A 57,671-nucleotide genomic window follows, 5' to 3' on the forward strand; every position below is an offset into this window, starting at 1 on the left:
ATATGAACGAGCTGTTCGGGGGTCACGCCCGCATCGAAACACCATCCGGCCGACCCGACCAGTCACAACAGGCTGACCTAACAAAGCACTACTAGCAGTCGGTCCAGGTGATCTCGGGTCGGTTATCGCATCAGGAGGTGCGTCGGTTCGGCGAGTACGGAGGTCGCGGCGGGGAAGTCGGCCAGGCGGGCGGCCAGTGTCTCGACGGCGAGGTCGCGTGGCAGCGCGGTGTTGAACTTGAGGCCGTTCAGCGCTCTGTCGTCCACCTCCGGGTGCCGGAGTTCAAGGGTCCGCACATCGGCGCGCCAGGCAGAGCCGGTGAGGTCGCCGCGCAGCCTGACGCGCAGGTCGTCCACCCGCTGGACGGGGTCGGCCAGAGATCCCAGGGTGGCCTTCAGTGTGGCGTTTCCCCGGTGTCCCGCCCAGGTCCACCAGTAGAGGTCACCGTCCTCGCGCACGACCACGGTGCCCTCGGGGTGGACGGTGTCGGCGAGCTCCGCACGCACCTTGGCGAGGACGTCGACGGCGCGGCGGGTGAGCCGTACCGGGGGATCGGCACCCAGGGCGACGTCCCGCATGGCGCGGGCCAGCGCGAAGGAGGTGCCGCCGAACGCCGAGGATGCCCAGCGGGCCTCTCCACCCGTCCCCTCCACCGGGTCGACGAAGCACCGCCGCCGCTTCCAGTCGATCCAGTCCACCTTCCAGGTCCGCCCCGCGAGAAGCAGCAGGCGCGGGCCCTGAACAGGGGAGGTCAGCAGGCCGGGGTCGGTACGGCCGATCTCGACGCTGCCGTGCAGCACGGTGAACTCGGGCGGTGCGGTGAACACCGCGGTCAGGTCCATGAAGTGACGGTGCCCGAAGCGCTGCTCGGCCTCCCGCCCGATGAGCAGCGCGCCGCCGTCCCGTCCGAGGAACCCCTCGGAGATCAGGTGGTCGAGCACGGGCTGGGCGGAGCGATGCGCGAAGGGCCCGAGGTCGCCCCACCAGTCCGGCCAGAGCGAATCGCCGATCCGCCCCTCCTGCAGGGTGAGGGCGAGGAGCTGCTGCGCGACGATGTGCCGCGGTTCCGGCGGCGGTTGCACCGGCTCGACGTACCCGGTGCCCCACAGCCGCAGCAGCCCCGCCGCGGCGAGCAGGTCGTCACGGCTCAACGTCAGCAGCAGGCAGTTACGGTCCGTTCCCCCTGACCGCCGCCCCGTACGGCCGAGCCGCTGGAGAAACGAGGCGACGGACCAGGGCGCGTTGATCTGGATGACCCGGTCCAGGTCACCGACGTCGATCCCCAGTTCCAGGGTGGAGGTGGAGACGATGACGCAGTCGCGGGCCTGGGCGAAAGCCTCCTCGGCCCGGCGGCGTTCGTCGGCGGAGAGGGATGCGTGGGACAGGAAGGTGGTCACGCCGTGGCCGCGGAGCATCTCTCCCAGCTCCTCGACCATGCGCCGGGAGTCGCAGAAGACCAGCCGCTTCTCCCCCTGGTGCAGCGCGGCGACGACCCGTGCCGCGTTCGCCAGGGAACCGACGTAGTCCAGCTCGATGTCCGGGGGAGGGGAGTCGGCGACCGTCTCGGGGGCGATCACCTGCGCGGGCCGTGTCCCCGTACCGGACCCCTGAAGCCAGGAGAGCAGATCACCGGGGTTGCCTACCGTAGCCGAGAGGCCGATCCGCTGCAGAGGACGCCCGGCCAGGTGGGTGAGACGTTCCAGCACGCACAGCAGGTGCCAGCCTCGATCGTCCCTGGCGAAGGCGTGTACCTCGTCCACCACCACCGTCCGCAGGTCCCGCATCAGGCGCCGGTGGTCCACCCGGGTCCCGATGAGCATCGCCTCCAGCGACTCCGGAGTGGTCAGCAGTACGTCCGGCGGGTCACGCAGGATCGACTGCCGCCGTGAACCGGAGACGTCGCCGTGCCAGAGCTCCACCCGCCTGCCCAGCCAGGTCGCGTACATCCGCAGGCGCGGCAGCAGGTTGTTGAGGAGCGCCTTCAGCGGGCACACGTAGATGACCGACAGGCCGGTCCACCGCTGCTCCTCCATCACCGAGAGCAGTGGAAAGACCACCGCCTCGGTCTTGCCCCCGGCGGTTGGGGCGACGAGGAGGGCGTCGACCCCGTTCTTGATCGGAGAGAGGGCCGCCGACTGCAGCGTTCTCAGCTCGGGCCAGCCGAGGGTGTTGGCGACGTGGTAGGCCAGCGTGGGATGGAGTGAGGTCACGTCAGGTCGAGCTCCACCTCGTCCGCCGACAGAGGATGCCGCATGCCACGCGCCGTTCCATGTCCCGTGCCGCCTGCCGTACTGCGCGCCGTTCCGCGAGCCGTACTGCCTGCCGTTCCGCGTGCCGCGTTGCGCGTGGTGCCGCGTGCGGCGTTGCGCTCGTCGTCGTTCAGCTCGGTGTCGGAGATGGTCAGCCGGTAGTGCCTGCGGGGGTCGAAATCCTCGTGGTCGGCCACCCGGTACAGCACGTCCGCGACGAGCTTCCGCAGGAACGTCCGGGGAGCCGTACCGACTCCCAGCCGGCCCGCGACGGCCCCGGCCAGGTCCTTGATGTAGCCGTCGTCGACCAGCGACCTGATCCGCGCCTCGGCGGGGTTCCCCTCGGCGTAGAGGTCGCGTACGGCACAGCCGAGCTGGACGAGCTTGTCCTGGTCGAAACCGGTGAGACGGATCTGTACCGCGCGGGCCGTATCGAACCGGGCGTCGGTGTCGAAGTCGGTGGCCAGCCGCTGGGCGAGTGGCGTGAGCTGCTGCACGCCCTGCTGCCCGTCGTAGAACGCCGGGGTTCCCGTGATGACGAGGTGGAGACCGGGGAACCGGCCCTTGTCGATCTCGTCGATGAGCTGCCGGAGCGTGTTGAGGCTCCGCTCCCGGGAGTCTCTGCGCATACGCTGCAGTGTCTCGATCTCGTCGAGCACGACGAGCAGCCCGGGGTGGCCGCAGTCGCGCAGCACCACCAGCAGGCCCTGCAGGAAGCCGTACACGTTTCCCGAGTCCAGGTCCCCCTTGATGTTCGCGTAACGGCGGACACCGGCCGCCACGTTCGGTTCCCCGCCCACCCACGCCAGCAGCCCGTCCGCGGTGGCCTGGTCACCGGCGAGCCTGGCCCGGCGGTAGAAACGCAGCGCGGTGGCGAAGGCGGGGGCGGTCTGGGCGGCTTCGGCGAGCCGGGACTCGATGAGTTCCTCGACCGCCGGTTCCATCGCCGGCCGGTCGTCCTTGGCGATCCCCTCCGCGGCGTTCGCATCGTCTTCCAGGGTGAGAAGCCAGGTGTCGACGATCTCGCGCAGCGCGCTCGGCGGGCTGCTGGCCGTGGAGAGCCCGCCGATCAGGGCGCGGTAGACGGTCTCCAGCCGGTGCAGGGGCGTCTGGGTGTCCGAGATCTGGATCTCGCTGGTGGCCATCCGCATCCGCTTCGCCCGTTCGGCGAGCCAGCGCGCGAAGAAGGTCTTGCCGGAGCCGTACTCACCGCGGATCGCCTTGAAACCGCTCCGGCCGCTCGCCGTGGCGGTGAGCTCCTCGTCGAGCACCTTCTCGAACCGCTCCAGGCCGACGGCGAAGAGATCGAGACCGTTCTGCGGGACGGTGCCGCGGCCCAGAGCGTCGATGATCTGCCGTCGTCTCGCCCGGCTGACCTTGCGTGTCATGGCTCAACCTCCTCGTCGAGAAACTGTTCCATCAGGAGCCGTAGGTTCAGGTCGACGGTCTGGTCGCCGTCCTTGAGGGTGAGGACGTCGTAGCCGTCGACGTTGAGCAGGCGTTTCGCCGCAGCCACCAGCAGGCGCGTCCGGTCCACCGGTTCGTGGATCAGCTTCGCCACCTTGGTCACGGAGAGACGGCCGCCATGCGCCTCCAGGCCGTTGAGCAGCACGGTGACCTGGCCGTCGGAGATCAGACTGGGGGAGATCCGCCGCTGTTCGGCAAACGCGTCGGACGCGGTCACCCGCCCGCCGAGCGTCACGGGAGGGCCGGGGACGCTCGGCCCGGTCGTCGGCGGCGTGGTGACAGGGACGCTCTTGCGCGAGATGGGCGGCGGAGCCTGCGGTACGGATCTCGGCGGCACCAGGGAGACCGGTACGGACGTCCGAGAGGAGCGTGACGGGGTTCCCGGCGTGGGGCGGCTCGCCAATGCACCGATCGGCTGGCTGATCCGTCCGGAACCGGGCCGGTGCATCTCGGCACGCTCGGCCGGCTCGGAGACCTGCCGGAGCGGGGCCCGGCTCACGAGGATCCACCTGCGGCCGAGAAGCGCCTGAACCCATTCCCCCGCGATCGGGCGAGATCCGCGCGGACCGGCCGCCCGGGCGAACAGCTCGGTGACCGCTTCTGCCGTCCGCGGCTCCAGCCCGGGGAGCAGAGCCAACGCCTTCCCCGGGCGGACATGGGCGTCACGGGCCAGGATGCGGCCGATGAGCAGCGCGAGCTTGTACCGGTCGGTGTCCAGATCGGGGCCGGTGGACGGCTGGAGAGGATCGTCCCAGTCGGGAGTGTGCGCCTGCCGCAGCACGGGCTCACCGCCGTGACGGCGGAATCCGTCGCAGTCGAGGACGAACACCCTGTACGGCGGAGCCGGCTGCCAGAGCAGGTTGCGGAACGAGATGTCACCGAGCACGAACCCGTGGCCGTGCAGCAGGCCGATCAGCCGGGCGGCGACAAGAGCGATCTCGGTGCGGCCCGTGATGTCCGGCTGGTGCAGGTCCTGCCAGGCCCAGTTGGGCGGGAACAGCAGATACTGCGCCTCGACCAGCTTGGAGGTGCCGCCGATGGTCCCGAGGAACTCACCGGGGACCTCCCGCATGAGGAATCCGGTGACCCGGTCTCCGTCACGGACCCGCGCCACCGGCCACGCGCACTGGCTGAGCAGCGACTGCCGGTCAACGGGCGGGAGGTTGTCACCGAAGCTCACGAGATCGGAGAGAGCTCCGTCGTTCACCGCCCCGGCCTGCGGCATGTACTCCTTGTAGACAAGTCGGCCGTGGCCGATCACCCGGGTGACCACGCCCTGGCCGCCCTCGCCCAGGGGTTCGGGCTCCAGGGACAGCGACGCGCGCTGCCGATCGAGGGGGTGCGCGACGGAGACCATTCAGACTCTCCAGACGCAGATCGCCGTACGGTCGTCGTCGTAGCTCTTCGCGCGGAAACTGAACTGCCAGAAGAACTCCGGCAGGGAAGGCGGTTCCGGCTGGCTCCACCACGCCGACAGCTGGTCGCCGACCTGCCTGTTCTGCGTCATCGGCGTGGCGAGCCCGTCCGTGCAGAGCAGCAGCATGTCGCCCGGCTCCAGATCGTGGACCGCGACCTCGACATGCCTGGTGCCACCGGGAAGCGCGTGCGTCGCCGAGCTGCTGACCTCCTGTCCGTTCTCCTCGGGGAAGCACGGCACCCAGACGCCCCTGTGCAGGAGCATCGCCGTACTGTCACCGACCCGCAGGACACGGGCACGTGTCCTTGAGGTCTCCGCGCTGTGGTCGATGACCGCGGCCAGGAACGTGGTGCTCAGCGCGTCCACCATGAACCCGCCGTGGGCGGCCCGCACGTTGAGGTCGTCGGCGATGTTCTCGACGAAGTGCTCCGCCGCGGTCGTGACGTCGGCGTGCTCGAAGAAGTCGGTGAGGTTGTTGCGGGCGGCATTGCACGCGCCGATCGCTCCGAGGTGCGACATCTCCTTGCTGCTGAGCCCGTCGGCGACGCAGGCCAGAAGCTGGGACTCGTTGACTTGCCAGAGTCCCATCGCGTCCTGGCGGGGCGTGCCGTAGTAGCGGTGCGCGTCTCCCCGGACGGAGGCGGCACGCACCACCAGTCCGGGCAGCGCGGCGCCGTCCAGCACGCTGTCCGGTGGGCTCTCCCGTACGGTCGGCAGCGGACCGGGGATCGAACCCAGCATGGGTCTCCGGCCGATGACCAGCGGTTCGGGGATTCCGGGGACCGGCGCGACAGGCCGGCTCTTCTGGAACTGCTCCATGTCGGTGTCTCCTTTCCGATCCGTGTTCAGACCGGGTCCGCGGACAGGACGGTGTAGCCCTTGACCTGGTCGGGGACGACGACCTGGGGGCCCACGGACGAGTTGACCGACGCGATCGCCGAGTGGACCACGGAGTTCAGCAACTGCTTGGCGAACTCGCGGAGCGCCTGGACGGGAGAGATGTCGTCGTCGGCGATGAAAGCCCGGAAGGTGGCCACCTGCCGCAGGGTCGCGGGCTCGACGTCACCGAAGCCGAAGGCCAGGATGGTCGGGCGAGCGGAGAAACCGGGGCCGGTCAGCCGCTGGTGCTCCGCGTTCCAGTCGTCCGTGGGCTGGCCGTCGGTGAGGAAGAACACCGTGGGGCGGAAGGGCCTGTGCCCGGACCGCTTCAGCTCCTTGATGTCCTGCTCGATCGTGTCACGGAGCAGCGAGAACGCGGCGCCGTAGTTGGTCACCCCCCGGGGGGAGAGCTGCGGGAGCGACTGGATCTCGTTCAGGTCGGCGAGGGGGAGGAGCACCTCGGCGGACGTGCTGAATCCGATGAGGCCGAGCCTCGTCTTGTCGGCGACCACCGGGTTGCTGGCGATCTCGCGATAGATCCCGGGAAGTTCCTGGTTGATCGCGTCAAGCGGCGCGCCCTGCATCGAATAGGACTCGTCGCAGACCAGGTAGAAGGGGAGTACCTGCTCACTCATCAGGTGATCCTCAGTTCTTGGAAGTAGGGGCGCAGCCGTCCGAGACGAAGTAGATCTCCATGGAGATCGACCCGCTGGGAGCGGAGAGATCGTGGAAGTTCCGGGTCGCGGCCGTCCCGAAGATGTTCGGGTAGGCCGTGCCGAGGGCGGTGTTGACCCGCGTGGCGAGACGGACGCCCTCTCCGGCGCCGCCGTCGGCGCCGAAGGTCAGGACCATGCCGGCGTGCCGACCGGCCAGGTGCTTCTTGTACCGGAGAAGCTTCTTCTTCACCTGTACGGCCAGCACACCGTCATCGGCCCCCGGGCGGACCCGGAACGCGACCTTGGTCGGCTCCGCCTGGACGCCTCCGACGCGGGTCGCGCAGGGGGACGGGGACGGTGAGGAGGCGGGCGTGGGGGTCGCCGTGCTCTCTCCCGCCAGCGGTATGACCGGTGCGGGAGGCGGAGTCTGGGCACCGAGCATGATGATCGTGAGACCGAGCAGCAGGTCGGCGAAGAGCCAGCCGGCCAGCAGGATCGGGGTGGAGGCCTTCCGCCGGGTGGTCACCACAGGGCTCTCTGGCGGTTGTCCGAGCCGTTGCCGGGGGCGGAGGTGCCGAAGACGTCGGCCGCACGGTCCACCGAGGTCCGCAACTCGTCGATCGCGTCTTTCAGCTTGGCGAACTCGTCGTCGGAGAGTTCCTTCACCTTCGCCGGCAGGTCGGCCAGGACCCCCGCGATCGAGGACGGGAGCCGGTCGAACGTGTCGCGCGTCTGCTCCAGGAGGGCGACCGTCCTGCCTGCGGCGTCGGAGACCAGCTCGATCCGGGAGGCATGCGCGGCGGCGGTGTCCGACCAGTCGCCGAGGGCTTCGCGGATCTCCGTACTGGCGTCTCCGAAGGCCTGACGGAACTCCGCGGCCGTGACGTTGAGGGAGTCGGTGACCTGCCCGCCGATGAGGCCGACGGCCTTCTCCGTCGATGCGCCGACGGAGCTGATCGAGACGGTCGCGCGGTCGACGGCGTTTCCGATGCCTGCCGTCGTGTCGACCAGCCTGCCGATCCGGGTGTCCAGGGTGGAGACGGTGTCCTGGAGGGCCTTCTCGGTGGAGGAGCCGACCGCGTGGATCGAGTCGGTCGCGCGGTCGACCGCCCGGCCGATGCTCGCCGTCGTGCCGGTCAGTTCGCTGATCCGGGTGTCCAGGGTGGAGACGGTGCTCCGGACGGACTTCTCGGTGGCGGAGCCGACCGATTCGATCAGGGCGTTCGCGCCTGCGACGGCGTGTCCGATGTCCGTCGTCGCGCCGGCGAGTTCGCCGATCCGGGTGTCCAGGGTGGAGACGGTGTCCTGCAGAGAGGTCATGGACCGTGTGAGCTCCTCGTTGAACTCGCGTCGCATGTCGAGGGCGGTCTGCGAGATGGTCGCCGACAGCTGGTCCCCGACACGGGTGACCGCCTGACCGGTCGTGGACCCGACGGTGTCGATCATTTCTGAGGCGTGTCTCACCGCCGCGGTCATGTCGCCGTGGGCGATGTCGACTCTCTCCAGGTGCCTGCCGAGGGTCGCGATGGCTTCCCGCACGTCGATCGCACTGCTGGTCAGCGTCTCGGTGGTCTGCTGCGTGGCCTTCCACGTCCGGGCCAGCGCGTCGACCATCTCGGTCTGCGTCTTGCGCGCCGTCTCGCCGGCGAGGTTGATCTCGATGACCGTCTTGGTCAGCTCGGCGCCGAACCGGGTCGGGGAGGAGAGCCGGACCTGGCCGAGCAGCAGGCTCGCCCGGGTCAACGCCCGCCGGAGACGGGCCCGGAGGACCGCCAGGTCGTGCTCCGAGGTGTCCTCCTTCCGCTCCGCGCTGTTCCGCATGACGTTCTCGAAGATGGTCCAGAAGATGAGGACGCCGATCGCGGTGAGCGTGCAGAAAGCGATGTTGTCGAATTTGAAGAACTCGGGCAGCCGGCCGTCGAAGCCCTGCTGCCACATCTCAAGGAAGGGCCGCCGGGCGGCCTCGGGGCCGCTGGCCTTCAGGACCTCGCCGTAGGCGTCCGTGGCCTTCATCAGACCGAACCACGTGATGAGGATCGGTACGAAGACGAGAATGGAACTGAAAAGCACGCTGAGCCAGCGAGGCACCTTCTGCCATTTCGTTTCCGCCGGTTCCCCGTCCGGGATGACGGTGTCCTCGGGCGAAAAGGCGGCGAACAGGTCGAGCTCACACCAGTGTTCGGCCTTGTCGGAGTCGGTGATCGCGCTCGCGAGGTCGTGCAATTCGTCTGTACGGGCCGCCAGGCGGGGATGGGCGGCGAGTTTACGCAGCTCGGCGGCGAGCTCGTGGTCCATCACGGACAACTACCACCCTTTCATTGATGAATCTGGGCATGATCTGACAAATCGGATGTAACGCTTAATAGCGGCATCTGCGCGATTATTGCGGCATGCGACGCTTAAGTAACGGACGCACCAGAAGACAGCCGGGTTTACCGCCGGATGGTCCGTGATGGGAACGATGCGAGATCGTCGGTTCTCCGTCTGGACCGGTGTGGTCACCGGGAGCGGAGCACATTGATCCGCCGGTTGAAGCCCGGGGCCGGCGTGGCGTTTGCCGGTGGTTCAGGGCACGTTGTCAGTGGCTAAGGGCGCATTGTCAGTGGTTCAGGGCGACGGTGACGCCGCCGGAGAAGATGGAGTCGTGTAGCTCGATCGCCTTGATCCTGAAGTCCTTGGGGACGTCGAAGAGCAGGATCCCGCTGACCGTGTTGCCGGGGTTGATGTTTTTGAGGAAGGCGTTGGAGTCCTTCAGCCCGAGGGCGGCGCCGGAGTCGGCGTCGTACTGCCTGCCCCCGGTGTCGATGAGCTTCTGCGAGGAGTCACTGAACAGCTGGGCCTTGTCGCCGATGTTCTCCACGGTGACGTGCACGAGGACGTACTGACCCTGGGCGTCCGACCCGAAATACTCGCCGCCGACCCGCTTGAGGCCGGTCTCGACCTTGGTGACCTTGAAGGAGAACTTGCCGTCCTTGACCACGTCGCCGATCACGGCCCGCTTGGGTCCGGCCGACTTGGGCTCGTTCTGCTTGTGGTCGTTCTGCTTGGGCTCGGCCTGCTTGGGGTCGGCCCGTTTCCTGGCCGGAGCGGAGGCGCCGGTGGCCGCCGTGTCGTCCGAGCCGCCGGATGTCCCGCCGCCTCCGCTGAAGAGGGCGCCGAGGAGCAGCAGGCCGCCCAGTACGGCCACCCCGATGAGGAAGGCGCGCAGGCAGCCGCCGCCCCTCTGCTGCACGATCACGGTCTGCGGATAGGGCTGGGCGTGGCTGTAGTGCGGGGGCGGCTGCTGGTTTCCGTGCATGACAGAGCTCGCTTTCGAGGGGAAGTGGTGACGGCGGTCAGGCGGCTGCGGCCTGCTCTGCATGATGAAGTCAGTGAATCACATTGTGAACTCAATGCACAATCAGAATGCTGATTCTGGTCGCTCTGAGCGTGTATGGTCCCGGGTAGTGAATCTTGTCCGCATCCGCTTGAACCGCGGCCCACGCCGCGACAGGTCCCCCGGAGGGCGTGTGCTGCCGTTACTGATGGGCGATCCGCGTGAGATCGGCTCATACCGGGTGGTGGGGCGCCTCGGCGCGGGTGGCATGGGCGTCGTCTATGCGGGAGTGGACGCCGCGGGGCGGCGGGTGGCCGTCAAGCTCGTCCACGAGCCTCTCTCGGTCGACCTGGAGTTCCGGCGGCGGTTCAGCCGGGAGATCTCGGTGCTCGGCGAGGTCGGGGGCGCATGCGTCGCCAAGGTGCTCGGCTCCGACGCGGGCACGGAGCGGCCGTGGCTCGCGACCGAGTACATCGCCGGCCCGACACTGGAACAGCACCTGCGGGCCGAGGGGCCGCTGACCGGTGATGCGCTGTACGGCCTGGCCGCCGGGGTGGCCGAGGCGCTGGTGTCCATGCACGCGGCGGGGGTCGTCCACCGGGACCTGAAGCCGTCGAACGTGATCCTGTCGCCCGACGGCCCGCGGCTGATCGACTTCGGCATCGCCAAGGTGCTGGACGGCAGCACGATGACGCACACCGGCACGCTGATCGGCTCGCCCGGGTGGATCAGTCCGGAGGAGTACGGCGACGGCCCCTCGGGCACCCCGGCCGACGTGTACGGCTGGGCGCTGCTGGTGCTCTTCGCGGTCACCGGCGAGCCGCCGTACGGCACCGGCCGCCCGGAGGTGCTGGCCTACCGGGTGCGCGAGGAGATGCCGGAGACCTCGGCCATTCCCGAGGAGTTGCGCGAGTCCGTCGGGCGGGCGCTGGCCAAGGAGCCGGCGGAGCGGCCTGCCGCCGCCGAGGTGCTGGCCGCGGTGACCGATGCCTGGCAGGGGCGGGAGGGGGAGGAACGGGGGATCGACGTCACCTCGCTGATCCAGCGCACCTGGGTGCTGTCGCGGGGTGAGACGCCGGACTGGCCGGAGGCGGCCGGCCCGGTGACGGTGGCGGCGGACCGCGTGAAGACGGAGACCGCGACAGCTCTCATGGTGGAAGGAACCGCCCGGCGCCCCGGGCCGACATGGGTGCACGCCTACATCGCCACGGCGGTCGCGGTGACCCTGATCGCGGTCACTGCGATCGTCATGTTCGCCCCCGTTTCCCCCTTTTCAGGACGATCCAGTCAGATAGTTGTCGCGCAGACGACCCCCACCGGAACACCCGCGCCGGCGGCGACCCCGGTGCCATCGGTGGGCATGTCCAGTCCCGCCCCTGCTGTGTCCGTGAAGGCGCGGAAAGTGTCTCGGGTCAAGGGCAAGGCGGTATCCGTGCAGGGAATCAGGATGACCCTGCCGAAGGGCTGGCGGCTGCTCCGGGTCCATAGTGACTACGTCTGTGTCGAATCGCCGAACTCGCGAGGAGCCAGCGGACCATGGGATTTCTTCTGCCGTCCTGACGCGATGGCGATCGATCTCAGGTCCGGTGCCAATGGCTGGCCAGGCCGGTCCATCGACAGCGATTACGGTTTCATGATTGGGCAGGGCACGCCTTGCCTGGCAGGAGGCAGTGTGACCCGTGACCCGGACGGCGGCTACAACGAGGCAGGAGAGTACGGGTTGTATGCCGGCGTCCTGCCCTACAACTCCAGGTTGAACCGTTCGAGCCTGGCTCGGATGGCGGATGGCAGGAAGGCCGCCTATCGCGAGTGGCTGGTCCGGTGTGACGGTTACGGGGAGTACGTCATGAAAATCTGGCATCTTCCCGCGTCCAAGGTCTCGTTCTACGTGCTCAGCGCACGTCCCGAGGACGCCGGGGGCTACCGGCAGATCATCGCCTCCGCCGACCTCACCGGTTATCGATATGCGGCCCCGCTGTGAATAAGATTCACCTGTAAATGTCGCCGACGATCGCTACGGTGACCGAGGTGGCACGCAAGGGTTGGGGTTACTCATGCAGGACAGCGCCACGGTGGCAGCGGCCGACATCGCGCGGCTGGCGGGGGTCGGGCGCGCCGCGGTCAGCAACTGGCGCCGGCGGTTCGACGACTTCCCCTCGCCGGTCGGGGGGACGTCGAGCAGCCCGCTGTTCTCCCTCTCCGACGTCGAGGACTGGCTACGCCGCCAGGGCAAGCTGGCGGAGGTCCCGCTCGACGAGCGGATCTGGCAGGAACTGCGGGCCGGTGTCGAGGACCTGCGCCTCGCCGAGGCCATCGGCCAGGTCGGCGCCTTCCTGCTCTTCCTCGACAGGTCTCCGGCGGAGTGGGCGCGGCTCGCGAAGAAGAGCGACGACGCGGTCACGGAACGGCTCGCCGACGAGCTCGCCACGGACGACCTGCCAGGGTCGGTGTCCACGGCGGTCGCCGTCCCGCTGCTCCGCGCCGTCGCCGAGCTGGCCGGGGAACGCGGTGCCGCGGCGACCTTCGACTTCCTGTACGAGCGCTACCTCGACGCCCATTCCCGGCGCGTCGTCACGCTGCCGGCGGATGTCGCGGACCTCATGACGGAGCTGTCGGCCGCCGGCGGGGGGACGGTCTTCGACCCGCTGTGCGGGCTGGGCACGCTCCTGCTGTCGGCCGCGGCCTCGGGTGTGACCGGCCTCATCGGCCAGGAACGGGACGAGCAGGCCGCGCGCATCGCCGCCGTACGGCTCCTGCTCCACGGCCACGGAAGCACGGTCCGGGTCGGCGACGCCCTACGCGACGACCGGTTCGCCTCCCTCCAGGCCGATGCCGTGGTCTGCTGCCCGCCCTTCGCCGAACGCGCCTGGGGGTACGAGGAACTGGCCGGCGACATCCGCTGGCAGTACGGCCTGCCCCCGCGCGGCGAGCCCGAGCTTCCCTGGGTCCAGCATGCGCTGTTCCACGTCAGGCCGGGCGGTCACGCGGTGGTCCTGATGCCGTCGGCCGCCGCGGACCGCCGCTCCGGCCGCCGGATTCGGGCGCAGCTACTGCGGGCGGGCGCGCTGCGGGCCGTTGTCGCGCTCCCGGCCGGTGCGGCGCCGAACTCCCTGGGCTCGCCCCACCTGTGGATCCTGCGCAGGCCGGAGGTCGGAGACCCGATCCCGTCGCACGTCCTGATGGTGGACGCCTCGGAGATGCCCTGGCACCAGGTGCGGGAGACCGTCCTGACACGATGGCGGTCCTACCCGGCCGACACCGAGGGGGCCGTACCACTCATCGACCTGCTGGACGAGGAGGTCGACCTGACCCCTGCCCGGCACAGTGCCGGTCGCTCGGTTGACCGCGCGGGGCAGGAGTTCGTGGCCTCCCTCGACGCGATGGCTGCGTCCGTCACCGCGCTCCACCAGGCTCTTGAGGATCTCCGCACGTTCACGGCGGAACGCGACGACCTTCCCAAGACGACGATCGCGGAGCAGGTCAGGGCCGGTGCCATCGTCATCCGCCAGGCCTCCCAGCAGAAGGTGAAATCGGGCGAGGTCCCGATGCTGACCGTGGAGGACGTCATCGCGGGCGATGCCCCCAGCGGGCGGATCTCGGCCACCGCGGAGACGGTGGCGCTGGAGCCGGGCGACGTCGTCGTCCCCTCGGGAGGCCGGGTGTCCGTCGCCCGGGTGATCCGGGAGAGCGGCGCGGTCCTCGGATCCGGGCTCCATCTCTTCCGGGTGGATCCCGGACGGATCGACCCGGACTGCCTGGCTGGTTTCCTCCGGTCCGCCGGGACCTCCCGGCGTGGCCAGACGGGGACCTCCCGGTCGGACATCCGGCGCGTGGAGATCCCCCGGCTGCCGCTGGACGAGCAGCGGCGTCTCGGTGACGCCTTCCGGAAGCTGGAGGCCATGGAGGGCGCGGTCGGTCAGGTCGCGGACCAGGGGGCCGCGCTGGTCGCGCTGGGCCGCGCGGGCCTCGGCGACGGGACTCTCCGCAACCCCCTGCCCTAGCGCGCACCGCCGCCGGGGTCCCGTCTGTGTGTCCGGTTGACGCCGGACCGGTGGGAGGTCATGCCTGCCCGGCTACGCCGAAGAGGTCGCTCAGGGCCTGATGCTGCGATCCGCTGACAATGTCATAGCTCGCTGTAATTATGGTTTCACGCGGCGGCGTCGCTCTTGTCGACGGCGGGCCGCAGGCGATCACAGCTGGAAGCGACTGGCGAGGAGTACGGTGGCATTGGGACAGATCAGGGGAGGAGCGGTGATGAGCAGACCTCTCGAATCGCCCAATCCCCTGGCCGGCACCGTGCTCGCGGTGCTGAAGGCGGCCCGCGAGCTGCACGTCGAGATCACCAAGGCGAAGCTGGCGAAGCTTCTCTATCTCGCCGACCTGGACGCCATCGAGTCGGGGCGCACGCAGTTCAGCGGGGCCACCTGGCGATGGGACGATCACGGGCCTTATGACCACGCGCTCATCCGTGCCGAGGACTGGGTGGTGGAGAGCGAGCTGGTTGAGCGCCACGACCCGCAGAGCGCGGAGCACGACTCGCATGTGCTCTCCCTGACCGTTGACATCGAGGATTCACTCGATGCGGCCGATATGGAGTGCGTGCGAAACGTGGTCCGCCTGCACGGAGGCAAGACCGATGCCGCCCTGAAAGGCCTCTCCTGCGAGACCGCTCCGATGATCGAGGCGCGGGTGGGTGGCGAGCGGGGAACACTGCTCGATCTCAACCGGGCGCGGCGCCGTAAACAGGTGGCGGTGCTCCGTGAACGGTTCCGATCGCGGCGCGAGGTCCGGCGGCCTCCGCAGCAGGACGACCCAGGGGTCAGTGACGCGCTCAGAGCGGAGTTCCTGGAGGCCAGAGACGGTCTGCGACGGGCCAACGCGAAGATACTGGATGATCAGTGAAGGGATCCATCCGCAAGGGTGGCGTCTATCTGGTATCCGACCGGTCGCTCACGATGCCCCCCAATGACCAGCGCAACTTCCATCCGAAACGGCCAGTGATCGTTCTCAGCGGTGACGCGAAGAACGAGCAGGCCGACTGGCCCCTGGTGTATGTCGTCCCCACGTCGACGGCCACCACGCTCAAGACCGAATACTGTGTCAAGCTCGCTCAGGGGGTCGGCAACCTACCCAGCAAATGCTGGGTACGGACGGTCTGTGCCCAGCCGTTCCTCAAGGAGGAGATCGGCGACTACCTGGGGCAGTTGCCGGCTCAGGTCGTCTTGTTGATCGAGGAAAACTTGTTCGCCTACATGGGGCTCACCGACTGAGAGCGCCGTGGTGGCCTCTCCGGGATGCTCAGCACAGTTCACTCGAGAGGCGGCGGGCATGGCGACGCCGGTGCGCGCCGCCCGCGATCGAGAAACACGTGGGCTATCCCCGGTCGTCGATGGTGGCGGGGTCACCGGATCCGTCCTCTTCCTCCGGGATGGTGGGGAGCACATACTCCTGGGCGAGTGCCGCCAGGTGTAAAGGCAATGGCAGGGATAGGGCGTCTAGATAGTCGGCCGCCTGCCTCAACTGGTGGACGGCCAGGGCCAGGGCTTCGGGGATGTCTCCTTCCTCGTCTGGGGAAGCCGGATGGCAGCCCAGGACGGAGATCTCCATGAGGGTGGGATTCCAGGCGGGGATCTCGGTGTCGATGGTCAGCTCACCTTTGCGCTTTCCCGCCCGCAACGGGCGGGGAGCGAGTTTGTCGGCCTCCACCGCGGAGGCGCGGAAGGTCCCGGCCTTGTCAGTGGTGCTGTAGAAGACCCGCGAATCAGAGGTCTCAGTCCATAGGCCCGCGGCGAGACCGTTGACCCCGGAGGGGTTGCCGATCCCCCACCACTGGGGCGTCTCGCGGCCGCTGGTGTCGCGCACCCTGAGCAACCGCAGATCGGGGTCAAGCCGGCCGGCTGGCGCATGGCCGGTTCTGATCAGGTCCGGTACGGCCTGGCCGTCCTGTAGCCAGGGCCAGTACATCCGGCTGTTCTGGGAGTGGGCGAGCAGCAGGGTGGGACGGCCGTGCAGGGAGCGGATCATCTTCTGCAGGTAGCGGGCGGTTTTCGCACGCTGTTCATCCCCTTTTCGCCGCCGCTCCTGGAAGGTGACGCTGGGATGTGGTTGCCCGTCGATGGCAGGAGGCTGCAGGGGCGTCTCCGCGCCGGGTGCGCAGCCCTCCTCGATCTCATCTGATGTGCCGGGGAGCTCGGCGATCCTGGTCAGCCGGAGCAGGAACTTCGGGTAGGGGATCCAGGCGCGCTGTTCCGGGTCCCAGCCGCGGATCACGGCCCCGCCGGATTCCGGCTCCGAGGGACCGACCAGGACGGTGACCGGGATGTGCCGGGCCACCCGGGTGGGGCCGTCGGCACGGCGCTTGACCATCCACACGGCCGCATAATGGAGGCCGACGGGCAGCCGGTCTCCCAGCGTGTGTTCGGGAACGACCCGCACGCCGAGCTGGCGGAACCCGTCCAGCCAGGCCGAATGGGCACGGTATGCCGCGTTCCTTTCGGAGTTGTAACCCCTGGTCTTTCGCGGAACGGCGGTGAACTGGGTGACCACCCCGGCGTCGGCGCAGCCCAACCGCAGAGCGAACTTGGGATCGTGGAGCGGAGTCGCGAAGTCGGCCCGTCGGTCGATCTCGATCAGGGCGAGGGCGGCGGCGTCCGGATCGGCGCCGTCGGCGGTCAGGAAGTCGGCGACGACGGCACGGCGGGCGGTGATCGCATCGGAGAGGGGCCGCCCCCCGCCGCGGGGCGCCGGGCCGATGTCGAGAGAGTCGGCGAGACCTCCCGACAGTGGCAGGCACCGCAACCGGACGGTGAGTTCGGGGGTTTCCCACCGCAGGAGAACGGGGTCGCCGGGCTTGGCTCTGTCGAAGGCCTCGGATGCGGGGGCGCCGCCGTCGCCGTCCAGGGCAAGCACCTCGGTGAGGCCTGCGATGGCCGCGTCGCGCATGGCGGCGGTCTGCCACAGGAGGCGGCCCTCCATGACCGGGACGCCGCCGGATACCTTTTCCCCGCCTGCGAGGGCTCGTACGGCGACTGCGAGTGCGGTACGGCGTGCGTAGGCGGTCCGGATCTCCTCGGACTTCTTGGCGTCTCCTTGCAGCTTGAGTCGCGGATTGGCAGGCGTGTTGGAGGAGATCCTGCTGCGCCTTAGGTCGGGGACGCGCACCAGCCCTTCGGGAAGTGCCTGTTCGACCCACTCGACGATTTGTGAGCGCTGATGGGACATCAGGCCGGCTTTGACGGCGTGCTGGCCCATGTGAGTGCTGTGGACCACGGCGGCGCGCACGCCGGGTCCCTCGCCGATCCACCGCTCGGGGGCGGTGAGCAGTTCCACAGGGTCGGGGAAGGGCTGCCCGAGGGCGATGTCCCGCAGGATTCCGGCGGGGCCCACCTCGCGCCAGCCGTGTGCCCGCTCGGCGCGGTCCCAGGTGAGCCGGGCCACCGCGTAACGCTCGCCGGCGGGTGTCCCGGGAAGCCACGGGACGGTCGGGCGCAGGTATACCGAGGTGTCACGGCGGAGGGGTAGATAAAGGCGGCCGTTGACACCGGGGTGGGTGGCCCAACGCCTCAGGCTCGTGTGGATGTGCAACCGGGGCTGTGGCGAGAACGGGACGGTGTGCAGCGAGATGTTGACGACGACGGAGAACCACCAGGTGCGGTCCTTCACCTCATGCGGCAGAGGTTGCGACATAAGCTCCGCGCCCTGCTGCCGAGGACCGCGCGGAACGGCTCTGAAGCGCAGCAGACCGGCTCCCGTGTCGTAGGGCGCCAGGGCGAGGACGCGGCGCGCCAGATGGTCGGTGGCGAGCTGGAACTGTCTGCCGAGCGGGAGCGCGGTGCCTCCGTCGGTTGTGTCACAGCCCAGCAGGTTCACCTCCACCTCCCGCCAGCGCGGCGGGTCTGCGCGCAGTTCGGCGAGAGTTTCGACGACCCGCCCGCGGTGTTCCGGTTCCGGGCGCAGGTTCCGCACCCAGGCGGTGAGCAGCCGCTCGAACGCAATGTCCGGCAGGGGGTGGGGGATGTCGACGGGGGTGTACAGCCAGAAGTCCTCCTCGTCGCCGTGCTTCTCCGAGCCTCGCCCCCGCACCACCAGGTCGGGAGCGAGGCTCTGCAGCACGCCGTCCATACGGTAGGTGGGAACGGTGCGGTACGGCTCCGCGTCGACGTCCCGGCCGGCGTTGCACAGCGCGAGCAGGCTGTCGCGCCACTGCTCGGGAAAGGGCAGGGCGCGGTACCGGGCGGTCAGCGGGGCGGTGCCGGGGGCGAGGAGGTAGGCGGCACGGCGGATCTCGTTGTAGGTGAATCCCATTGGGGGCTCCTGAGAATGTGGGACTTGTCAGCGACGGTTACCGGTGGCCATGCCGCAGAGCGCGTCGTAGAGCGGCTGATAGAGCATCCGAACGAGGGCGGGGTCCGCTGGATCGGTGAAGAGGCCGAGGTCCGCGTCGGCGACGAAATAGGGGGCGAGGACGGCCCGAAGCTCGGCCAGCAGGCCGTCGCCGGGACCGCTGAGACGAGCGGATTGCGCCGTGCCGACCCCGGGCGCGGTCGCTGCCGCGTACCCGGGCGCAAATCTGGCGTCCACGAAGACCACCCTGGCCGGGACACCGCCGCGTACCAGGCGTCCGATGACCTGCCAGATCGCCACCAGCTGGTCCCAGGCGAAGGATTGCTTCTCCGCGGGACCGAGCCGGGAGTAGACGTAGCGGCGGGAGAGCAGCCGGCGCCATTCACGGCGGGCCTCGTGGCGGAAGGCGAGGCCCGCCGCGTCGAGGCTGCCAGCCTTGGCCACCAGCTCGCCGAAGGTGGCACCTCCCAGGTTGGGATGGTCGCGTACGAAGCGGGCCACCCAGTCGTTGACCGCGAAGATTGCCAGGGACAGGTCGTCGGGGCGTGGGTGGGGACGGGCGAGGAACAGCACGGTCCCGAAGGCGGCGGTGCGCTGCGCGTTGAGGATGTTGTGACCGCGTTCGATCGCCATCAGCGGGGCGACCAGAAGCTCGGCGTCCGGATCGTCCGCGAAGGAGGCCAGGTCCCCCCGGCGTACGGCGGCAGCGTGGATGCGACCGTCGGAGCCGGGGCCCCCACCCCGCACGGCCTGCTCCAGGTCGGCGTCGTCGGCGACGAGCACCCGGACCCGGCCGCGCCAGCGCTCCGTTTCCTGCAGGGCGTCGGCGGCGGCGTTCGCCTCCCGGTAGCTGCCCACCAGCAGCAAGGCCCTGCGGCGGTCGTCGTCCCCGATCAGGGCGAGCTCCTGTTCGAGCGGGCTGGGCGACCCACCCCGGCCCGGACGCCCCAGACGCGCGATCATGCGGCGCAGTACCGCCGGGCGCACGATCTGGTCCTGACCGGACAGGCTTAGTGGGGTGTTGTCGTCGTCGTAGAGAAAGTGCGTGCGAAAGACGGTGTCCCGGATGGCCTTGAGAGCATGGGGATCCGGCTTGAGCACCGCCTTGACGGGGGCCAGTACGTGGGCGCGCGTGGACGTGCCCGCCCAGCTGGTGCCCGACATGAGCAGCACGTGGGGCCCTGGGCACCCGGCATAGGGGTCGGCGCCCAGGCCGGGCAGGGACAGCAGCAGCTCCCGGCCGACCCCGGCGCAGCGGAAGAACCGCAGGGTGCCGCTGCGGCGGCCCTCGGGGTCGCGGTCGTGCTCCTCTGGGAGGTACTGAAAGCCGATGACGTTGCCCATCGGGGCTTCGGGGACGATCGGGGCGTAGTCGAGCGGCGGGCGTCTGGAGAGTTCGTTGTCGGTCGAGTCGAGGTTGAGCGCCGCCTCGACCTGGGGCCACAAGAAGGTGAGCCGGTCGAGGCGTTGGTGCAGCGCGGCGAGCAGGAGCGTGAACTCCAGCCGCTTGGCGGTGCGGTCGTACCAGGGGAGGCTGCCGGGAACGTCGGCCGGGTCGGGTTCGCCGGTGTATCGGCGGGTGGGCGCCAACACGGAGCCGGCCGGCAGTGGAGAGCCATCGAGGAGCAGGTCCAGGACCGCGCGCACCCGCTGCCGGGTGCCCTTCTCGTTCAGGGTATGCAGTAGATCGTGGGTGGCCTGGACGAGGCGGTCGACGTCCGTTCCGTAGGGGCCTCGGTCACCGAGCGGATCATCGCGGAAAGTGTCGAAAACGGCGGTCACCTCCTGTCTGCGGTCGGCCCACGGGGAGGCTTCATGCGAGACCGGCCATGACGCGGATTCGCCCTGCGCGAGTCCTTCGTCGTCCTCGTAGAAGCTCGTCTCGTCGGGCACGCCGTCTGTGAGACCGTTGGTCCCACGGACGTTCACGGAGGTCTCGCCGGGGGCCGGATACCAGCCGGAGATCAGTTTCTCCTGGAGAGTCCAGGCGCTGAAGTACTCGATGTCGGCCCAGGTGCGCAGGTCCCCATCGCTCATCAGCATCGCGTACAGCCGGTTGGTGGCGACGCTCACCACGTCGAGCGAGACGGCCCAGCGTTCGACGTCGCGCTCGGACAGCGGCAGCCTTCCCTGCCGAGCCAGTTCGTCGATCTTGTGGGTGTGCAGCTTGTCGAGCCAGGATTCCGGTCCCCTGGTCACCAGGGTCGCCGACGGGGCGAACATGGTGTCCAGCTGCATCTGCACCCGGTCGGTCTCATCCACGATCACGATGTCGCTGCGCAGGCAGGCCAGCTCCAGATAGCGCAGCCGTTCCTTGTTGAGGTGGTTCGGCACGGAGCTCTGCACGAGGCTGGCGGGGTTCGCCACCCAGACCAGCGCGTCGACCAGCTCCCGGGCGGCGCTGTGCCGGGGGCAGGCGCTCCAGATCGGGCAGCCGTGCGCCCGGCCGAGGGCATCCGGCGGCTCCCCACTCCGAACCGGCCCGCCGATTGGATAGAGGTCTGGCAGTATCCGGTCGGAGGCGGGTTCCGGAGTCTTGCCGGTGGGATGAAGGCGGGTGCACGGGGCGTCTGCGTAACGGAGCGGTTCGACGGCCTCGTTGCCGCGCAGGGCGTCCACGACGCAGACGGTACTGAGGTCGTCGAAGCCCGGATGTTCGTGAGTCAGCAGGGACCCAGGAGTGCGGGCGGCGAGGCGACGGTGTAGCCGCTGCACGTGGGTCTCCCTGGTGGTGGTGCCCAGGACGGGAGCCGCGGGTAGGCCGAGCCCGCGGAAGAGGGCGGTGAGCGCGAGCTGCTCGGCGACATCGCCGACCACCAGGGTGGTGCGCATCCTCCGCTTGGCTGCCCAGACCGCGATCAGCGACATGAGTGTGCTCTTGCCCGCTCCGACCATGCCGACCAGGTGGAGCAACCCGTCCAGGTTGAGAACCTGAGCGGGCGCGAAACCGAGGCCGTCGGCGGTGCGCGTGTCCAGTCTCAGGGCGGCAAGGCGCCGTTCCCAGTTGCCGAGCCGCCGGCCGAGCCGCCGTTCGGCGTCAAGTCGCCGTTCGATGTCGTCCATCCAGCGGGCGGTGTCCGCGAGTTCCGCCAGCGGCACAGGCAGCGGCCGGTCCTCCCGCACAGCCCTCGCGGTGAGCTCGTGGCCGGGAGCGGGCGCCGGGCGCAACGACTTGGGCAGGGTGACGGAGGTGATCCGGCGGCGTTCGACGAAACGGTGTGAGCCGGGGCTCGCGAGGGGCAGCTCGCGCTGGGCGAAACCGGGCATACCCTCAAGCGCGGCATCATATGTGGCGAAGCGACCGGTCGCGACTGAGGGCTCCACCCGTCGGGCGGGACCGTCCATCGACGGCAGGCGGTAACCGCGCAGCCGCTCCGGAAGTTCCCGGTACGTCTCTAGGGACTGCAGCCACATCCGGCGGCGTCGCAGGGTCCACAGCAGGTGGCGGGCGGAGACGAGCAGTTGCTCCTCGCCCTCGGTGGTGGTCAGGCCGCTCGCGTGGGCGAACGGGTAGCCGCCGAGGAGCACCCACACGCCGTCGGCGGGCTGTTCTGGGGCGAGGCGCTCCATGAGCCGCAGCCCGAGTTCCACCTGGAACAGCAGGGCAGGCCTGATCCCGCCCTGTTCCTGAGGCCAGAATCCCGAGACATCGGAGACGAGAGGTCGATACCAGCTTTCCGTGTTACGCATCGAGGGCTCCGTTCACGAATGCGTCGCCGCCGGCCTGCACAAGGTGGGCGGCGGGACCGATGTCGCCGCGCAACCGGGCGCGCGCGGCCGCGACCAGCTGCCGGTCGGTGAGCAGCGGAAGGCCGCCCGCGACGTGCGCGCGGTTGCGGGCGTACACCTCCAGGTAGTCCCGGCGGGCCTCGACGCGGTACCGGGGGACCACCCAGCACGCCTCGTCATACGGCGGCTGCGGCCGGACCTCGGTGGCGGCTTGGCCGAGGAGACCCGGATGGGCCCAGTCCTTGACGTCGACAGCCCAGATCCAGCCGTCGGGGAAGGTGATCCGCAGGTCGTAGGCGTCGAAGCCAGGCCACATCTCGACCGGGAGGCGCAGTGCCCGTAGCTCTTTTTCTAAGTCGGCCTCCGCCCGGCCGGGACCGGTGACGAACTGCCGCAGCGGCCGGTCGAGCTGCCACAGCGCACCGATCTCGTCGGCGCGCAGTATCCGCCCCAGCGGAGGCGGGCCCTGACGGCGACAGTGGTCACGCTCGCACCACCAGCCGCCGTCGGCGAGGGGGACAAGCAGGGTAAGGCAGCGGGCACAAGTGACGTAGGTACCGTCGTGGCAGAAACCGTCGGGGACGCGGTGATAGATCCGCTCGACGAGTTCTCGTACTGGATCCAGGTAGAGGTCCGTGGCGACCTCGAACATGTCATTGCCGGTGAGGACGGGGCGTTCCACCAGCAGCCGGCGGAAGGCGGTGTAGGACTCGGGAGCCTCGCTCTCGCGGCACAGCCGCATCGCGGAGTGGATCACTATGCGGTCGTACTGCTCCGCAGCACTGTCACGGGCACGGATCCACCACTCGTGGCACAGCTGGGTGGGTCTGACGGAGTCGGGATCGATGAGGAAGTCTTCCGAGCCGAAGGCGTCCTCGGGCAGTTCCAGAGGCCAGTCCTCGATCGGACGGGTGCGGCACCAGATGAGGAGTTCCGGCAGGCTCCCGGGAAGTTGGGCGCCCTGCAGCAGGCAGGCGAGCACCGTGCGGTCCAGGGCGCGCTGGGCCTCGGCGGGATAGGGCAGAGTGAACGCCTCCAGGTCGGTGATCTCGGCGAGCTGGACCACGGCCGTTGCGATCGTGTGCAGAAGCGTGACACCGGCGTGCGCGGACCAGTCCGCGAGGGACACGGAAGGCGGGGGCGATGGCATGGGACGGCCTCCTGGTGGCAGTTCCTTGGAGAAGAGGGTCCGACGGGTCGGATCCGGGAGGGAAGATCCCGGGGGGAGTGCCGGTGCTTTCAGCGAGACGGAGCGGGCAACGTGGCAAGGTACTCGCGACCGGGGCGGCACCAGTCGAGGGCCTCGCAGTCGCCACAGCGTCGGCCGGGGTTCGGGTCGTAGGAGGTGTCACGCAGCCAGGGGCCGGCCATCTCGGCGATCACCGTGCGGGCCTCGTCGACGATGGAGGGAAGACCTGGGTCCAACTCCTCCAGGCCGCCGTCGTTCGGATAGAGCATCTCCAGCTCGACCCGGGATCGGCGGCTGTCTCCGCCGAGTATCCCGGAGGCCATCATGAGGACGGCGAGAGCGAGCTGGGGGTAGGTGCGCATCAACGACCTTCCCTCCCACAGGTGGTTGCCTGCGGTCTTTGTCTCCCGCCAGATCCACCCGCCACCACGGGTGTGAAGAAGGTCGGGGGTGGCGATGACGACGACGTCGAGCTCAGGGTCGTAGCAGGTCAGCTGTGGCTGAACCCGCACCTGCTCGCCGGGACCGAGCCCGTTGAGCGGGCACAGGGCCGCGTGCTCGGTGAGCATGCGGGCTCCGGTCCTGGCCTCGTCACCGATGAGGGCGTGGCCTCCTGCGGACCAGTTGCCCGGATCCTCGGGACCGGCCATGTGCTGGCACCCCCGGGCGGAAAGGGCCGCGTGCCGCTCGTTCAGCCAGGCGTCGACGGCCCGGCCACGCAGAATCGCGGCGCTCTCCGGACGCGGGGACCTCAGCTTCAGCTGCCGGGTGAGGTGGAAATGGGCCGGGCACTCGTCGTGGGCTCGCAGGTCGCTGGCGGACACGCTGCGCCGGAGGCGCGGCCTGCCGGGAGGCAGGGCCAGCACACCGGGAGCCCTGTGTAGCGTCGTACACCCGTTCAATGCCTTGCAGCCGACACAGCTGGAGCCGGGGACGTGTCCGGTGCCGTCCACCGCTCGGCTCAGGGCCGGTACGGCATGCTCGGTGTAGCGCTCGCGGACCTCCTCCACGTCCCAGTCGAGCAGAACGGCGCTGCCACCGTCGCCGCAACCGACGCCCACGACCCGAACCCGCTGGGGACGAGCCGTGCGAGTGGCGGGCAGCCCCTCCACTGGATGGTAGGGCTCGCCGTATCCCGCTGTGCTCGGGACACCGAAGGCGACGGTGTGGGCCGCCGCCGCCAGCTCTGCGCTGGAACGTTCCTTCTTGACGGTGCCGAAGGACAGCAGCCACAGTTCGCGTATGCCTCCGTCGGAGGAGGCGTACCGGCGCCCCCAGGCGGTCTGCTCGTAGCGTGTCGCGCCGCGACGGTCGGGTGATCTGAGGAGTTGTCCCACCACCCATTCGTCCGGGACGGGGTGGGTGCGGACCATCTCCTCGGCCTCATGGGCCCCGCGGGCGGCAAGGTAGCGGGACGCTGCGGCGGCGGTCCACTCAACCAGTCCGGGGTGGGCGGGAGGGCGGCCTTTCCGATCGAAGGTGCCACGAGTTCGGCGAAGTTCTTCTATCGCCTGCGCAACTGTCAACCTTTGATGTTCAATCAGGTCAAGTACGTCCATCAGCGGTTTCAGGGTGAAACCCTGCAGCCCCTCGTAGCGGCGTGGAGACTCGGGGTCCGCCCGGGCCCAGGGACGGGCCTTGGTAGCTATGGCGACGGGGCAGTCGCGGGCGTCTTCCCGAGTTGAGGGCAGCCCGGTACGCACGAGCGAGCCGTCGCCGGCGGTACCGGGGGGTAAAACCCAGGCGGTCATCGGATTCCCTCGTTCGGTCGGGCGTGCGGGTGGGGCTCCTGCGGCAGAGCAGCAGTGCGTAGCCCTCAGGAGAACATCTGTTGTGAACTAAGTCAAGCGATGAATCTTGTTCTATTGGATTCACGTATACTGTTGCTGTCGTTACAGAAGGCGACATGAGCGATTTGCGGGACATGCGTGAACGCCGGCCGGAAGGTGAACATGGAGCCTGGAGACATGCTGGACGGCCGCTATCGGCTGGTGACACTTCTCGGCCAAGGCGGCATGGCCGAGGTCTGGGAGGCATGTGACACGGAGGAGGGCCGGGAGGTCGCCATCAAGGTCGTCCGCCCCGTCCGGGAACTCGTCGGCCAGTGGTTCGACACCGAGAACATGAACCAGGGCCGGACGGAATTGCACGGCCGGTTCCGGCGGGAGGGGGAGGTGCTGGCCGGCCTGAGTCACCCGGGCATCCCGGAGTTGTACGGTAGGGGCACTCATGGAGACCGCCCCTACATCGTGATGCGGCTGGTGAAGGGCAGGTCGCTCCACCGGTTCCTGGAGACTCAGCGGCCGTTCGCGCGGTCCGTGGTGGTCGCGATCGCCTACCAGATCGCCGATGCCCTGGCCTGCGCGCACGCGGCCCAGCTGGTCCATCGCGACCTCAAGCCGCACAACGTGGTCATCGACCACGACGGCACCGTCGTTCTCATCGATTTCGGAATCGCCCTGCCTCTGCGTCCCGGCGTCACTCGTTATACGGCGCAGGGGACGACGGTCGGCAGCAAGGGGTACATGGCGCCCGAGCAGATCAGGGAAGAACGACTCAACCTGTACACCGATCTGTACGCCTACGGGTGCGTGATCTTTGAGCTTTTCACCGGCCGGCGGCCGTTCGGGACCGAGACGGGGTTGAGCATCGTCCGCCAGCACTTGGAGAGCGTCCCGCCGTCGGTTCAGGAGTTCGCCCCCTCGGTGCCGGACGACATCGACGAACTCATCCTGAAGCTTCTCGCCAAGGAGCCGGGCGACCGGCCCTCTGACGTCCAAGCCGTCTTGAAGGTTCTCAGGCCTTACCTTCCCGTCCCCGGTGACCCGGCTCCGGCCCCCCGAGTCGACCCCGACCCGACGCTCAGGTTCAGGAAGCCGGACGATTGTCCTATCGGGGGAGCCGGTGTCGCGCGCCACTCCGTGGCGGTTCCGCAGGCCGCCCGCTCACGCCGGGCGGGCCACTGGATCAGTCGCCGGAACGTCGAGGAGATCCTGGCCGAGGTCGGCAGGGAACTGGCCGAGGGGCAGGCCGGCCCCGCCACCGAGCGCCTCGCCGAACTCCTTCCCGCCGCACGGCGCCAGTTCGGCGCCGACCCGCTCGTCCGGAGAGCGCGGAGGGCATGCGCCGACAGCCTGCGCATCACGGGAGACTGCGTCCGGGCCGGCGACCTCTACCGGCAGCAGGTCGACGACCTCGGCCGAGCGACCGATCCGACGGACCTGGCCGAGAGGCTGACCGCTCTGCTAGGGGTCGCCGAGTGCCGCATCCCGTCCGGGGACCTCGATGCGGCGCTGGACGGCTTGCGTGACGTGGTGGGCGAGGCCGTCGCGCTACCCGGCGACCTCGCCGACCTTGCCGAGCCGATTGTCGTCCGCTGCGAGGACCTCGGCGTCGAACTGTCCGAGCTGGGTCACGAGACGGAGGTGAACGAGATCCTCACGCCGCTCAGGCGCCGAAGGTCGTGACCGTCGTCGGGCAGAGCGTCACCCCGGTGAAGCGCACCGGGCACGGATGCCACCCGCGTCCGGTCGTGCGGCGGCCCGAACGGTCGGGTTGGCAATCATCTCCGGTCCCTGGGCAGTCTGCCGGCGGACAGGCCGTTGGTCAGTCCGTCGACCAGTTCCCTGCCAACCGCCCCCGCCTCCCGCAGCGATCGTTCGAAGGCGGTGAGCTGCCGGAAGGTCTCGCCGTAGCGGCGCTGCTCTTCGAGAGATACCTGCAGCACCTGCAGCCGGCGGACGTCGATGCGGGAGGACGTCGAGGTGTGCGTGCCGGCCCGCCTCGCGTTGGCCGGGGCCCGTAGGCAGCCGGCCAGGAACCACGGATCCAGCAGCGTCGGATCCACTCGAAGGACGAAAAGTTGCGGGCCCAGCACTGTGGGGGCGTCGGTGTCCACCCAGGCGCCGAACGCCCGGTAGGCCCCGACGACCACCACCTCTTCCGGGACGGTCACGGTGAGAGTACCCGCCGCCTCGCCCGCCGAGACCTCGTACGCGGGCAGCCAGCTGGACGGCCCGCAGCCGGCCAGGACATCGGAGACAGTCAGCACGGGTACGGAGTCCGTGGGGGCATCGCCGGTGCGTACTGCGCCGTCCGCCGGTTGCTGTCCGGCCCGTAGCGTCAACGCGCCCGCCCGGACTAGGTCGCCCACGGTCACCGTGCCCTGCCCGGCAGGTTCCTCCGTGCTCAGTTCGAGCGCGGACAGGGTCGCGGTCAGATCCCGTAGTTCGTGGAGCAGGGTGCCGAACCGGGTCCACGAGCGCCGCAGGCTCAGGTCCGTTGAGATTGTCGTCTTCGGAACGTGCCGTGCCGGGGTGAGATCCACCTCGTCGTCCAGCAGCTCGATCAACGGCACGGAGACATGGCCGACCGGCAGGTTCCCGCCATTGCCGCCCGTCTGGACAGCCGATACCACAATCTTGCGCAGTAGAGGCCAGTCGATTGCCGCTCTGCCCGTCTTCTGCGTTCCCCCGGAAGGCTCTGTCCGGACATCGGCCGCGTCGATGAGGAGGACAGGGCGGCCCAGTTCCGTTCCGTCTCCGGACGGTGCCCGCAGGACCCACAGGTGCAGCGCGACGCTGTGCGGAGGTGCGGCCCCTGGTGGCAGAGCGACTACCGCACGCAGCACGCCGGCGCGGAGCAGAGCGGCCCGGATCCGGCGGCCCGCCCTGCGGGAGGCGACGCCGGGCGGCAGCAGTAGCACTGCCGTTCCGCCGGGGGACAGGCGGCTCAGTGCGTGCTGGATCCAGGCGAGTTCCGATTCGGTGCGGGGTGGCAGGCCGTACGTCCAGCGAGTGTCGGTGGCGAGTTCCTCGTATCCCCAGTCGCGTTCGTTGAACGGCGGGTTGCACAGCACCACGTCGGCTCGGATACCGGGATGGGGATCGGCACGCAACGTGTTCCCTGCCTGGACGTCCACTTCCCAGGAGGCGTCGCCGCGTTCCGGCAGGTGCCCGGCGAGCAGGATCCGCATGGCGGCCAGCGCGGCTTGGGTCGGGTCGATGTCCTGGCCGAGGATTTTCAGCGGAGTGCGCGCGCTCCCCGAACCGGCCCACCGCCGGGCGGCGGCGAGCAGCAGCCCGCCCGTGCCGCACGCGGGGTCCAGCACGGTTCCGACGTCACCGGCCTCGCCGTCGCGTGACAGCTCGGCGACCTCGGCCATCAGGTCCGCGAGCGGGGGCGGGGTGACGCCGATCTGCCGGACGTGCGTGTCGAGCCAGCGGCCGAGCAGGAAGTCGAAGGTCTCGTAGGCGCCTTGTTTCCTCGCCAGGCTGACCGCGCGTTCCACCAGGGCACGCTGGGCGTCTGAGAGGCTGATGCCGACCGGAATCCCTACTGCCGCGTCCGCCGTGCCAAGCCGGGCAGGGGCGGTCTCACTTAGCAGACCCGCCGCGTGCCCAGCGTGTCCCGCTTCCGCCGTACCGAGCCGCGCACCGGTCACTGCAATTGCCATTCCCATGGCGTCGCGGTCTCCAAGTGCCTCGAACTCCGGCCACAGCCGTTCCCGGCCGCCGACCTCGTCGAGCTTGCCCTGTCGCCTCAGCCACTCTTCCACCTGCGACAGTGCGAACTGCGGGCTGGTGTCCGTACCGCCGACCGGCGCGGGAAAGCTGTCATGGCGACGGCGCCAGTTACTGACAGCCGCGCGCCCGACACCGGCGATCCTGGCTATCTCCGCCAGGGTGACGGAGACGGATGGGTCGGCAGAAGGAGGCATTGTGTCTCCGGGTAGGGAACAGGACGGTAACGGCCTCGCCGGCAGAAGGCAGATGACGGGATTTGCCCAGGTAGACAGATGCCGTCGAGGCCCCTTAGGGAGGTCCCTCGGCAGCCTATCCATTGACTCAGTTCACTCGAGCGTCGACCCGGTCGCAGGAATCTGACCAAGAGCCACAGCGAGCTGGTTCCCGATCCAGCCGGTGTCGTTTCTCCAGATCGTCGTGATGTCGAAGGCCGTGGCCAGCACAGCCGCAGCCCACGAGGGTTCTGGGGTTTGAGGAAGCACGAGGAACAGGTCCCTGCTGCCATCCCCCTGTCATCGCCGACACTACTTCCGATGTACTCGCCGAGCGTCGAGAGGCAGGTCAGGGGAGCAGCGAGCCGGGTGACCCACGTTGGCCGTTATGCCAGGGGCCGGTTGGTGTCATGCAGTGGTGGCGTATCTCCAGAATTCTGGCGAAGTCCCGTTGACGCGACGAGATACCGTGCACCAACATCACCTGCTGGGCTGCGACCTCGTCGGCGATTTCGAGCAGGCCCCGCTTGTCGGCGTGTGCCGAGAGTCGCATCATCTCGATACGGGCTCTGAGGGGAATCCTCCTCTCTACGCCGTGGTCGTCGATGGGCAGGTGCGAGGCATGCTCCTCGGCGAGCTTGAGCAACCTGGCGCCGCCGGATTCCTCGTCCTGGTATCCGGAGAGAAACAGCGCACTGTTGGCTTCTGGCAGGATGCGGGCCGCCCACTGCACGGCCGGCCCTCCAGTGAGCATGCCCGACGTGGTGATCACCACTCCGGAGGTGAACTGGTCAAGGTCGTCGGGGCGGTTGGCTCGTGACACATTCCCGCCGACGATGCGCAGCGGGGACCCGCGGTCAGCAGTGATGGATTCGAAAGAGGATGTGATATCCGCGGCCATCCCGTCGAGAAGCACCGGTACGTGGGGAAGCCGGCTCCGCATGATCAGTGCGAGCTCCTGAGCGCGGCCGAGTGCGAAGGCTGGGATGAGAACACGTCCACCAGCCGAGTAGACGTCTTCGACGGATCGGACCAGGTCGTTGACGCGGGTCTCTCGCGCATCGTGGATTTCGGCACAGCAGGTGGACTCCATCACGAGCAGGTCCGCCTCGCGTGCCGCATCCGGGATTTCGTAGCCGTCCACGCTCTCTTGGCGGAACCCGGAGATGTCGCCGGTGACGACGACGCGCTGGTCACCGGCTTGGATAACGACTCCGGCAGCCCCGAGGATGTGGCCCGCGGGGAACAGTTCAAGCGTGATGTCCCCGATCCGGCGCCGCACGCCGTACGGGACCTCTTCGCAGCGCTGGACCGCAGCCTCGACAGCATCCCGCTGGTAGAGGGCCTCACCGCTCAGCCCCCACTCGCGATAGGTACGCTGCCGCCGGCCCATCAACTTCGCGGAGTCGGTCCACATGGCGGGCATCAACTGAACGGTCGCCGGGGTCGCGATCACTCGCAGATGCGGAATCCGCTCGACCAGTGCAGGAACGTATCCGCAGTGGTCCGTGTGAGCGTGGGTGACCACTACGGCGTCAATCGGTCCGGTCAGGGCCTGATCGATGTCACGTGGTGGCTGAGCCGGATCACCGGGGCGCAGCCCGGCATCGACGAGCAGGCGGGTGCCACCGACTTCGATAAGCACGCACGAGCCGCCGATCTCGGTCGCGCCTCCCAGGGGCAGGACGCGCAGATGGAATTCCCGGGTGACGGTCACCCGAGGCTCCGGCCTGATGTCTGGAGGAGACACGATCGCCTGGAGCGCTGCGATAAGCGTTTCGGGCTCGATGCCCGCGGCCTTCGCCGCGAGCGCGACGAGAGGGACGGGAGGAGCGATGGCGGAGGTCTGCCGATTGCGTGGATCTCGGCTTTCGGGGTCGCCGTCAGGTATGTCGGGTGACTGCTGCAGTGCGGAGAGGAGGCTGGCGGCGGTCGTGTGGGGATCGCTGAGACGACGCTGGAGGGTTGACACCTGGACGTCCAGTTCCTCGGCGCGCTTCTCGGCGTCGTCGAGGGCAGCCCTGGTGTTCTGAAGTCCCACGACCGCATGCTCGTTCCGGCCATTGGCCCGCTCCAGCCGGGCCCGTAGGTCGTCGACTTTTTTCTGGTGTCTCCGTAGACGGGTCTGCTGGAGGCGATTCACCCTGTTCAGCTGTTCTGCCAGCCGGAGTCCCGCCTGGAAGACATCGTGGTCAGACGACAGCAGCAGCGTCGCGAGAGCTCGTGACTCCGGTTGGTCGCCGGGAATCCGGAGATCCCTTCGGAGACGATCCCGGAGTTTCTGGAACCTGGTCAGTGCGTCGATGAGCGTTTCCCGCCGGGCGGTGACGAGCTGATCGACGTCGTGTTCGTGTTCCCGTCCGGCCAGGGCGGGCCGGGAAAGGAACACCTCGGCCACCGCGCGGAGTATCGGCAGCAGCGGATCCGGAGTCACTGAGACTGCTCCATCCGCCGGGTCGCGTTCATGAGGACGGATTCGCGTTCGAGCTTTCCGTCAGTACGGGGTACGAGCGCGCCCAGGGTACGGAGCACCTCAACCAGATCCGCGGTGGAGACGTAGCCCTCCTCCCGCAGGCGGGATTCGGAAAGCGGATGTCCCTCCTCGTCCGCTCCGGCCAGGGCCAGAAGGGCCGCGATCGTCTCCGAGTCGTCGGCGATCTCGGTCTGTCTCACAAGCTCATACCAGGCGGCACCCAGAGCCTTGCCGGATAGAACCCCCACGGATCTGACGAAATCATCCGGTGCCTGGTGTAGATATGCCCGGCAGGACTCCAGGGCGTGTTCACGGTCGGTGTCGGGCCTGCTCAGGTCCTGGATCACCTTGCTGATCAGGACCGGCCATCCGCCGGTGACGCGCAACAGGGCCCCCTGACTGGTCTCGTCCTGGAATCCCAGCCCTTCCTCGTACATCCACTGCCGGACCCCTGGCCGGTTGAACGGCTGCAGTTCCACGAGGTTGGCCGTGCTGGTCAGGTCGTCGATCTCGTCTGTGGCCATGTCCGCCCCACGGCCGACCGTCAGCCACTGAAGAGCGTGTTCCGGTGGGGCGATGACGGCGATGGCGAGAGTGCCGCCGCTGGACAGGGAGACCGCGCGAGAGGCCGCGCGCATGATGCCGGTCCCCTTGATGTGCGAGAGACCGGAAAGATCGACGATGACGATGTTGTGCCCCGAACTGTTGCCGGCCCGCTGTATCGCTCCGTCGAAGGTGAGACCGTTCTCACCGACCCGCCATGCCTGCGCCTGGCCGTGCCTCCTGGCCTCGTCCTGAAGCGCGGATGCCACCCGGTCGAGCTGCAGTGCCTTCGAACCGGCGATCAGGTGGAGCACGTTCTTCCGCCGCAGCAGCCAGGAGACCTGGCTGCCGGTCAGAGGGGAACGCTCGCGCCGTCCCAGGTAGGCGGCACGGTAGGACTGGGCGTCGAAGGAATCGGCCTGCTCGAAACTCTCGGCCTGTTCAAGGACCGCCTCGACCTCGTCGGCGCCGCCGAGAAGGTTGAGGATGTGCGGGGTGCGCAGCCGGTAACGTTCCCGGTCGGCGGCGAGAACGCCGAGGTTGACGCACTCCTCCAGGAGCCCGCGAAAACCGTCGCTCGAGGAGTCCTTGAATCCTTGGGGCCACCATCCCTGACACGCGGCTCGCAGCTCGTTGGCCGTCATCGTGGCGTCCGTGCCCGTGTCGAGAGAGTGGAACGCTACGACATAGGCGATGACCTTGTACCGCTTGTCCAGGTTGAGGGTCAACTCGAAGCGATCACGGAAACCGCGGGCCAGTTTGTTGTCCCGCCAGACGGCGTCCACATCCTCGCGGGTGATCTCGTAGGGCAGCACCGTCTGCGGGGCGGGAAGCCGTCGCAGGCGGGTCAGCAAGGACTCCGCGAAGAGCTGGATCAGCGCGGGGGCGTTATTGGCCTCCGCGATCACTCGCGAGGCGAGGACGGGGGGGAAGCGAAGGCCGAGCGCGGCCAGCGGCCTGGTCAGCAGGTTGAACGCGTCCTGTGGGTCGAGCGGTCCGATGGCAATGTGTGCTCCGAGATGTGACAGTGGCTGGTTCGACAGGCTGTCGAAGCGGGCGGTCTTGTGCAGCCCGGCGAAGACGACCTTCACTCTGTGGTCGGTCTCGTTCATCAGGTTGCGCAGGGCGATGACGTTGCTGAACGACGCGCGCCGAGCGTCCTCGTTGAGGAACTCGTCGGCCTCGTCCAGCAGGATCAGCAACTGCCGTGCCGGATCGTCCTCGATCCAAGTCTTCACACCGCGGCAGATTTCCTCCGGGTCGGAAAGCACCCTCACCGACTGCGGAAGGATCTCGGTGGCGGCGAGCTTGCGGGCGAGCATGGGCCAGAGCGACTCCATGGGGACCATCCGCCCGATGTCCTGGATGATCTCAAAGATGATCTTTCGATCCGGGTCGGACTTCCGGATCTGCCGCTCGGCCTTGCGGAGCAGGGCGGACTTTCCAAGCTGCCTGCCGCCGTAGACGAACGAGGAGCCCGTCCTGCTCGTGACCTCCTGCAACTGATCCGAACGTCCGTAGAACATCTCCTCCGGCACATCTCCCGTGGGCGCGTACGGGTTGGCGGAGCTGAACGGTGCGAGCAGGCTCACCGTAGAGGTCCAACTGGCCTCGGGCAGGAACGCGAGGTAGCTGACTGCGGCGTCGTCGATGAAGGCTGTCACCGGGATGGGGCGTTTGCGGCTGACCGCGATCAGTTGGCGCCGCTGCTCCACGGTGAGAACACCGAAGTAGAAGACCAGGACGGTCTGGTCCTCCGGCTGGTCCTTCAGCCATTCGATGACCTGCTGCGGACCCGGGGATTTCCACACGAGCAGCAGCTTGAGGCGGTCACCCGACGGGCTCATCCTGGATCCGAAGGCCGGCAGCAGGGCTTCGCCGATCGTGCTGACATTGTTGAGGGCGACCCAGGTCCGGTTCTGTGCCTCGTTGTGGCCGGTCTGCTGTTCGGCCTCAAGACCGATCATCTGCAGCACCGCCGCGATGGCGGTTTTCAGGTTGCCTGCGGCCTTGGGGCCCTGGGACATGGTCTGCCAGACGCGCAGGCCGTATTCCGACACTCCAGACCGGCCTCTTGGGATCCCGGAGACCGATAGCCCGGCCTCTGCCAGGACGACGCCCAGCTCGGGATCGGTGACGTCCTTCTTGAATTTGAGGGCGTCCTTGAGCTTCTGGAGCCAGTCGTCGCTCTCCGGTCCCCGCTGCCGCCCCGATGAGCGGGAGGACATGCCCTCGAAGGCCCTGGGGAAGTGAGGGAAGAACTTATTGAGATGGTCGACGGCGTCGGAGCGTTCGGGAAGCGGCTTGCCGGCCTGTGCCTGTGCGATGAACTCGTGAGCCGTGGTCAGGTCGCCTACGTCGATGAAGCCCTTGATCCGATCCTGAACCTCGGCGACGTTGGAGTTCTCAGCGCTGAGGCCAGCCAGTCGCTCCTGCTCCATGGCGATCCTGTCATCACGGATTCTGGCTGCTTCCCGCTTCAACTCCTCCAAAGTATGGAAAATGGTGCCGAAGTCATCCCGCTCATCACCGGCCAGTGTCTGAAGCGTCGCGGAGAAGCGGGTTGCGGCGATTTCGGGGAGCACACCGTCCCGGCGCCACTCCGCGATCTGGTCACGGATGTTCTCGATCCGATCGTCGCGCTCATGCCGGGCTGCGGAGACGAGTTTCTCCCGGCGGTTCCGGAGCTCGGCCGCGAGTCCCTGACCCTGGGAGGACAGGACGGCGATGACGGCTCGGGTGCCCTCGTGGTCGCCGAGATCGGCGCGCGAGAGAAAGGCGGTACGCCAGTCTCGGCTGGTCTCACCGCACAGGGTCGTAAGCCGGCTCAGGACAGGCGTGTCGTACGGGGTCAGGGTGTCGGCGTCGACTCTGATCGCGGGAGAGAAAAGGAGATCGCCGTTGAGCAAGTGGGCGATCGGGAACTCGGACTCCGGTGGGGGACTTCCGTCCAGCAACTGGAGGGTGTCGCGGATTAGTATTGAGGCGGCCGCTGCGGCAGCGGCCAGTGGTTCTGCGGAGTCAGCGAGCCGTGCGAGCTCCTCCTCAGCCTGAGCCCGGTTGTGGTTGACCACCGTCCGGAGGTCATCCAGTGCCCCGACAACCGAGGGAACGCCGGAGTCGTCGGTACGTAGCGCCTCAACCTCGTGGACGGCCGTCACCCAGGTCGCCACGATGTCCAGAGCCCTGTTGACCTTCTCCACCAGCTTGATCCGCGCGCTGGAGTGGATCCGGCTGCTGCCGCGGTTCGACGTCCGCTCCTTGGCTGCGGCGTCGATCATCCGGTCGATCATGTGACCGGCACGGAGATCTTTGAGCTTCGTCCCCACGTTCCGCATCTCGGTCACGTCGTTGCGAGCCGCGACGGCGAGAAGACCACCCAGTGGAGCGTTCTCCTGGAGCAGGAATTTCCACACCTCGGTGGCCCGTTGAAGCTTGATTGTCTGGGAAGGGGCCTCTTCAAGAAACCTCAACGCGGCCGAGGACGCGTTTTCCTGGTTGCTCTCCGCCTGTGAGGCGTTTTGCATCCTCCCCGACAGTCCCGGCACGAGATAGGCCCCGTCCTTGGCCACCTTGGCGAAGGCTTTTCCGTACGCGGTCAGCGCCGGGAAGTTTGAGACCACGGGGGAGAGGTCCTCAAGGAGCCGGGCGGTCTCCGGGGTGGGGTGGATCAGACCGGCCCGTATTGCCGCAGCCCAGCCGAGCAACTGTCCGGCCGTGTCCTCGGCGAGAGCCTTCAACGTCACGTTCGCGGCCGATTCGGTGAACGCGGCCGACAGCCGCCCGGCGAACTCGCTCATCTCGGCGGCCATCGCGGCACACCGTCGCACGTTGACCTCTGCGCTGGGGCGGTCCGCTGCCACGCGAAGCCAGGCCGCCAAGCCTAACTGTCTGGTACGGATCGCCTCCGCCTCGGCCGCGATCGCCTCCGGGGGAAGTCCCGCCACGCCGTCGGTGGACGGCTGGGAAGGGGGAACGGGACCGGCCGATGTTCTTTCGGGCTGCTCCAGTTCCTCTGGGCTCCCACCCACAGCCGCGATCCCGGCCGTTGGGACAGTGGGGGAAGAGGGACCGGCCATCAGTGTCGTGGGTTCCCGCGAGGGATCCTGTTCTGATTTCGGGGGTTCCCGAAAGGACACTTCCTCCGGCGGTGCCAGGCTGGTCTCCAGGAAGGCGTCCAGGTCGGCCAGGTCTTCCTGGTCCTCCGGGGCGGTGGAGAGAGCCGCGTCCTGGGGCGGTGGTGGCGTTGTTGGCTCGTCCGCCGCAGGGGCCGTTCCTCCGTCGCCCCCTTCGTCACCGTTGCGCTTGCCGAGCTGATCGTCTTCGGAGGATCCGCTGTCTGCTGGGGTGCGTGAGGCGATGTCCGTTCGCTCGGGAACGACCAACAGACCTTGCGCCGCGGCTGCGGCCACGGCAGCCCAGCCGTCCGGCGCCTCCTTCCTGAAGTGCTCCTGCAACTCGAACGTTCGGAGGAAAGCATTCGGATCGCCCGCAAGGTGAATGAGCTCGACGAGCGCCGCCAGAATCGGAGACCCCTCAAGCGAGGCCTTGCGAATCTCTTCCAGCGGTTTTTCGAGGCCGGCCGGGCCCTCAATGTGAGCCAGTGCGAGTATTCGGCGACGCCGGGAGCTCGCCGACACGACATGGTCGAGGGTCTGCTGAAGTGTGGCCACCGTACCGTCGTCGGTGATCGTGGAGTTGGCTGCCGATGCGAGCCTGTCTCGTAACCTGTCGAAGCCGAGGACACTCCGTGCGATCACTTCGAGGTCGTGATCAAGGGGCCGGCGTGCGTCGGTGCATGATCGCTGCACGTTTCCGGCAGCCTCGGCGGCCTTCAGAAGCGTCTGGCGTAGACGGCTCATCTCTTCCCGCAACGCCTCGATGGAATCCTCAGCAAGGGTGTGGGTGTCGTCCGTCGCGGGCTCTTCGGGCTCTGTTGTCAACTCGGGCTCTTCGGGCTCGTAGTGGTTGAGTTCTTCGATCCCGTCGAGGTCCGGATTCTCGGGTGCCAGCATCGGGAGAGACAGGGCGGCGTCGCGAAGTTCGGACAGTGAGATCGGTGCTTCAGGAAGCTCCGGATGCAGGGTGCGAAACCTCTGCCAGGCGGTGCGGACCGCTTCGGCGGAATCCGGACCCATGCGCTCGGAGGAGGGGACGAGCAGGGCGAGCGCTATCGGAGACAGCGGAACGTCAAGCCGAAAGATGTGCGCGAAGATGAGATCGGCCAGATTGTCGGTGAGGTGCCTCGTATTCGCCAACATCTCGACAAAGATGGGCGCCGAGGACACCACCTCGACGGCGGAACTCGGCCGCAGCAGCCTCGCACAGGCATCTGCGGTGAGCTCGTCGTGGTTCTCGAATCCGTAGACGAAGGGCAGGCTGAGAACGTGGATGAGCGACGAACTCCGCTTCCTGTCGTTTCCCCTGAGCGCGTGCACGAGGCTGGTCGCCGCTGATTTGCTGATCGAACGCATATCGGAGAGCCCCACATGTCGCAATATTTTCTTGCGAAGAGGCGGGGGGTATCTGATAACGCTCGCCAAGAGGTCTTCTGTGGTGACTTTCGACGCTATCTCCGTTAGGACCAGATCGATGTCTGTAAATACCTTTTGTTTCTCGACATAACCCAAGGGTGCAGAGTGGCGGGTATGCGGGTTCTTCTTGGTGCAGTGCTCCACTGTCGGCACCTCCACCTTCCGTATTGCTGGCCCATATCGTAAGGTCGCGTACTCTTGGATTCCGCATTTATGGATAAAGTGCATTCGCCTGGGAGGGATAACGTCGGGCTGTAAGAACCGAAAACACGGCCTGGAGTGCGCGGTCCGTGGTCGGCGAGCGGAATTCATGCCGCTGTTCGATCTGGCGGAGACCGAACTGCTCCACTCGCTGACCTTGGCCCCCCGTGGCGGGATCGCCACCCTGGCGCGGGTGGAGTGCCGCATCCGCCGAACAGTCCGAGCGCCTTGCCCGCCGATCGTCCGATGGGCCTGGCCGGGCTCGTCGTCGATGCGATGCCATCAACTTCTCCACGATGCGGTCGCACACCTGTGCTCGTACGGCCGAGGCCGGAGCGGCAGGAAGCAGCGCCTTCTTGGTAACCCGATCGGGTGCGCGCCGCGTCACACTGGTGGATACTAGATCATTTATTGATATATGTGAACTAAGTGCACGAATATTTTTTTCTGTGGACATGAAACACATGTGTGGCATACAGTCCAGTTCCCGCCCTTGACGGAACGGTCCTGGGGCGATCGACTTTGCAGGTCCTTTACTCCCGTCCGCCCCCCGACGGCCATGCCCCCTTGCGATCACGGCATGGCAGCCTGGGCGGGGTGCGGCGGGGGAGCCGTCGGCGAGGAGTTAATGGTGACGAGCGCGACCCCCCTGAGCGCGACGCCTCCGAAGGAGAGCACCGAGAAGGAAGAACCGGCCATCGGCGCCCTGGTGGCGGCCCGAGGGCAGCGCTGGGTGGTCAGCGAGGTCGAGGCCGGGAAGGCCGGCACCCTGGTGGGCCTGCAGAGCGTCGAGGACGGCCGGTACGGCGACCGGCTCGACGTCGTCTGGGAGATCGAGCCGGGCCGCCGCGTCCTGCCGAGCGGCTCGCTGCCCGACGTGACACCAGAGGGCTTCGACCCGCCCGAGCGGCTGGCCGCCTTCCTCGACGCCATCCGCTGGTCCGCGGTGGCCAGCGCCGACGTCAAGACGCTGCAGGCGCCGTTCCGCTCCGGGGTGGCCATCGAGGACTACCAGCTGGAGCCGGTGGCCCGCGCCCTCGACGCGCCCCGCGTGAACCTGCTGCTCGCCGACGACGTCGGCCTCGGCAAGACCATCGAGGCCGGGCTCGTCGCCCAGGAGCTGCTGCTCCGTCACCGCGCCCGCCGCGTCATGATCGTCTGTCCGGCCGGGCTGACCCTCAAGTGGCGCGACGAGATGGCCGAGAAGTTCGGCCTGGACTTCACCATCGTCGATACCGAGCGCTGCGCCCTGGTGCGCCGCACCCACGGCAGCGCCGCCAACCCGTTCCACGTCCACCCGCTGACCATCGTCAGCCTCCCGTGGCTGCGCGGCCAGAAGGCGCAGCGCCTCCTGGACGAGATGCTCGACCCCTCGGGGCTGGAACGCCGCTTCGACCTGCTCATTCTGGACGAGGCCCACCACGTCGCCCCGTCCGCGCCCAAGCAGGTCTACGCGGTCGACTCCCAGCAGACCAAGCTGATCCGCCGGCTCGCCCCGCACTTCACCCACCGGCTCTTCCTCTCGGCGACCCCGCACAACGGCTACCAGGCGAGCTTCACCGCGCTGCTGGAGATCCTCGACGACCAGCGGTTCGCCCGGGGCGTCGACCCCGACCCCGTCGCCGTCAAGGAGGCGGTGGTCCGCCGGCTCAAGCGGCACATCGTCAACGCCGACGGAAGCATGCGCTTCCTGGAGCGCGCCGCCCACGCCATCCCGGTGCACTACCCCGACGACGAGCGTGAGATCCACGGGCTGCTCAAGGAGTTCGCGCGGCTGCGCCGTACCCGGCTCAACCGGAGCAAGAAGGGCCGCAAGGCGGCCGACCTGGTGACGCTGCTGCTGAAGAAGCGGCTGTTCTCCAGCCCCACCGCGTTCGCCCACACCGTCGGCGTCTATCTCAGCACCGTCACCTCCGCCGCCCAGACCGCCGTGGCGGCGGACGAGGACGACGAGATCCCGGAGTGGATGGAGGACTACTGGGAGGAGACGGCCACCCTCGACGACGAGCCGCTGGCCGACGCCGAGGACGACGCCGTCGGCCTGGCCGCCCCGCTGCAGGGCGCCGCCACCGACGCCGAGGTCGCGCTGCTCAAGCGGATGCGCGGCTGGGCGCTCGACTACGCCGCCGCCCCCGACGCCAAGGCCCGCGAGCTGATCACCTACCTGAAGGCGATCTGCCGTCCGGACGGGCACTGGACCAACGAGCGGGTCGTCGTCTTCACCGAATACCGCGACACCCAGCGGTGGCTGGCCGAGCTGCTCCGTCAGGAGGAACTGGCCGGAGACCGGCTCGCCATCCTGCACGGCGGGATCGCCGCCGACGATCGCGAACAGCTCCGGATCGCCTTCCAGACCGACCCCGCCGAGCACCCCGTCCGCATCCTGCTGGCCACCGACGCCGCCAGCGAGGGCATCGACCTGCAGAACCACTGCCACCGGCTGATCAACTACGACATCCCGTTCAACCCCAACAAGCTGGAGCAGCGGATCGGCCGCGTCGACCGGTGGGGCCAGAAGCACAACCCCGACATCCGCCACTTCGTCGGCACCGGCTGGGATAAGGCCGTCGACTCCTTCGAGGCCGACCTGGAGTTCCTCTCCCGGGTCGCCAAGAAGGTCGCCCAGATGGAGGACGACCTCGGCTCGGTCAACGCCGTGCTGGCCGACGCCGTACAGAGGCGGATGCGGGGCGACATCCCCGACTACGACGTGGAGCGCGCAGCCCGGCAGACCCGCGAGCCGAGACAGACCGTCCCGGCCGAGACCGACGTCGGCGAGCAGGTCCGCAGGCTCCGCGCCAACCTCGACGACACCGTACGGGAGCTCGGCATCACCCCGGCCGGGGTGAAACGGGTCGTCGACACCGCGCTCGGCCTGGCCCGCCAGCAGCCGCTCCGCGCCCACCTGGACGAGAAACACCTCGCCGAGGGCCTGCACGACGTGCCGCCGCTCACCGGCTCCTGGGAGCGCGCCACCGCCGGGCTGGCGACCAAGCTCCGGAAGAAGGACGAACTGCCCCGGCAGCGTCCGGTCACTTTCGACGAACGGGTGACCCTCGACCCGCAGGGCCGGGTCCGCGACGACGTCGTCCTCGCCCACCTCGGCCACCCCCTCGTCGCCATGTCGACCCGGCTGCTCCGCGCCGCCGTCTCCAACCCCGAGATCGGCCTGCACCGGGTGACCGCCGTGGTCAGCGACGACCCCGCGCTGGAGACCACCCTGGTCGGGACGTTCTTCCGGTTCGTCCTGGTCGGCGGTGACGGCATCCGGCTGCATGAGGAGGTCCTGCACGCCGGCGGCTGGATCCCCGAGAGCGGCCGGTTCCGGCGGCTGGAGAACCTGACCGCGCTCGGCGGCCTCATGGGCCGGGCGCTCACCCAGGGCACCCCCGCCGCCGCCCCGGTACGGCACCGCCTGGCCGCCCTCTGGCCGCGGGTCGGCGACGCCGTCCTCCAGTCGATCGACTGGCGCGTCAACGGCAAGGACCAGAAACGCGACCAGCTGGAACGCAAACTCGCCCAGCGCAAGGAGGCCGAGCAGGCCAGGGTCGCCGCCAACCTCACCCAGTTCGAGGCCGCGCTCCGCGCCCGGCTCACCGAGACCGAGGACGCCGACGCCCTGTTCAGCCGGATCGAGGCGACCAGGAGCAAGGACGAGCTCGACCAATATCGCAAGGACCGCAGATCCTGGGAGGACCGCCTGTCCCGCCTTGCCGAGGAGCGTGACCGCGAACTGGAGACGATCGCGGCCCGCTACCGCGACCCGCAGCCGCACCGGTTCCCGGTGGCCGTGGTCTTCGTCGTGCCGAAGCGGGAGGCGACCCGATGAGCCGCAGGTCCTTCGGCCCCGACCGGGACGCCGCCCGGCAGCACCAGGAGTGGCTGAGCCTGGTGGAGGTCTCCGGCCCGTTCCTCAGCCTGCCCGTGCTCCGTACGGCCTGGCCGGCGCTCGACTCGCTCGACCGGCGGCAGCGCGAACGGCTCCGCCTCGAACACGCCACCTGGCAGACCGGCGGCGACCGCCGCGCCTGGATCACCTACGTGCTGCGCGAGCTGCTCCGCTGGGACGACGCCGTGCGGATCGGCGGCCTCGACGAGCTGACCGTGCCGGTGCCCGAGCACGACACCTCCCTCACCCCGGCGTTCGCGCTGGCCGTACCGGGATCGTCCTCCAGCACGCCGGGTCCGGTCGCGATCGGGGACGTACGGCTCCTCGGCATGATCAGCAGCGGCCACCCGATGGCCCGGATGGCGACCTCCAAGTGGGCCGCCACCCCCGTCGACCGGATGGCCCAGCTCTGCCGCCACCACGGCGTCGAGCTCGGCCTGGTCACCGACGGCCGCTGGTGGACCCTGGTCTGGGCCCCCCGGGGCGGCGTCACCACCACGGCCGTCTTCGACGCCGTCCCCTGGCCGGAGGCGGCCGAACGCGACGTCGTCCGCGCGTTCGTCTCGCTGCTCAACGCCGAGCGCTTCTTCACCTTCCCGGAGGGGGAGCGGCTGCCCGCGCTGCTGGCCACCAGCGCGGAGAACCAGGAGGACATCACCGAGGCCCTCGGCGTCCAGGTCCGCCAGGCCGTCGAGCTGCTCGTCACCGCGATCGGCCGCGCGGGCGTCCGCGACGAGGTCACGGCGCACGAGGTCTACCGGGGCTCGGTGACCGTGATGATGCGGATCGTCTTCCTGCTCTTCGCCGAGGAGCGCGGCCTGCTCCCCGCCGGCAACGAGGTCTATGCCACCGCCTACTCGGCGGGCCGGCTCTGCGCCGAGCTGGAACAGCGCGCCGTGGAGGGCACCGAGGAGGAGCTGACCCACGACACCGGCGCCTGGCACCGGCTGCTCGCCGTCTTCGAGGCCGTCTACCAGGGCGTCGACCACCCCCGCCTGAGCATGCACCCGCACGACGGCTCGCTGTTCGACCCGCACACCTTCTCCTGGATGCCGCTGACCATCGACGACCGGACCGTGCTGCACATGCTCAAGGCCGTGCAGTACGTCGAGGTCGGCACCGGCAAGAACCGCGAGCGCCGCAGGCTCAGCTTCCGCTCCCTGGATGTCGAGCAGATCGGCTACGTCTACGAGGGCCTGCTCTCCTTCGAGGGCTTCCGCGCGGCCGACACCGTCGTCGGCCTGGTCGGCAAGCCCGGCAAGGAGGCCGAGGTCGAGCTGACCGACCTCGAACACCTCGCCGCGGGGTTCGGCGGTACGGCGGGCGAAGGGTTCGCGGCCAAGCTGGCCGAGGTCCACAAGGACTCCGGGCTCGGTACGGCCGGCGCGATCGCCCGGCGGCTGGCCCCGCCCGACGCGGCCGGTGAGCTGGAGGCGACCCGCAGACTGCTCGCGGCCACCGGCGGCGACGCCGACCTGGCCGGGCGGCTGCTGCCGTTCGCCGGGATCATCCGCGACGACCTGCGCGGCCTGCCCCTGGTCATCCTGCCGGGCACGCTGTACGTCACCGAGTCGGCGCTACGGAAGAACACCGGCACCCACTACACGCCGCGCAAGCTCGCCGAGGAGGTCGTGGAGGGGGCACTGGAGCCGCTGATCTACACGGTCGGCCCGCTGCAGACGGCCGATCGGTCGCAGTGGAAGCCGAAGACGTCGCGGGAGATCCTGGCGTTGAAGGTCGCCGACATCGCGATGGGGTCGGCGGCGTTCCTGGTGGCCGCGGCCCGCTACCTCGGCGAGGCACTGGTCGCAGCCTGGTCCCGCGAGGGCGACGAACTCGCCGCCGCCTACCTTGAGGCGGCCCCGGAACGTACGGCCGACGCCGAGGCCGACCCACTGGTCATCGAGGCCCGGCGGCAGATCATCGAGCACTGCCTGTACGGTGCGGACATCAACCCGATGGCCGTCGAGATGGCCAAGCTGTCGTTATGGCTGGTCTCGATGGACCCGGCCCGGCCCTTCACCTTCGTGGACGACCGCCTGGTGGCCGGAGACTCCCTGCTGGGGATCACGTCGGTTGAGCAGCTCGAGTTCATGCACATGGACCCGGAGAAGGGCCGGAAGATCCACGAGGACCTGTTCGGCTGGACGGCCGGGGTGCGCTCCAAGGTCGCCGAACTGGCCGAGCGGCGCCGGGGGATCGCGGACATCGAGCTGGGAGAGGACCCGCTGGCCGGACTGGCCAGGAAGCGGGCACGGCTCGAAGAGATCGGCATCGCCTCGGCCCAGCTCCGGCTCTTCGCGGACCTGACGGTGGGGGCGGCGCTGGCGTATGCGGGCAAGGGGGACCGGGGGCTCAAGGTTGGGTCCGAGCAGGCGGCCAAGCTGGCGAACGATGTGTATCAGGGCAGGGGCGAGCTGGAGGCCCGGGAGACACGGAAGGAGTGGCTTGCTACCGATCAGGTGGAAGGTAACTTCGACCGGAGGCCTATACATTGGCCGCTTGTTTTTCCTGAAGTCTTTGAGCAGGGTGGGTTTGATGCCATCGTTGGAAATCCGCCCTTCCTCGGAGGTTCAAAGATAACTGGAGTGCTTGGAACCGCGTATCGAGAGAATCTTGTGCAGTCGATCGGTCGCGGCGTTCGGGGATATGCGGATGTAGTTTCGTACTTCTTGCTGCGTGCCCATTCGCTGCTCTCTTCTAGAGGGCAATCAGGCTTGATTGCAACAAATTCGCTCGCGCAAGCGAGTACAAGAGAGGTTGGGCTTGATCAGCTCGTAGCTGAAGGGATTGCACTTAGAAAAGCAGTAAAAAGCAAGCCGTGGCCCTCTCGTAGTGCATCGCTGGAGTATTGCGCTGTATGGACTACCCGTGAATGTTTATCGGAAAGCGTAGAAAGGTGGCTGGATGGTACTGCAGTCTCTGGAATCACGTCCTCTCTAGAGATTGAGTCGCGCGTATCTGGAACCCCTTACCCTCTTGTTGAGAACGCTGGATTTGCCTTTCAAGGTGTGAAGATTGATGGAATAGGATTTGTTCTTAATGCCGCTGAAGCGAAGAGCATAATTGAAGGCGATCGGCGATATGAAGAAGTTCTGTTTCCATTTCTAAACGGCCAAGACTTAAATTCTAGCCCTTCCCTATCGGCCAGTCGTTGGGTGATTAACTTCCATGACTGGCCTGTAGAGCGTGCCCGCTCTTACTCGCACTGCTATGAGCGTGTACTTCGCCTAGTGAAGCCGGAGCGCGACAAGAATAAGCGAAAGTTCTATCGCGATCACTGGTGGCAGTATGCCGAAAGGCGTCCAGGGATGCTCAGGGCTATCGATGGACTGCAGAAGGTTATGGTAATTCCTTTAAGTAGTTCTACTCAGATCCCGGTATTCGTGCCGAGTAATCAAGTCCTCTTCCAGGCCCTCATCGTTTTTGCGACGGACGATTCGGCGCGGTTGACTCTTCACTCTAGTAGCTTCCAATACTGGTGGACGAGAACATGGAGTTCGGCGTTAAAGACAGATATTCGGTACACTCCGTCAACGGCGTTTGAGCCATTTCCTCAGCCAAGCCTGACTCCCAATATGCGGAGCCTTGGCGATCGACTCGATATGTTTCGTCAGAATCTCATGCTTGCGCGCCAAGCTGGCCTGACCGCGATCTATAACTTAGTCAACGATCCGAAGTGTGATGACGAGGATATTGTCGAGCTTCGCCGAATTCACAGGGAAATCGACGAGGCGGTCTGCCATGCTTATGGCTGGGACGACCTGATTGACCAGCTTGACCACGGTCACCACCCCGTGGGCCGGGAGACCCGCTACACGGTCGGCCCCGCCGTACAGCGGGAGCTCGTGGACCGGCTGCTGGAGCTCAACCACGCCCGCTACGCCGAAGAGGTCGCCCAGGGTCTCCACGACAAGGGCGCCAAGAAGAGCGCACGGAAGCCCAAGGCTGGGGCGAACGCCGACCAGGAGGACCTGTTCTGACCGGGGTGTGGGGAGGCGCTTCGGGCTCGGCGCACCCTAAGCGGTCTGCGCCGTAAGCCCTTCGGGGGTTATGCGGCGGTGTTCAGGGCGACAGGCTGGTAGCTGCGTTCGTGCTGGAGGTTCGACTCTTTCTGTTCATGTCGCTCGATCCGGCCCAGTAGGCCCTCGAGGTCGGCCGGGGTGAACTTCCATCTGAAGGGCCGAGCGGTTGCGTTGTAGCGCCGCTCAAAGGCGATGGGCCGGTCTTCGACCTGGTCAAGGCTGGTGAAGTCGTTGGGCGTGACGACCTTGCTGCGGTAGCGGGTGGTGAGCTGCTGGTACTTCCGGCGGTTGCAGGCATGCCCGGGATGCGACACGGAGATCACATGCACACCTAGCGCAATAAATTAATTACAGAGCGTAATGTTCGTTGTTAAGTCGATCTACGAGGACATCCCTCACGACAGAGTGGGAGTTCAATGTTGATGTCACAACGATCCGGATCCGCGCTCACCGCGCTAGCCTGCGCCCTGTTGACGCTGCTGGCCGCATCGGGGACGCCGGTGGCGGCCGATACCGGTGCGCACGCCGCCACCACTGGGCGGCAGGCTGTCACGCGAGCTGCCAACACGCCCTGTGTCCGGCAGGGGCAGACGACCTACCCCGTCAGCTACTACTGGAAGAACGCATTCGGCGGAAGGCTGGGCAGCGGGTCGATCTCGGTCGACACCTCCCCATCCCTGTGGGGCGGGCAGATCACACCGGGCGGCACCTTCACCCTCACGCTGACGCACCGCACGGCCCAGTGGCCGCTGCTGGTCAGGAGCTACACCACCACGTGGGACCTGTCGTCACTGCTGGCCAACGCTGATGTCGTCGGCCAGTCGGGGACCGGCACCATCAGCGGCAACGCCCTGTCGATCACCTCGCCGGGTACCAAGACCGACCCATCCCCGAAGGTCATCACCTTCCAGGTCAGGCAAGGCACCATCGGGGGCAGCATGACCATCCGGCCGACCGGGATCAGCAGCGTCATCGCCGCTCCGGGCCAGCTCGGAGACAACACAGCCGCCTCCCCGATCCAGATCGTCAACGGGCAGTCCATCTCGCCCACCAAGGCCGTCGACGACACCGTCACCACCACGCAGGGCACAGCCGTCAGCATGCCCGTCCTGGCCAACGACATCGCGACCTCACCGGCGATCAGCAGTGTCACCAGGCCCGGCAACGGCACCGCGACGATCTCCGGCAGCAACGTGATCTACACACCCGACGCGGGCTTCGCCGGCACCGACACCTTCACCTACACCATCACCACCGCCTGCGGTACCAGCACCGCAACGGTCACCGTCAACGTCACCTGTAGCTACACACCGGTCAACCTGGTCAACGGCAGCTTCGAGACGCCGACCGTGGCCACGGTCGACTACTCCATCCCCGACGCCTCCACCAACCCCAGCGTCGGCTGGCAGACCACCGCCACCGACCACAAGCTGGAGTTCTGGCGCGGCGGTTCGACCGGAGTCCCAGCAGCCGACGGCCAGCAGTTCGCCGAACTCAATGCCAACCAGGTCTCCACGCTCTACCAGGACCTGCCCACCGTTCCGGGAACACCGATGACCTGGTCGCTGTATCACCGAGGTCGCCTCGGTACCGACGTGATGCAGGTGCTCATCGGCCCGCCAGGCGCGACCGTGGCTCAGGTCCCCACCGGGGCCTCCTCTCCGAACATCTCCGACGGCAACACCGCCTGGGGCCACTACACCGGGGTGTACGTCGTACCTCCGGGACAGACCACTACACGATTCGCTTTCGAGTCGGTTTCGGCTGCGGGGGGCTCCCCGACGGCTGGCAACTTCCTGGACGGCGTGGTATTCCAAACGCCACCCTGCCCGTAAACGACCAAGAAGTGAAGGCGGGCGGAACCCTGGGCGCGCACACGGCAAACTGACCGACCGCTGACCCGCAACCGCTCAGGTCTTTGACCGTCATACACAACACCCGGCCGAGGGCCGCGCGGACAGAAACGGGACAGACACCAAAGCTCCTGTGCAGCAAGGCAGTCACCACGACCTCCTTGCTGCACAGGAGCGTCACCGTCAGGCACACCCAGGCGGCCTCCGCCTCAAGGTGGGGTGCCGGTGAGAACCACATCGTGAGCCCCAATCCGGGTTGATCTTGCCCGGTGGCGAGGCGCTCCTGCCTGCAACCTGTTTTCAGCACGCCCAACGCAATGATCAGCGGGTGAGGCGTCGCAGGCTGACCACATTTGCCTGGAGCCCAAGTCCTCGCGTCATTCGAGGTAGCCCCTGAGGTAGGTCCACGACGCGGTGATGTCCTCGCCTGCGCGGTGCGGCCGGCGGAGCTCGTCGACGAAGATGGCGATGTCGGCGAGGTCCCACCACAGCCGGTAGAGGGCGAGGCCGGCTGGGGCGACGGGCCGTCCAGTGGCGCGGGTGTAGTCGGCCAGTACGTCGTCGGAGTCGCCGGCGACCATCCACAGATCCCTTTCCGGCGGGGCGACCTGCACGGTGTCCCAGTCGACGAGCCTCAGACCGGCCGCGCCCCGGATCAGGTTGCCGGGGTGCGGTTCGCCGTGGGTGACGACCCAGGCCGCGGTGGTGCCCCGCACCTGCTCGACGAGCCGATCGAAGTCGCCGAGCAACCGTTCGACGTGGTCGGCACGGGCGGCCAGCAGCCGCCGAGCTGATTCGGAGAACGGCCCGCCTGCCCAGTCCCGGTCGAGGTCGTTCAACGCGTCCTGGAGCCTGTCCCTGCCGGGCAGCGTCAGGTCGGTGCGGGGAGCGTCGGCCGCGATGACCGGAGTGGCTTGGTGCAGTTCGACGAGTAGCTCGACGACCTCGGCCCGGTCCTCCGGTCGGTGCGCGCCGAAATGCCCGGCCTCGCCCTCCACCATCGGAAACATCGAAACGGCGTACCGCGGATCGAGCCGCCACACCGTCGACCCGGTCCGGCTCGGGATCGGCGCGACCACGAATCCGAGCCCGGCGTCCCGTCGAAGGGCCAGCGCGGTGTCGAAAGCCCGTCCGAGCGCACCGAAGGCGGCCTCCCGCGAGCCGTCCTCGACACCGAGATCGTCAACCGTTACGAAAAATGCCTGCCCGCCACTGTCGACCACGGCCCAGTGGTAGCTCCCAGCCCCCAACGGAAGGTAGTTCGCCGACCGGACCTCGACCCCCCACCCATCGGCCAACACCGAGACCAGCTCGGTCTCCTCCACGCCCTCCGGTCTGTCCCTCATGGGCCGTGATTATGCCCAATAGGTCGCCAACGCGAGGCGAACGCCCGAGGCCGCTCTGCCGTGTCCGGCGGTCGATGACGCACCGTGTTCCACCGCGTTCCTCGCCACGGCCGGCACCGGCTCCGACCCCGGCAGGCCGGTCACCGTCGCCGAACGCGCCGGGGCGGCCGGTGACCTGGCGAACGATGTGCTGAGCGACCCGGAACGGCGGGTCTGGCACAGCTCGTAGGCGCCGCCTCCCGAAAAACGACCGTGTTCTCAGTGGGTGGATTCTGCCGGTCAGATGAGGCTGTCGAGGCCACCGCTCTTGATGCCGCCGACGAAGGCCGTCCACTCGTCACGGCGGAACACGAGCGTGCCGCCCTCGCGGTCCTTGGTGTCGCGTACGGCGACGGCATCGTTGACGAACGCCACCTCGACGCAGCTCGGGCCGCTGCCGCTGAGGCTGCTCTTGCGCCACCGCGCACCGGAGAGGTCAGGCTGCTGCATATCCTTGCTTCCTTCCGCTAGCGATCTTCGCGTAGGGACGCGAGTAGCGTGGCCGTATCGGTAGGGCTGAGCGCTATCGCGCGAAGATGCTCACAAATGTGGTTGTACTGCTGAATATCCGTCTCTTTTTCAAGAAACAGATCACCGGCCATGCTGTCAATATGAATTACGTCGGAGCCCTCCGTGTCGAACTTCAGGACGATGAAGCTACCGGGCATCCCAGGGTGGGCTCCGGCGGAGAACGGGATGACCTGGACGGTGATGTGCGGGCGTCGAGCCTGCTGGGTGAGATGCGCGAGCTGGGCGCGCATGATGGCGTCGCTGCCGACCGTTCGGTATAGAGCGGCTTGGTCGATGATCGCCCACAACCGTAGGGGCGTCTCGTGCTCGAGGAGAGCCTGGCGCTGCATCCTGGCGGTGACGAAGCTGTCAACCTCTGCGTCGGGGGCGGTTGGCAGCACGCCTCGGATCACCGCCCGCGCATAGTCCTCAGTCTGCAGCAGGCCGGGGATGAACAGCGACTCGTAATTTATGGCCTGATGGGCCTCGGCCTCCAGGCCGATATAGGCGCTGTACTTGTCGGGGAGGTCTGCTTCGAGGCCATGCAGCCACCCGCGCTGCTTGGCCTCTTTCTGTAGTGCCACCAGGTCGGTGCGGCGGCTGCCGGTGACACCGTAGGCGTCGAGCAGGGCGTTGAGTGTCCGGAGTTGCGGCTTGGTCTTGGCCGTTTCGATCCGGTGGAGCGTAGCGAGGTTGACGTCGGTCTTCTCGGTCACCTCGGCTTGGGACAGTCCGGCCTCCTGACGGAGACGGCGCAGCTCGGCCGCCAGACGGCGCAGGCGCACCGTTGGCGGTTGGCGCCTGGTCCGTGGCTGAGGTGCAATCGCCACCAACTCGTCCTTCTCCTGCATCTTTAGCCCCCCTCTGGACTATGCGGGCAGTGTAAGAACCTGCATTGCATTTACTCATTGTGATGGTGCATGCTCTCTGCGTAAAGCCTTCCAGGCTGGTTCCCTTCTGGAGGGCGAAACGTGTGATTCCCCAGACAGCCGGGCGGACGAGCTTCCCTCCCGATGCGGCCCACCCCCGTCGGGGTGTCCGCCCGGCGTAAGCGGTACGACCGGCGGCAGCCCCCTGCCGCTACCCGGTCGTACCTCCCGTAGGACCGGCACCGTGCCCCCGCCCCCGTAGGGGAGAGCAGCCGCCCCCGTCTGCGAACGGTGCCGGTCCTATGCCCTGACACCTGACGTGCTGACCAGGATCGAGGGAAAATGACCGATGTCACCACCGGAAAGCACCATCTGGAGCTCTCCGTCTTCCCGACCTCGCCCTACTACGCCCGCGTGCACGTCCAGCGTGTGCTGGAGGGCTGGCGGCGAGACGACCTGGTCGAGACGGCCCAGCTCGTCGTCTCCGAGCTGGTCTCCAACGCCATCAAGGCGCACACCTCGTCCCCCGCCGTCACGGAGGCGGCGGCCCATGCGAGTCCGGACCACATCTGGATGGACCTGTACCCGGTCGGGGACGCGGTCGTGCTGCGCGTCTGGGACGCCAGCCGTACCCCGCCCGTCCTCAGGACCCCTGACCTGGACGACGAGGGCGGACGCGGCCTCTGCCTCGTCGACCTGCTCGCGAGAAGCTGGGGCTACTACCGGCCGGCATCGGGCGGAAAGATCGTCTGGTGCACTCTGGCATCCCTACCGGTGTCTCCCGAGGAACAGTCCAGATGATCATCGCTATGGTGCCGGCCTCCGCTCTGGACGCCGGAACCTGAGGCCGGGCCTGCTGATCGTCGAGGGACCCGTGGAGAGCAGGACCAGCCGTACCGATCCGTACGGCGCTGCGCTCCGGCTCCAGCCGTCACCACCTGAACACCCCAGCCGTCCCATGCACGACCCACCTTCACCGATGAGAGGGAACAGCCATGGAAGCCTTCGAACGTGCCCGGCTGGACGCCTACTTCGCCAAGATCGCGGCCCGGTTTGTCCCTGACGAACAGATCACGTCCTTCTTGGTCACCCACCTTCTGCCCGAGCGGCCCTGCTTCGTCCGCGCGGTCGCGGCGATGAGCCGCCTGCGGGCGGTGCTGCCCAAGCCCAAGTCGATCAACCTTGCCGCCCAGCGCGAGGTCGAGCAGACCGTCCCGGTCGACGCGCTCTCCCGTGAGCTGTTCACTGACCTCGGCACAACCCTGGACTACTTCGAGTCCCGGGCCGCCGCCGAGCCGATCGCGCTGCTGGACGTCGGCGGCTACTTCGCCCCGGCCCTGGACGATCTGCACGGACGCTTCTCCGGTCAACTCCTCGGGGTGATCGAGGACACCGAGAACGGCCACCGCCGCTACCGGGATCTCGACACGCTGCCCTGTCCAGTGATCTCGGTCGCCCGTTCGCCGCTGAAGGACCCTGAGGACTTCCTCGTCGGTCAGTCCGTGGTCTTCTCCACCGAGGCCGTCATGCGCAGCCGGGGCGACATCCTGCACGGCCGCCCGGCCCCAGTGATCGGCTTCGGTAAGCTCGGCAGCTCGATCGCCCGCCTGCTGCACGCCAAAGGTGTCCAGGTCACAGTCTTCGACATCGACCCCGTCCGCCGCACCCAGGCGCTGTCCCAGGGCTTCACCGTTGCCCGAGACCGCCACAGTGCGTTGATCGGAGCTGGACTCGTGCTCTGCGCGACCGGTGCCGTCTCCCTGCACGGCGAGGACTTCCCCCACCTGCGCAACGGCGCCTACATCGCCACCGTCACCAGCAGCGAGGACGAACTGGAACTCAGCGGACTGCCGGACGTCTACACCCGCACAATGGTCGGTGACCACATCACCCGCTATCAGACGACCGGCCACTACTTCTATCTGGCGAACGGCGGGAACGCCGTCAACTTTTTGCACGGCGCCAGCGTTGGGCCGTTCATCTTCCTGGTCCAGGCCGAGATACTCGCCGGGATCGGGATGCTCTCCCGTGGAGATCTCGCACCCGGTATGCACGAGGTCTCCGCGGCCGACCGCGCCGCCATCGCGGCGATCTGGCTCTCCTACTTCAACAGGTGATTGACTTGGCCATCACGGCAGACCACATCCACACCGTCATCGGCGACTACCTCGACGCGCACCCCGAGGAAAAGCACAGCCTCGCCCCTGTCCTGGAGTTGCTGGACGACGGCGCGGACCTCACCACCCGCAAGGAATTCCGCGGCCACGCGACCGCCGGTGCGGTCCTCGCCGATCCCGACGGGCGCATCCTGCACGTCCACCACCTCGCCTTGAACAAGTGGCTCCTGCCCGGCGGCCACCTGGAGGCATCTGACGCCACCCTTCTGGACGCGGCCCTGCGCGAGCTTGCCGAGGAGACCGGCATCTCCGCCGATGCCGTCACCCCGGTCGGTGACCGCCCCATCCACATCGACATCCACCCCATCCCCGCCAACGCCGCCAAGGGCGAGCCGGACCACCGGCACATCGACTTCCGGTTCCTCTTCCGCACCGCCAACGATGTCGGCCGGCTCCAGACCGAAGAGGTCACCGCCGCCGCCTGGCGCAAGGCCGACAGCATCAGCGACCCCATCCTGAGACAGCGCGTCACCCAGGCACTTCGCTGAGGCCCTCCAGCCGGATTTCGAGTCCGACAGGTCAAAACTGCATGACGGAAGGCGGGGCCTTTGCAGAGGCGAGTGACATGGGCGACATCCGGGCTCGGACGGGTCTGCTGAACCAGAGCGATGCCGCTCGCTTCCTCGATATCCGGCAGCAGACCTTCAACTGCTGGGCGAGGGGCTACGAGCGGGGGCGTCCGCTCCTGCATGTTCTTCCCTCCGGCGGCTCCCGGCAGGCGACCGTGCCGTTCGTCGCGATGGCCGAGGCCTATGTGCTGGACGCGCTCAAACGGGCCGAGGTGAAGCCGAACAGAATCTGGCCCGCACTCCAGCGGCTTCAGCAGGAGTTCGGTCACGAGTATGTCCTTCTCGCTCCCGAGCTGGCGATGGATGGCATCGACGTGCTGTGGGACTTCTCGCGGACGAAGGCCGGTGCGGGCCTCATCGAGGCACGGACGGGCCAGCACGTCATCCGGGAGATCGTCACCGACTATCTGGACTACGTGGTCCGGGCAGAGGACGGATTCCCTGCCAGCCTGCGGCTGCGGAGCTGTCTGCCGTCGAACGTGGTGATCGATCCGCATCAGGCGTTCGGGCAGCCGATCTTCGCGGAGACGCGCACGCGGGTCTCCGAGGTGGCGGCCATGATGAAGGCCGGCGAGGAGCCAGAGGTGATCGCCGATGAGCTCGGAGTCACCCTCGACGATGTCAGGACCGCCACCCGCATCCTCCTGGGCCACGCCGCCTGAGTTCTATCTCGACGAGAACAGCGTCAGCCGCAGCGTCCGCAAGCTGCTGGCCGAGCTGGGTTACCTGGTGCACACTCCGGCGGAGCTGTTCGGCTCACGGGACGAGGCGCTGGTTGCCCCCGATGAACGCCGGTTACCTCTGGTCGGGCAGCGGGGCTGGCTGGTGATCGCCTGTGACATCCGCATATTCGAGCGTCCGCATGAATACGAGGCATATCTCAAGGCCAAGGTCGCGGTGTTCCTGCTGCCGGGCGAGTCGAAGATCGAGGAACGTAAGGGGCTGATCGTCTGCAATCTCTCGGCGATGTGCAGCGAGGCCAGCCAGCTTCGATCAGGAGTGTGGCGACTGACCGCACGTGGTCTGGACCCCTACGAGGCTCCGGCTGCCAAGAAGAAGCGAGCGCAGCGTCCGAAGGCGATTGGTTGTGGGTCTTGCCGCGAAACCCTCTCTGAAAGATTGGCGTGAAGCAGGACGAAGCAGTCTTAAATTGCATGAGTAGGTTGAGAACGGAATCCGCGCCTGGCGCGGATCAAACCGAGATCAGCCCAGCCACACCCGCTGATGCCAGACCATCCCGCCGGCCCGGAATCGGTCATAGCGCTCCTCGGATCGGCGTTCAATGGGCATGGCGATTATGCCGTGTCCGAACTGGCCGCTGATTCGCCTCGGCCCTCTGTCGAGTGGGCAGAGGGCCGAGGTCAGGTTCAACTCCTGGTTCTCACCAGGAACGGGTCTCCGTCGTCGGCTCTATTCCTCGAATAGAGGAGGTCGAAGCGAGGTCTACCCGTGGTTCCTGTTCTGCGGGCCGCTGACGGGCTTGACAGGATAGCGGCCATTGGCCGACTCGGCCCCTTGGTCCGTGTCGGCGAAGGGGAACTCGTCACACTGCGGACCGGCCGCGGTGTAGTGCTGCTTCCCTTGCAACCCACTTGGGGTGCGGCCTCCGAGAAGCCCCGATCGCCCAGGCTGTTTTCGCCGAGAGCACCTCAGTGGTCTAGCCAGAATTGGAGCTTGAGCAGAGTGAAGCTGATGATATTTGGCGTGAACTCTTCGTGGCCGAGAGACTTGCGGTGGATTCTGACCTGCCAGACGCTGTTCTCTCTGCCGAGGTCGAATTCTGCGCCGTAGGAAGCGTTACCGGAATATTCGTCAACGGCTTGAATCTTTCCGGAGGTCAGGTGCACGCTTCCGGACCAGGTCCTGTCCCAGGTGTCGAGAGCAGGTGGTGGCCCGTCCCAGAGTTCGTATTTGATCAGACATCTTTCGCTGCTGATCTCGTTGATCGCGATCCCGTCGTCGCCGGCGCCGATCCAGCCTTCCGCATCGGTGGGGATCTCATCAAGAACCCAGTCCTTCCCGACGCGTGCGACGCCGGACAGATACTTTTGTATCTCGCGCTGATCGAGGAGTTCGGTGATGATGTTTGCCATGATCTTCCTGACACTTCTGAGGTCGGGGTGAGAGTGAGAGGCGGGGCCTGCCCCAGGGCTGAAGGAGTTCTCACATCGTGAGACCCAGGTGATCAGCGGGTTGTGGAAGTCATCACGCGCCCATCGGGTGCCGTCGGCGATGTTGGTGAAGCCGAGCAGGCGTAGCGCGCCGATCGCGTAGCCGCGCATGGTGGCCAGGATCGACGGGGCCGAGGCGGTACGGACCCTGCATCGGTCCTCCCCGAGGGTGACGTCTCTCGCGTAATGATCTTTGTTTTCAATCGACCATTCGCCCCTGACCGGCTCGGCCAGGCGTCGTCGGTCAGCTGCGCGCCGAGCCGATGCTGGGCGGGCGCGTGGGGGGTAGCGGTGCCGCGCTGGGTCTTGCCGTCGACTGTCATGGGGATCAGTTCGTCGGGATCGTCGTACAACTCACGCAGTTGGCCGGCCCGGTGCGTGGCGTAGGCAGCGTCCACATGTGCGGCGTTGACCTGCGCGATCGTGCGGCACACGGTATCGGGGTGCGGGGCTTGGAACAGGCCGGTCCGCCGATCCCGCCGGGCGCCGAGCTGGGCCAGGACTTCTTGTGGAGCACGGGCGATCCAGTGCCGGATCGCGGCGGAGGAGACCGCGCCGGACACGATCGCCGCCTGGACCAGGGCCAACATCAAGGCGAGTGGATGGCGTCGCCCGCGTCGATCATGAGGATCTGGGACCTGGGCCCATACCTGGCGCAGATCGGCCATGTCCACGACCTCATCGGCCGGTGTGAGAGATTCGCGCTGGTCAACGGCGTTGATGGCGGCGTGGACGGTGGCGCTGATGGCGGACACGACGGGCGGCATGGCAACCTGCACGGACAACGAGGCTCCGGTAGATCGGGCTGGCGTGAGAACCGCCGTTCTACGGGGCCTTGTTGCATGTCAGGACTTCGCCACGCCGTTCGCGATCAACCCGTGACCTGCGGATCCCCTTCTCGTCGTCTCAACATTCGAGAACTCCGTCAGCCCTGCCTGGGATCTCGGCCTCATCGTTCTCGCGTGGTAGGCGGGCTACGCCGGTGCGTTCTCCTGGGCGCCCGGGACATCGGTGATCAGGGCGACCGCCTCGACCTCGACGAGCTGGTGGTTGTAACCGAGCACCGTCACGCCGAGCAGTGTGCTGGGGACGTCATGTGCGCCCATGTAGTCGCGGTAGACCTTCCACGCCTCGACCAGGTCACTCTGCTTGGAGGAGGCCACGTAGACGGTGGTCTTGACGACATCGGTCAGCGACGCTCCCGCCCCGTCGAGTGCCGTGACGAGATTGCGCATCACCTGGTGGGCCTGCCCTGCGTAGTCCCCCACCGCGACCGTCTTGCCCTCGGCGTCGAGGGGACAGGCCCCCGCCACCCAGATGGCGCGTACCGGCGTGTCGGCGACCGCCGCGTAGGCGTAGTCCACCTTCTGCGTGAGCCGGTCGTCGCGGATCAACCTGACACCTGTGCTCATGAACGCTCCTTTGGGACGGAATTGGAAGCACGTGCGGAAAACGGCAAACGGCCCTTGTTCCGGCTGGTTCACCGGGGCCAGGCCGGAGAGCGGCCGAGGATCGCGACGATCTCGTCAAGACGTGATCCGCCGGACCACGAGACCTCTGGCGCGAAGGCGGCGCCGGGCGCGAGACGGGCGTCGCCCACGGGTACGGCCCTGGCCACGACGAGCGCGACGTCGAGCAGCTCCGGCTCGAACCCCACCGTGATGCCCAATGTCCTTGCGACATCCCAGGAATGTACGACGTAGTCGATGAAGTGGAAGCCGATCGCCCGCATCGCGGGGAACGGCCTGCCGGCGTCGATCTCCGGCAGCGGGAACATCTGGTCGAGGACGCCATCGGCGGCGAAGGCCGCCAGCACGTGCTGGGCGGAGACCCGGTAGGCCTCGACGGGGTCGTCCCCAAGAGGGCGCGGTTTCCACAACGCCGGGTCGCCTTCGCCCCTGGACGCCGCCGCGAAGCCGTAGTGCTGCGTGGTCATGTGGGCCAGCAGGCCGTGCAACGTCCATCCGGCACATGGCGTCGGCCGGTCCATGTCCGCGGCCGTCGCCTGTGCCATCACGTCGACGCTGGTGCGGACCGCTCGGGCGTTGAGTGCGACGAGATCGACCTCGGTCGTCAGCGCGTTGGGTTCGCGCGGGTTCACCCCCATGGCGGGAGCCCCAATATTCATATGCATTCGCTTATAATCAACAGACGCTTATCATCTGTCAACAGGTATCTTGACCATGTGACAGGTCAGGACGGCGAACGCCGCGACCTCGCCGCGATGCTGCAGCCCCTGGTGCGGTCTCTCATCGCCGCAGAGCTGCCGGTACTGGCGAGGCACGGGATCTCCATGTGGGGCTACGCCGTACTCAGCGCGCTTGACGACAACCCGGTGCGCACGCAGGCCGCGCTCGCGGAGGCGATCGGCGCCGACAAGACACGGATCATCAGCACACTCGACAAACTCCAGGAATCCGGGTTGATCTCTCGTACGCCGGACCCCGGTGACCGTCGCGCCCGGCTGCTCTTGATCACTGAGGACGGTCG

The 57,671-nt window shown here is 67.8% G+C and carries 37 protein-coding genes (1 of these 37 running past the window's edge); 14 read left to right on the forward strand and 23 right to left on the reverse strand.

Annotation, left to right across the window (positions count from 1 at the left end):
- Positions 1-122 precede the first annotated feature (122 nt).
- From ACIN94_RS29365 to ACIN94_RS29400, 8 genes are all read right to left on the reverse strand, one after another.
- Complete coding sequence (locus ACIN94_RS29365; RefSeq protein WP_400712964.1) at positions 123-2,210, reverse strand: DEAD/DEAH box helicase; 2,088 nt, start codon at positions 2,208-2,210, stop codon at positions 123-125.
- The gene (gene brxD, locus ACIN94_RS29370) at positions 2,207-3,637 is read right to left on the reverse strand and encodes a BREX system ATP-binding protein BrxD (protein WP_400712967.1); all 1,431 of its coding nucleotides are present in this window, start codon (positions 3,635-3,637) and stop codon (positions 2,207-2,209) included. The genes ACIN94_RS29365 and brxD overlap by 4 nt, the downstream gene beginning before the upstream one ends.
- Positions 3,634-5,073: a hypothetical protein gene (locus ACIN94_RS29375; protein ID WP_400712970.1), complete on the reverse strand. Its 1,440-nt coding sequence runs from the start codon at positions 5,071-5,073 to the stop codon at positions 3,634-3,636. Before ACIN94_RS29375 ends, brxD begins: the two co-directional genes overlap by 4 nt.
- On the reverse strand, positions 5,074-5,952 hold the full coding sequence (locus ACIN94_RS29380; protein WP_400712973.1) for a protein phosphatase 2C domain-containing protein: 879 nt from the start codon (positions 5,950-5,952) through the stop codon (positions 5,074-5,076).
- 26 nt (positions 5,953-5,978) lie between these two features.
- Positions 5,979-6,647 (reverse strand): VWA domain-containing protein, encoded by a 669-nt coding sequence (locus ACIN94_RS29385; protein ID WP_400712976.1) that lies wholly within the window; start codon positions 6,645-6,647, stop codon positions 5,979-5,981.
- Positions 6,648-6,657: 10 nt separating this feature from the next.
- On the reverse strand, positions 6,658-7,194 hold the full coding sequence (locus ACIN94_RS29390) for a hypothetical protein (RefSeq protein WP_400712979.1): 537 nt from the start codon (positions 7,192-7,194) through the stop codon (positions 6,658-6,660).
- Entirely contained in the window at positions 7,191-8,972 is a 1,782-nt protein-coding gene (locus ACIN94_RS29395) for a hypothetical protein (RefSeq protein WP_400712982.1), read from the reverse strand. Before ACIN94_RS29395 ends, ACIN94_RS29390 begins: the two co-directional genes overlap by 4 nt.
- Positions 8,973-9,267: 295 nt before the next feature.
- Positions 9,268-9,966: a DUF4352 domain-containing protein gene (locus tag ACIN94_RS29400; RefSeq protein ID WP_400712985.1), complete on the reverse strand. Its 699-nt coding sequence runs from the start codon at positions 9,964-9,966 to the stop codon at positions 9,268-9,270.
- Between the two features lie 211 nt (positions 9,967-10,177).
- Between ACIN94_RS29400 and ACIN94_RS29405 the strand changes: the two genes are divergently transcribed.
- From ACIN94_RS29405 to ACIN94_RS29420, 4 genes are all read left to right on the forward strand, one after another.
- Positions 10,178-11,965: a serine/threonine protein kinase gene (locus tag ACIN94_RS29405; protein WP_400712988.1), complete on the forward strand. Its 1,788-nt coding sequence runs from the start codon at positions 10,178-10,180 to the stop codon at positions 11,963-11,965.
- A gap of 73 nt (positions 11,966-12,038) precedes the next feature.
- The gene (locus ACIN94_RS29410) at positions 12,039-13,985 is read left to right on the forward strand and encodes an N-6 DNA methylase (RefSeq protein WP_400712991.1); all 1,947 of its coding nucleotides are present in this window, start codon (positions 12,039-12,041) and stop codon (positions 13,983-13,985) included.
- A gap of 253 nt (positions 13,986-14,238) precedes the next feature.
- Positions 14,239-14,886, forward strand: coding sequence for a hypothetical protein (locus ACIN94_RS29415; protein WP_400712994.1), 648 nt, complete (start codon positions 14,239-14,241; stop codon positions 14,884-14,886).
- Positions 14,883-15,254, forward strand: a complete 372-nt coding sequence (locus tag ACIN94_RS29420) for a type II toxin-antitoxin system PemK/MazF family toxin (protein WP_400712997.1) — start codon at positions 14,883-14,885, stop codon at positions 15,252-15,254. The genes ACIN94_RS29415 and ACIN94_RS29420 overlap by 4 nt, the downstream gene beginning before the upstream one ends.
- A 103-nt stretch (positions 15,255-15,357) precedes the next feature.
- Here ACIN94_RS29420 and ACIN94_RS29425 read toward each other — a convergent pair whose 3' ends face one another.
- The 4 genes from ACIN94_RS29425 to ACIN94_RS29440 form a co-directional block, all read right to left on the reverse strand.
- The gene (locus ACIN94_RS29425) at positions 15,358-18,288 is read right to left on the reverse strand and encodes a pPIWI_RE module domain-containing protein (RefSeq protein ID WP_400713000.1); all 2,931 of its coding nucleotides are present in this window, start codon (positions 18,286-18,288) and stop codon (positions 15,358-15,360) included.
- A 27-nt stretch (positions 18,289-18,315) separates the two neighbouring features.
- On the reverse strand, positions 18,316-22,017 hold the full coding sequence (locus tag ACIN94_RS29430) for a hypothetical protein (RefSeq protein ID WP_400713003.1): 3,702 nt from the start codon (positions 22,015-22,017) through the stop codon (positions 18,316-18,318).
- Positions 22,010-23,206 carry a hypothetical protein gene (locus ACIN94_RS29435; protein ID WP_400713006.1) on the reverse strand — a complete coding sequence of 399 codons (1,197 nt, stop codon included), beginning with the start codon at positions 23,204-23,206 and terminating at the stop codon, positions 22,010-22,012. Before ACIN94_RS29435 ends, ACIN94_RS29430 begins: the two co-directional genes overlap by 8 nt.
- 89 nt (positions 23,207-23,295) lie before the next feature.
- Positions 23,296-24,618, reverse strand: a complete 1,323-nt coding sequence (locus ACIN94_RS29440; protein WP_400713009.1) for a PD-(D/E)XK nuclease family protein — start codon at positions 24,616-24,618, stop codon at positions 23,296-23,298.
- A gap of 579 nt (positions 24,619-25,197) precedes the next feature.
- Between ACIN94_RS29440 and ACIN94_RS29445 the strand changes: the two genes are divergently transcribed.
- The gene (locus tag ACIN94_RS29445; protein ID WP_400713012.1) at positions 25,198-26,712 is read left to right on the forward strand and encodes a serine/threonine protein kinase; all 1,515 of its coding nucleotides are present in this window, start codon (positions 25,198-25,200) and stop codon (positions 26,710-26,712) included.
- 95 nt (positions 26,713-26,807) lie between these two features.
- Here ACIN94_RS29445 and ACIN94_RS29450 read toward each other — a convergent pair whose 3' ends face one another.
- From ACIN94_RS29450 to ACIN94_RS29460, 3 genes are all read right to left on the reverse strand, one after another.
- Positions 26,808-28,964: an N-6 DNA methylase gene (locus tag ACIN94_RS29450; RefSeq protein ID WP_400713015.1), complete on the reverse strand. Its 2,157-nt coding sequence runs from the start codon at positions 28,962-28,964 to the stop codon at positions 26,808-26,810.
- Positions 28,965-29,331: 367 nt separating this feature from the next.
- Positions 29,332-31,416 carry an MBL fold metallo-hydrolase gene (locus ACIN94_RS29455; protein ID WP_400713018.1) on the reverse strand — a complete coding sequence of 695 codons (2,085 nt, stop codon included), beginning with the start codon at positions 31,414-31,416 and terminating at the stop codon, positions 29,332-29,334.
- Positions 31,413-37,487 carry a hypothetical protein gene (locus ACIN94_RS29460; protein WP_400713021.1) on the reverse strand — a complete coding sequence of 2,025 codons (6,075 nt, stop codon included), beginning with the start codon at positions 37,485-37,487 and terminating at the stop codon, positions 31,413-31,415. Before ACIN94_RS29460 ends, ACIN94_RS29455 begins: the two co-directional genes overlap by 4 nt.
- Before the next feature lie 826 nt (positions 37,488-38,313).
- On the opposite strand from ACIN94_RS29460, the gene drmD reads away from it, so the two are divergent.
- Both drmD and ACIN94_RS29470 read left to right on the forward strand, forming a co-directional pair.
- On the forward strand, positions 38,314-41,562 hold the full coding sequence (gene drmD, locus ACIN94_RS29465; RefSeq protein ID WP_400713024.1) for a DISARM system SNF2-like helicase DrmD: 3,249 nt from the start codon (positions 38,314-38,316) through the stop codon (positions 41,560-41,562).
- A gap of 62 nt (positions 41,563-41,624) precedes the next feature.
- On the forward strand, positions 41,625-45,605 hold the full coding sequence (locus ACIN94_RS29470; protein ID WP_400713027.1) for an Eco57I restriction-modification methylase domain-containing protein: 3,981 nt from the start codon (positions 41,625-41,627) through the stop codon (positions 45,603-45,605).
- Between the two features lie 68 nt (positions 45,606-45,673).
- On the opposite strand, the gene ACIN94_RS29475 is transcribed toward ACIN94_RS29470, so the two are convergent.
- Entirely contained in the window at positions 45,674-45,970 is a 297-nt protein-coding gene (locus tag ACIN94_RS29475) for a hypothetical protein (protein WP_400713030.1), read from the reverse strand.
- A gap of 99 nt (positions 45,971-46,069) precedes the next feature.
- Between ACIN94_RS29475 and ACIN94_RS29480 the strand changes: the two genes are divergently transcribed.
- Positions 46,070-47,482, forward strand: coding sequence for an Ig-like domain-containing protein (locus ACIN94_RS29480; protein ID WP_400713033.1), 1,413 nt, complete (start codon positions 46,070-46,072; stop codon positions 47,480-47,482).
- Between the two features lie 395 nt (positions 47,483-47,877).
- Here the strand turns inward: ACIN94_RS29480 and ACIN94_RS29485 are convergent, their stop codons facing one another.
- From ACIN94_RS29485 to ACIN94_RS29495, 3 genes are all read right to left on the reverse strand, one after another.
- On the reverse strand, positions 47,878-48,846 hold the full coding sequence (locus tag ACIN94_RS29485; RefSeq protein WP_400713036.1) for a phosphotransferase: 969 nt from the start codon (positions 48,844-48,846) through the stop codon (positions 47,878-47,880).
- Positions 48,847-49,125: 279 nt separating this feature from the next.
- Entirely contained in the window at positions 49,126-49,335 is a 210-nt protein-coding gene (locus tag ACIN94_RS29490; protein WP_400713039.1) for a DUF397 domain-containing protein, read from the reverse strand.
- 17 nt (positions 49,336-49,352) lie between these two features.
- A complete protein-coding gene (locus ACIN94_RS29495; RefSeq protein ID WP_400713042.1) occupies positions 49,353-50,246 on the reverse strand; it encodes a helix-turn-helix domain-containing protein in 894 nt (297 codons plus the stop codon).
- A 360-nt stretch (positions 50,247-50,606) separates the two neighbouring features.
- On the opposite strand from ACIN94_RS29495, the gene ACIN94_RS29500 reads away from it, so the two are divergent.
- The 5 genes from ACIN94_RS29500 to ACIN94_RS29520 all read left to right on the forward strand — a co-directional run bounded on the left by ACIN94_RS29500 (position 50,607) and on the right by ACIN94_RS29520 (position 54,138).
- A complete protein-coding gene (locus tag ACIN94_RS29500) occupies positions 50,607-51,065 on the forward strand; it encodes an ATP-binding protein (RefSeq protein ID WP_400713045.1) in 459 nt (152 codons plus the stop codon).
- A 194-nt stretch (positions 51,066-51,259) separates the two neighbouring features.
- A complete protein-coding gene (locus tag ACIN94_RS29505) occupies positions 51,260-52,381 on the forward strand; it encodes an NAD(P)-binding domain-containing protein (protein WP_400713048.1) in 1,122 nt (373 codons plus the stop codon).
- Between the two features lie 5 nt (positions 52,382-52,386).
- Positions 52,387-52,929, forward strand: coding sequence for an NUDIX hydrolase (locus tag ACIN94_RS29510; RefSeq protein WP_400713051.1), 543 nt, complete (start codon positions 52,387-52,389; stop codon positions 52,927-52,929).
- A 77-nt stretch (positions 52,930-53,006) separates the two neighbouring features.
- Positions 53,007-53,672, forward strand: coding sequence for a DUF433 domain-containing protein (locus tag ACIN94_RS29515; RefSeq protein WP_400713054.1), 666 nt, complete (start codon positions 53,007-53,009; stop codon positions 53,670-53,672).
- Positions 53,629-54,138, forward strand: coding sequence for a hypothetical protein (locus ACIN94_RS29520; protein ID WP_400713057.1), 510 nt, complete (start codon positions 53,629-53,631; stop codon positions 54,136-54,138). Before ACIN94_RS29515 ends, ACIN94_RS29520 begins: the two co-directional genes overlap by 44 nt.
- A 521-nt stretch (positions 54,139-54,659) precedes the next feature.
- Here the strand turns inward: ACIN94_RS29520 and ACIN94_RS29525 are convergent.
- The 4 genes from ACIN94_RS29525 to ACIN94_RS29540 form a co-directional block, all read right to left on the reverse strand.
- Complete coding sequence (locus ACIN94_RS29525; RefSeq protein WP_400713128.1) at positions 54,660-55,292, reverse strand: hypothetical protein; 633 nt, start codon at positions 55,290-55,292, stop codon at positions 54,660-54,662.
- On the reverse strand, positions 55,196-55,960 hold the full coding sequence (locus ACIN94_RS29530) for a transposase family protein (protein ID WP_400713119.1): 765 nt from the start codon (positions 55,958-55,960) through the stop codon (positions 55,196-55,198). Before ACIN94_RS29530 ends, ACIN94_RS29525 begins: the two co-directional genes overlap by 97 nt.
- Before the next feature lie 195 nt (positions 55,961-56,155).
- Positions 56,156-56,593, reverse strand: coding sequence for a RidA family protein (locus ACIN94_RS29535; protein ID WP_400713060.1), 438 nt, complete (start codon positions 56,591-56,593; stop codon positions 56,156-56,158).
- 68 nt (positions 56,594-56,661) lie between these two features.
- Positions 56,662-57,315 carry a TIGR03086 family metal-binding protein gene (locus ACIN94_RS29540; protein ID WP_400713063.1) on the reverse strand — a complete coding sequence of 218 codons (654 nt, stop codon included), beginning with the start codon at positions 57,313-57,315 and terminating at the stop codon, positions 56,662-56,664.
- A gap of 51 nt (positions 57,316-57,366) precedes the next feature.
- Here ACIN94_RS29540 and ACIN94_RS29545 point away from each other — a divergent pair, with 51 nt between their 5' ends.
- On the forward strand, positions 57,367-57,671 hold the 5' portion of the coding sequence (locus ACIN94_RS29545) for a MarR family winged helix-turn-helix transcriptional regulator (protein WP_400713066.1). The gene runs 142 nt beyond the window's last position; the window shows 305 of its 447 coding nt (coding positions 1-305); its start codon is at positions 57,367-57,369; its stop codon lies beyond the right edge, outside the window.

The sequence above is a fragment of the Streptosporangium sp. NPDC087985 genome, assembly GCF_044741965.1.
Classification (GTDB): Bacteria; Actinomycetota; Actinomycetes; order Streptosporangiales; family Streptosporangiaceae; genus Streptosporangium.

What these genes read in the sequence shown, in the direction of transcription:
- brxD (WP_400712967.1), bottom strand. Translation starts at nt 3,637, where the DNA reads ATGACACGCAAGGTCAGCCGGGCGAGACGACGGCAGATCATCGACGCT.
- ACIN94_RS29375 (WP_400712970.1), bottom strand. Translation starts at nt 5,073, where the DNA reads ATGGTCTCCGTCGCGCACCCCCTCGATCGGCAGCGCGCGTCGCTGTCC.
- ACIN94_RS29380 (WP_400712973.1), bottom strand. Translation starts at nt 5,952, where the DNA reads ATGGAGCAGTTCCAGAAGAGCCGGCCTGTCGCGCCGGTCCCCGGAATC.
- ACIN94_RS29385 (WP_400712976.1), bottom strand. Translation starts at nt 6,647, where the DNA reads ATGAGTGAGCAGGTACTCCCCTTCTACCTGGTCTGCGACGAGTCCTAT.
- ACIN94_RS29400 (WP_400712985.1), bottom strand. Translation starts at nt 9,966, where the DNA reads ATGCACGGAAACCAGCAGCCGCCCCCGCACTACAGCCACGCCCAGCCC.
- ACIN94_RS29410 (WP_400712991.1), top strand. Translation starts at nt 12,039, where the DNA reads ATGCAGGACAGCGCCACGGTGGCAGCGGCCGACATCGCGCGGCTGGCG.
- ACIN94_RS29415 (WP_400712994.1), top strand. Translation starts at nt 14,239, where the DNA reads ATGAGCAGACCTCTCGAATCGCCCAATCCCCTGGCCGGCACCGTGCTC.
- ACIN94_RS29425 (WP_400713000.1), bottom strand. Translation starts at nt 18,288, where the DNA reads ATGGGATTCACCTACAACGAGATCCGCCGTGCCGCCTACCTCCTCGCC.
- ACIN94_RS29430 (WP_400713003.1), bottom strand. Translation starts at nt 22,017, where the DNA reads ATGCGTAACACGGAAAGCTGGTATCGACCTCTCGTCTCCGATGTCTCG.
- ACIN94_RS29435 (WP_400713006.1), bottom strand. Translation starts at nt 23,206, where the DNA reads ATGCCATCGCCCCCGCCTTCCGTGTCCCTCGCGGACTGGTCCGCGCAC.
- ACIN94_RS29440 (WP_400713009.1), bottom strand. Translation starts at nt 24,618, where the DNA reads ATGGTCCGCACCCACCCCGTCCCGGACGAATGGGTGGTGGGACAACTC.
- ACIN94_RS29445 (WP_400713012.1), top strand. Translation starts at nt 25,198, where the DNA reads ATGGAGCCTGGAGACATGCTGGACGGCCGCTATCGGCTGGTGACACTT.
- ACIN94_RS29450 (WP_400713015.1), bottom strand. Translation starts at nt 28,964, where the DNA reads ATGCCTCCTTCTGCCGACCCATCCGTCTCCGTCACCCTGGCGGAGATA.
- drmD (WP_400713024.1), top strand. Translation starts at nt 38,314, where the DNA reads ATGGCAGCCTGGGCGGGGTGCGGCGGGGGAGCCGTCGGCGAGGAGTTA.
- ACIN94_RS29480 (WP_400713033.1), top strand. Translation starts at nt 46,070, where the DNA reads ATGTCACAACGATCCGGATCCGCGCTCACCGCGCTAGCCTGCGCCCTG.
- ACIN94_RS29485 (WP_400713036.1), bottom strand. Translation starts at nt 48,846, where the DNA reads ATGAGGGACAGACCGGAGGGCGTGGAGGAGACCGAGCTGGTCTCGGTG.
- ACIN94_RS29490 (WP_400713039.1), bottom strand. Translation starts at nt 49,335, where the DNA reads ATGCAGCAGCCTGACCTCTCCGGTGCGCGGTGGCGCAAGAGCAGCCTC.
- ACIN94_RS29495 (WP_400713042.1), bottom strand. Translation starts at nt 50,246, where the DNA reads ATGCAGGAGAAGGACGAGTTGGTGGCGATTGCACCTCAGCCACGGACC.
- ACIN94_RS29500 (WP_400713045.1), top strand. Translation starts at nt 50,607, where the DNA reads ATGACCGATGTCACCACCGGAAAGCACCATCTGGAGCTCTCCGTCTTC.
- ACIN94_RS29505 (WP_400713048.1), top strand. Translation starts at nt 51,260, where the DNA reads ATGGAAGCCTTCGAACGTGCCCGGCTGGACGCCTACTTCGCCAAGATC.
- ACIN94_RS29515 (WP_400713054.1), top strand. Translation starts at nt 53,007, where the DNA reads ATGGGCGACATCCGGGCTCGGACGGGTCTGCTGAACCAGAGCGATGCC.
- ACIN94_RS29520 (WP_400713057.1), top strand. Translation starts at nt 53,629, where the DNA reads ATGTCAGGACCGCCACCCGCATCCTCCTGGGCCACGCCGCCTGAGTTC.
- ACIN94_RS29525 (WP_400713128.1), bottom strand. Translation starts at nt 55,292, where the DNA reads ATGCGCGGCTACGCGATCGGCGCGCTACGCCTGCTCGGCTTCACCAAC.
- ACIN94_RS29535 (WP_400713060.1), bottom strand. Translation starts at nt 56,593, where the DNA reads ATGAGCACAGGTGTCAGGTTGATCCGCGACGACCGGCTCACGCAGAAG.
- ACIN94_RS29540 (WP_400713063.1), bottom strand. Translation starts at nt 57,315, where the DNA reads ATGCATATGAATATTGGGGCTCCCGCCATGGGGGTGAACCCGCGCGAA.